Origin of the sequence: Pseudomonas sp. BE134 (assembly GCF_031456105.1) — a bacterium.
Taxonomy (GTDB): Bacteria; Pseudomonadota; Gammaproteobacteria; order Pseudomonadales; family Pseudomonadaceae; genus Aquipseudomonas.
In genome coordinates this window covers 56,422-96,822 of record NZ_JAVDUA010000028.1, presented here as the reverse complement: position 1 = coordinate 96,822, position 40,401 = coordinate 56,422, and the positions used below count along the sequence as shown (strand labels likewise).

Here is a 40,401-nt window from a genome sequence, read left to right as displayed (position 1 = left end):
GTCCCATCGAGCAACAAACTGCCGGCATTGACCTGAGTACTCCCTGTAAACCCTTGAGCCACATCGCCTCTGAGGGTCTGGGTGTAACTACCGTCCTTGATCAGATCGCCAGTGCCCGTCAATTGCCCGGCAAACTCGCTCGTGCCAGAGGCACGATTGAGTGTCAGGTCATGCGCACCGAGCGCAGCCGTACCGCTCCCCTCGAGACCACCGATGCTGGAGTCCCCCAGCAGGCCGAGGTTCGCGCCGCTCCGGATCGTCACCGCCCCTGCAAGGGTTGTCCCATCGAGCAACAAACTGCCGGCATTGACCTGAGTACTCCCTGTAAACCCTTGAGCCACATCGCCTCTGAGGGTCTGGGTGTAACTACCGTCTTTGACCAGATTGCCAGTGCCCGTCAATCGCCCGGCAAACTCGCTCGTGCCAGAGGCACGATTGAGTGTCAGGTCATGCGCACCGAGCGCAGCCGTACCGCTCCCTTCGAGACCACCGATGCTGGAGTCCCCCAGCAGGCCGAGGTTCGCGCCGCTCCGGATCGTCACCGCCCCTGCAAGGGTTGTCCCATCGAGCATCAAGCTGCCGGCATTGACCTGAGTACTCCCTGTAAACCCTTGAGCCACATCGCCTCTGAGGGTCTGGGTGTAACTACCGTCTTTGATCAGATTGCCAGTGCCTGTCAATTGCCCGGCAAACTCGCTCGTGCCAGAGGCACGATTGAGTGTCAGGTCATGCGCACCGAGCGCAGCCGTACCGCTCCCCTCGAGACCCCCGATGCTGGAGTCCCCCAGCAGGCCGAGGTTCGCGCCGCTCTGAATCGTCACCGCCCCTGTCAGTGTTGCCCTCTGGAGCAACAAGCTGCCGGCATTTACCTGAGTGCCCCCTGTATACGTTAAAGGTCCACTCAGGGTGAGGGTGTTGGCGCCGTCCTTGGTCAGTTCGCCATTACCTGAGAGGAGGCCGGAGAACACGCTGTCGCTGTTCTGATTAAAGATCAGGTTGCCGTCATTGATCACATCGCCTGTGATCTCTCCGCCATAATTAATCCGGGTGACCCCTGCCAGTACACCGCCACTGGTGACCTCGAGAACGCCACCACTCGATACGGTTGTGTCCGTGGCCGTGCCGTTACCCAGAACGCTGAGTCGCCCTCGGTCCTGAAGCAGAACGTTATTGGCTGAATGCGTGGTCGCGTCGACAGAAAACGCCCCCAGACTATTGGTGCCCGCGACCGTCGCGTCAGTACTGGTAGTCAGTCCCCCAACTGTTTGCGTAACGCTGGTAGCTGTACCGCCTGCCAATACCGTTAATTCTCCTGCCGAGTTGATGGTCGTGCTATTGGCTGATCCGCCTGCCGAGACAATTTGCTCGCCTCCGAAGATTGTCGTGCGTTGAGCCACTCCCGTGACATGCTGAGCACCACCATTCCAGACGTTTGTGTCATTGGCGCTGCCGCCAGAGGAAACAATCTGAGCGGCGAGACTCCCACTGATGATCGTGCCATTGGCGATGCCACCATTTTGAATAACCTGGGTACCTCCCGATGTGATGGTTGTGTTATCGGCTAATCCTGCGACGAATTGCTCGCCTGCCGAGTTGATTGTCGTGCGGTGGGCTTCTCCGCCACTGTGGATATATTGGAGGCCTGCGTTGATCGACGTGACATTGGCGGTGGCGCCGTCGTAGAGATGTTGTTCACCACCAGAGTTTATGGTCGTGTCATTGGCGACTCCGGCTGAGCCGCCGAGAACTCCTCCTGAGCCGATGGATTGACTGCCGCCCGAGTTGAGTGTCGTACGAAAGGCTACTCCGCCGTCGAGATGTTGGACACCATTCTGGACGATCGTGTCATTGGCGACGCCTCCAAAGAAAACTCTTTGGGCACCCCCCATGATGGTCATGCTATTGGTCAATCCACCACTGCTGACATGTTGGACGCCTGCCGAGGTGATGAAACCGCTATTGGCGATTCCGCCGGATATGATAATTTGACCAAAGTTATCCACGGTTTCGCCGGTCACCGTCATCCCGGAGCCGACCAAGGGCGTATAGGCTGCGAGCGCAGGCTCCAGCACAGCCATATTCAGTACGCAGGTAAGCGAGAGCAGCGCTCGTTTGCGACTACCGCCGGTGACACCGGATTTGGTTTTACCCTTGGCATGTTCGGACGCCACCATCCAGCTTTCCTGGCTGTGGTTCCAAACCAGGCGAAATGTACGATTCATTGGCAATTACTCATGTTTTTTGGGTGAGTGTCACCAGCGTGTGAACGCTGCAGCTGACGATGGAGATGGTTGATGGGGTTGATCACCTGTTGTCCGGTGATCAGTCGGCTGCACTCGAACTGGCGTTCGGTATCCTTGTGCCGAGGGCACCAGAAAAAGTCTTTGTGATCGAACTGCACTGTCATGTCGTCCCAGCAGCCGTTGCAGCCATGGGAGTTGAAGACTCGGTAAGGGGTGCTGAACTCGCAGGTGGGCAGAGTGAAGCCGCTGATCAACACCACAGGAATCCGCGCAGCCCACGCCAGCCAGGACAGTCCACTGCTGAGCCCGACAAAAAACGCCGCGTGCTGCAACAAGTCGACACGCTCGCGCAAGGGGATATCGCCGGTAAAATCCTCGGCTCCATACGGGATGTGGTTCCAGACAAAGCCCACGCCATGGGTGGCCTGCTTGTCGATGCACAGCACCCGATAACCCAGGCTTTTGAGGTGCTCGACCACCAGGCGCCAACCGTGACCGTTGTTCCAGTACTTGGCCTGGCAGGACGATTGCGCGGCGATGCATACGTAGGGTTCGATAATGCGGGGCTTGGCGTTGAGCGTCAGTCGCGGCGGAGCCTCCGCGGGGTCAACGCCCAGAATGTAGCCCGCCGTACGGTGCAAACCGACCACGCGGAAGTCGATCGGCTGTTGAGCGGTATTGCCACCAAAGAACAGGCCGATGCGGTAAGTCGCATAGGGTTCAGCCATCACCACCGCTTGAGGGGTGGAAAGCTGGATATCGGGGTACTGATCAGCAAACAGGTCGGCGATTTCCCGGCCCAGGGTGCATTCGAGCTGGCACTCATGGTGCTGGGCAAAGCGCTCGGCATAAGGAAACCAGCCGATGAGATCGCCCAGGGTGCCAACGGGAAAGGAGATCAGGACAGGTTTGTCTTTAAGATCCAGCGTGTGATCGAGTACAGGGATCTGTTGACCACGTTGCCAAACCTTGATCGTGAAACGCACAAAGTACTTCTTGGTGCTTTGTACCCAGCCGCCCTCTACGTCGCTGGCGAATAGAATATTTCCCGAATCGGCATCAATAAGATTTACATGCCATGCCCCTTTGGGTAATAACAAACGGGCACCATCATTAAAGTCATAGCGAATACCCAAAGGTCCAAGCTGGGTCGGTAGTTTCGGGGGGGGAAGTGAAAAAGGATGTGACGCGCCAGGCTCAGGTGACTGGGCTGAAGTAGTACTTGTGCTCATGGACTCAAACCCGCTGATTAATTATTTGAATCGATATTTGTGTGTTTGAAGCGAGCGCAGAGTTACTCATTTCCCTGTAAGAAAAATGTCCAGGAAGGATGCTGAATTGATAGTGTTATGCAGCCAAAGCCAATGGTTGTAATAACTCAAAAAATACTCTGCAATCGCACGCGTTGCGAGAGACACAAATACCCATAATGCTTTAATGATCTTTGCAGACTGACTAACTCTGGCTTTGTAGGAAATGCCCTGCAACTATCGCTCTAGTCTGTAGGGATATAAAGTGGCGGTTTCTGGAGGAGTTGTAGGAAGTTTCTGGGGGGGTGTATGTATCATGCCGCGTCTTTGGCTTCCCGAGGAAACACTGAGTAAGACTTCCTGATTTGGCCGCTTTAAAAAGCAGCGATCCAGTCAGCAACAAAAAAAAGCGAAGCCAGTAATCTGGCTTCGCTTTTTTGTGGGTGCTATTAACTGGATACAGTGGTCACATTGGCCCGAGCCGAGTGCAGTTTCTTGTAGCTTTCGATCAAGCGCAGGTGCCTGTCGAGCCCCTCCAGTTTCATGCTGGTTGGCGTCAAGCCATGGAAGCGCACGCTACCATCTACCGATCCGATGGCTGCGTCCGTGCGTTCGTTGCCAAACATCCGGCGGAAGTTGGCTTCGTAGTCTTCCAGTTCCAGGTCTTCGTCCAGCTTCATCTCCAGCACCACATTGACAGCCTGATAGAACAAGCCGCGTTCAACCGTGTTGTCGTTGTACTGCAGGAACATTTCTACGGCTTCTTTCGCCTCTTCATATTGCTGCAAGGCGAGATAAATCAGTAGCTTCAACTCCAGGATCGTCAGCTGACCCCAGGCCGTATTGTCGTCGAACTCGATGCCGATCAAGGAGGTGATATCGGTGTAGTCGTCCAGCTCACTTTCCACCAGACGCTCAACCAGCGCTTGCAGTTCGTCTTGGTCCAGGCGATGCAGGTTCAGGATATCGGCGCGGAAGAACAGCGCTTTGTTGGTGTTATCCCAGATCAGATCGTCCGCCGGATAGATTTCCGAGTAGTCCGGCACCAGGATGCGGCATGCCGTTGCGCCGATATGCTCGTAGACCGCCATGTACACTTCCTTGCCCATGTCTTTGAGGATGCCGAACAAGGTCGCGGCTTCCTCGGCATTCGAGTTTTCACCCTGGCCGGAGAAGTCCCACTCCACGAACTCGTAATCCGACCTGGAACTGAAGAAGCGCCACGACACCACGCCGCTGGAGTCGATAAAGTGTTCGACGAAGTTGTTCGGCTCGGTCACCGCATGCCCTTCAAACGTCGGCTGGGGCAGGTCGTTGAGGCCTTCGAAACTGCGACCCTGCAACAATTCGGTCAGGCTGCGTTCCAGCGCCACCTCCAGGCTCGGATGCGCGCCGAACGAGGCGAACACACCGCCGGTACGTGGGTTCATCAGCGTGACGCACATCACCGGGAATTCTCCGCCCAGGGATGCGTCCTTCACCAACACAGGGAACCCTTGCTCTTCCAGCGCCTGAATACCGGCCAGTATCCCGGGATACTTCGCCAGTACCTCGGCCGGCACATCCGGCAGGGCAAATTCACCTTCGATGATTTCGCGTTTTACGGCGCGCTCGAAGATCTCCGACAGGCACTGCACCTGGGCTTCGGCCAGCGTGTTACCGGCACTCATGCCGTTACTGAGGAACAGGTTTTCAATCAGGTTGGACGGGAAATACACCACCTCGCCATCCGACTGGCGTACGTACGGCAGCGAGCAGATGCCGCGCTCTTCATTTCCCGAGTTGGTATCGATCAGATGAGAGCCACGCAGCTCGCCGTCGCGGTTATAAATCTTCAGGCAGTATTCGTCGAGAATCTCAGTGGACAGCGCATCTTTTCGGCCAGGCTTGAACCAGCGCTCGTCCGGGTAATGTACAAACGGCGCGTTGGCGATGTCTTCGCCCCAGAACTGGTCGTTGTAGAAGAAGTTGCAGTTGAGACGCTCGATAAACTCGCCCAATGCTGATGCCAACGCGCCTTCCTTGGTCGCACCTTTGCCATTGGTGAAACACATTGGCGAGTGCGCATCGCGGATGTGCAGCGACCACACGTTGGGCACGATATTGCGCCACGAGGCGATTTCAATCTTCATCCCCAAGTCCGCCAGAATGGCCGACATGTTGGCGATGGTTTGCTCCAGCGGCAGGTCCTTGCCCGCGATATAGGTGTGCGCCTCTGAATGGGATGCAGGCATCAACAATGCCTGGGCATCGGCGTCGAGGTTTTCCACCTCTTCGATCACAAACTCAGGCCCGGCTTGCACCACTTTCTTCACGGTGCAACGGTCGATGGAGCGCAGGATGCCTTGGCGGTCCTTGTCGGAGATGTCCGCCGGCAACTCGACCTGAATCTTGAAAATCTGGTTGTAGCGGTTTTCCGGATCAACAATGTTGTTCTGCGACAGGCGGATGTTTTCCGTGGGAATACTGCGAGTGTCGCAGTACAGCTTCACGAAATAAGCCGCACACAAAGCCGATGACGCCAGAAAGTAATCGAACGGACCCGGTGCCGAGCCATCGCCCTTGTAGCGGATAGGTTGATCGGCCACCACCGTGAAGTCATCGAACTTTGCTTCAAGCCGAAGGTTGTCGAGAAAGTTGACCTTGATTTCCATGGGGGATTACCAGAATAACGGGCTAGACGAATTGGCCGCTATTATCCGGCTTTTCAGGCGTATGTCTTGCGGGCGTCTTACTATATGTGCACACCGGCGATGGATGGGTCAGTCAAGTATCAGGTGCGGCAAAAACCGACTCGAATCCTTGGTGATCAAACTGTTGTCTTCCCGCACGCCAATCCCGGCCGCCTGATCGCCAATCACCCAAGAGCCAATCAGCGTATAGCTGTCGCCAAACTTGGGCAGCGGCGCGAATTCCTGAAGGATAAACGGCGCATCGGTGTAGGGCCCGTCCTCTTTCACGATCAGGCCATCGGCGGTTTGCAGCTCGATGTTGGCGCCTTCGCGGGAGAAGAACGGTTTGCGCACCCAACCCTTGGGCACTGCTTTGTCCGGATTGGTATCCAGGTGCGCCGCGAGCAGGTTGGGATGGCCTTTGTTGAATTCCCACAGCAACGGCAGGATGCCTTTGTTGGAGATAATGGATTTCCAGGCCGGCTCGAAAAACTGCGTATCGCTCTGGGCAATCGCGGCGCCAAAGGGCTCGTGGAAGATGAATTCCCAAGCATGCAGTTTGAACAGGTGCGGGATCCAGCGATCCTCCAGATCGACGAAACGTCCGTCACTGGTGAGGCCGATGTCTTCGATATCGATGTGGCGTGATTCGATACCGACCTTCTCCGCGACCAGCCGCAGGTAATCAGTGGTGCCCTTGTCTTCGACCGACTGTTTCATCGAGGCGAAATAGAACGGTTTCTTGAGTTGCAGTTGTGCGAAGGCTTGATGCAGCTTGGTGTCGATGCTGTTGAACTGGTCGGCGTTCCTGGGCAGCAAACCACGTTCGATGCATTGCTCCAGCCAGCCCCATTGAAACGCCGCCGCCTCATACAGGCTGGTCGGCGTGTCGTAGTTGAGTTCCAGCAACTTGGCCGGCCCGGTGCCGTTGTAGGAAAAGTCCATGCGCCCATACAGATGCGGGTGGCCTTCGAGCCATGACGTGCGAATCATGTCGTAGAACGCCGGGGGAATACTCAGGCGCTCCAGCAACTCCTCGTTCTGCACCACCCGGGCCACCAGGTCCATGCACATCTCATGGATTTCGGTGGTCGGGTCTTCCAGGTCGCTTTCGATCTGTTTGAGCGTGAACTGGTAATACGCGCTCTCGTCCCAATAAGGTTCACCGTCGATGGTGTGGAACAGAAAGCCGAGACCTTCGGCGGTTTGTTTCCAGTCATGACGCTCTGCGCAATGAATCTTCTTCATGGCCTGGTTTCCTTAACTGCTCGACCCGCCGCCCCAGCCGCTGCGTGCACTGGCTTTGCTGCCAAAGCCGCCACGCGACGTCGACGAGGAAACGGAAACCGGCTTGCTGGCCGATTTGCTGATGGAATTGGTGTAGCTGCCGCCGTACTTTGCCTGGTTGGACCGGTTGAACGTCGAACCGTTGGCAATGCGCTGGTTGAGCGTTGAAGTGCCGTAGTTGCCGCGATTATCGCGGTAGCGGTAGACCGGCTGGGAGTAATAGCTGTTGCGGTTGTTGCTCAGCATGTTGCCGATCAACAGTCCGGTCAGCAGGCTGCTGGTGGAGAATCCCGAACCGCCGGTGTTGGCTTGCGAAGCGGGAAGTTGCGCCTGGGCGGCGTCTACCTGGGATTGCGTCACCTGGCCATCGGCTGTGAGCTCGAAGCCGCCGAGCTTGGGGATGAACTTGCCGGCCGAGTCCTGTTGGCACCAGTCGGCGACGAAGTCGGCATCGCAATCAGCCTGGCTGTCATACACCGGCGCAATACGGCGATGCTCGGCCATGGCGCTCATGTAGGCGTCCGAGCAGACGTCCACCGGGAGTTTTTCATCGGCGCATTGCTGAACGGACTGAAAGTTGTACTTCTTCTGCAACGGGTAGGTTTTTTCCGTTGGCCCGCAACCGGATATCGCCATGGCGACCGATGCTGCCAGCGAGAGCTGAACGTACTTGCTTCGTTTCATCAGGGGCTCCGCTGCGCAATCAATTCTGGGAAGGGGTCATGCACGCGGCATTCAACATGCCGACGCTGATGGCCACTGCCGCGACATAGATACCCGCCGCGATTTCTCCTTTTTTGATGCGCTCCGAGGTGCCTTTCAGCACCAGGCTGGTCATCAGGAACGCCAGCAATTGTACAAAAGCGGCGATCACCGCCCAGACGACGAAGTCCAGGAGGCTGATCGAATAGGCAATCACATTGCTGGCCGGAATGGCGAAGCCGATGATGGCGCCACCCAGCGCAATCGCAGCCGCCACGTTGCCCGAACGGATCAGTTCGAACTCCTTGTGCGGTGTGATGCGGGTGTAGATGAACTGGAACAGCGCGAAGAGCAGGGCGGCGCCGAGGATGTACGAAACAAACCCGAGCACGGCCGCCGGGTTCAGGGAGATGGAGAGTGCTTCTAGCATGGACGTCTTCCTTGTTAAAAAGTGTTCAGGTCGGTGGTGTACAGCGAGATACCCAGCGACGTGCTCAAGCTGATGGTGCCTTCGGCGTCTTCCTCGACGGAAAACAGCAGGAATTCCCGGCGATCGGTCAGGCCGGTTTCGCGGGCGTACAGCATCGAACGGTGCTCGACCCTGTAGGACTCATCCGGGTTTTTCAGCTGTTCGCTCAGCGCCACCAGTTCTGTCTGGCCATTCTCGGTGCCCCATTCGCGGGTGTATTCGACACCGTTGTGGGTGTAGGTCGGCAGCCCGATCGGGCTTTGTGGGCCGGCCAGTCGACGCAGTTCCGCTTCGCTGCTGATGGTGATGTAACTGAGGTAATTGAACAGGATCACCGACTCGACCTGTCCGTCGATAGCGCCGGTGGTGTGCACTTGCAACCAGTAGTCTTCATCGTTCATGTAATAGCGGGACAGCCAGGTCGACTGCCCGAGATCGATAGTGCCGGCGCTCCAGATCTGCTGGGAACCCGGGATCGTTACCGTGGTGTTGCCGTCGAGCAACAACCTCAGGCTGGTGTCGAACATCACGCCCTTGCCCAATGCCAGACCCAGCGGGCCGGTGACCGGCGAGGTGTCGTTGGCGGTCCATTTCGACGGGGTGTTTGTGTCCGTGTTCGGAGCCTCAAGCCCCATCAACTGTTTAAACCATCCCATTGGAAATTTCCTTGAGGCGAGTGGACGCGATGTAAAAGAGTTCGCCGCCTTCAATGCGTGTGGCGCTGGGCGGGTTGATCCATGGTTGTTGCATACCTTTGGCGCGATAGCCGATGAGGGTGGCGTTGTGGCGTTCTTTCAATTGCGTGTACAGATCGCCAAAAGTGGCCTGATACGTCTCGGGCAGTTTCATCAAGTATTGGGTGGCGCCTTCGCCCACGCACAACAACTCATTGATGACCATTGAAGAGCCAGGGTCCTGAGAGGCACGCACCAACATTTCGATGGCCATGCTTGAGGTGCATTCCAGGCGGGGGGCGTAGGCGCTGGCGAGCGCGGCGATTTCACTTTCATTGAAATGCGCGACCACGTGCCCGATGGGGTTCAGTTGATTGACCGCCAACACGGTGGCCAGGGTCAAGTCGTCTGACGGGGTGCGCACCAGCACACGTTCGGCACCCGGAACACCGGCGCGCTGCAACACGGCTGCGGAGGACAGGCTTTCACCCTTGATGAATTCTGCCTTGCCCGGCATCGGGTTTTCTTCAAGGGTGCAATCGCAAATCACGATCAGGTTGTCGTTGGAGGTTTCGTCCTGCAACAACAATTGAATGACCCGCTCACTGGTCGCACCTTCCCAGCCGATGAGAACCGTATGGCCGACTTTGCCAGTGAAATCGCCTTTGCCCTTCATGCCTTTTCTCCATGCATCGATAACGCTGCTGGTGGTTTTGCCAATGGCCGCTGTCAGTAGCGCAATGCCGCCGAGCATGATCCAGGTAGCCACGAAAATTCGCCCGGCGGATGTCTGTGGTGTGAGATCGCCATAGCCGACGGTCAACGTGGTGGTGAGATAGAAGTAAGTAAACGTGGCGGGGGCAGTCAGGTGTTGTTCGCCCAGATACACCAGGCCCAGCCAGGCCGTGGTCAGGTGTACGCCTAACGCAATCACCAGGCCCGCCCAGCCGAACCGGTGAAAGAGAGACGAGGCGTACATACGCAATAAAAGAAAAATCGACATGGGGGCCCTGACTTCCGTAGGGGTACTCATTCCTGGCGAAGTAATCGCGTTGGCGTCTGAGTGCAAAAGTGCGTTTACCCGGCGGCATTAAACCTGCTGCGAGGCGCGGATAACAGTACTTTGGCGGCTATGAAACCGGCGAATGCCCCGAATAGATGGCCTTCAAATGAAATACCCCGCCGAGGTAAAAAGCCAAAGATCAGGCCGCCATAAAACAGGGCTACGACAACCGCCGTGATCACGTTGCCCCAGCTCTTGTGGAACCAGGCGCGCGACAGAATGTACGCCCACAGCCCGAAAACCCAGGCGCTGGCGCCGATGTGTACGCCTGCAAAACCGAACAGCCAGACCAGCGAGCCGCCCAGCAAAATAATGATGGCACTCACCGCCATGAACCGATTGAGCCCGTCGATCATCACCAGCGTACCCAGTACCGAAAAGGCCACCAGGTTGGCGCTCAGGTGCGAGAAGGACGCGTGCAAAAAAGGTGACGTGACGATGCCGAGCAGTCCATGCACGTTTCTCGGGATCAGGCCGAATGCCATAAGGCTGTAGCCGGTCGCTGCATTGATCACTTGCAGCGCGATCATGAAGATGGCCAGACCGGCGATTATCTTGAAACCCTTCAGGGCATCCATCCTTGACCTCAACTCGAAAAAAAAAGGGCAATCAATGCTAGTGCCCGATCAGTTAAGTAATTTCTGCAGTAACGCCATTTTTTGTAGCAGCTGGCGAAGCCTGCGTTCGGCTGCGCAGCAGTCGTAAAGTCAGACGAGGCGGTGTTTCAGGAAGACCGCAAACTCAGATTTTACGACTGCTTCGCAGCCGAACACAGGCTTCGCCAGCTGCTACAGATTGCGTTATGGCTTAGCCGATCGGCATTGGGTAACCTTCTTTTTGGAGTGTTACGGGGTCGATTACTCGGCCGATTTTTGCTTCAGGCGTTCCAGGATCGCGTTGGCACTGCCTTCGTTCGGCGTGATGCCGGCTTCGCGCAGTTTGCGCTCCAGGTCGTTGCCGGTCGATGCGTCGGCCAGTTCGTCCTGCGCTTGCAGTTCTGCGGCGCGTTGCTGCTGCTTGGCCTGCAAACGGTTCAGTGTACCGACGGCGGTTTCCAGCTTGCCGTTGGCACCGCCGCTGGCGATGGATGCGCTGACCTGGGCTTTCTGTACGCTATCGCGCGCCTTGGCCATGTCTACTTGCTGGCGCAGGCTTTTGATACGGGCTTCGGCCTTGGTGATGTCTTTGCGCATGCTGTCCGCGTAACCACCGAATTCGCTGGCCTGCTTTTGTTCGACATCGAGTTCGTTGGTCAGGGTCGAAATCGCTTCGGCTACTTCCAGTGCCAGGTCTTCGCGGTTGGCCTGGATCGCGGCCATGGCCTTGGATTCCAGGTCCTTGATTTTGGCATTGTGCTCGCTGACGCGGTCGGCCGACAGTTTGTGCTTGGCCATGATGGTGACGAGTTCACGCTTGGCGTTGGCCAGCGCGCTGTCAGCATCGCGAATTTCCTGGTCGAGGATGCGCAAGGCCTGTTGGTCGACGATTGATTCGCCCACTTCGGTGGCGCCGCCGCGCAACGCGGTGAACAACTTGCTCCAGATGGACTGAGTCATTGAGTCTTCCTTTCCTGATAATTACTTGAAGAAGCGTTCGAAGGCTTCGATGGCACGCTGGACGTTATCGACCAGGGTTTTCGCCTCGGTCACCACGTTGGTCAGGCTGGAGTCGGAACTCAGCGCGCCGAACATGTTGTAAACGACTTGGCCGTTGGGCATGGACTCGATACCGATCGAGGACAGCGGGAACATTTCCCGGCTGCGCAGCACGGCATCGTTGAAGGCCGGCACGTCGTTGATCGACTCGACGTCGACCAGAACAGTGTCGACGATGATCTGCTCGCCGGCGATGGCGATGTGGATTGGCAGTCCGCCAAACTCGTTCATCTCCAGCCTGAGGGTGGGTTCGGCACTCTGGATCAGGGAAAGCGTAATCTCTTGCGAAGCCACCTCATCAAGGGCCTTGAGGGCATTGAAGAGGCTATCGATATTCCAGTTGTTGCTTGCGCTCATGTCATTCTCCGACAGGAATGAGCCAGCCAGAATCGGTTGGCGTAGCTGTTGCTCCATTTGCTTGAGCAAGCTTCGGTTTTCCGGAAGCACCCAAGTTTCGTGTTTCACATAGCCGGCGGCTGCCAGGCCTGCACGCATCTGCTTCATGTAGAAGCTTGATGGTTTTTTCACGGACGGTTTCGAGCGCTCTCCCTTGGGGCTTTTTGCTGTAACAGCAGGCTCGTGAGGCGGGTCTGACGGGGAGCGGTTTTTCATGGGGTGGCTCCGTTGTGAACATCTCACGCGTGAGCAACCCTACAACCAATGAAGTACACCATCAACGGCTCACGCGTGAGATTTTGTTTCCGCAAGCGAAAAGGCCCGCAGCAAGGCGGGCCTGTAATATTTCAGGGTGTTTCTCAGCCTTTGGCGAATGCCAGCATGTCCGCATTCACCTGCTCTTTATGGGTATCCGTCAGCCCATGCGGCGCCCCTGGGTACACAATCAGTTGAGCATGTTCAATTCGCGTTTAGTCAGAGTAGCCATGTCGATGATCTCCAGTGAGTTACGTTGGGCGTGCGTTCAATTGCGGTTCAGGAACTCGTCGGTGGACACCACGCTGGCGTAGGCAAAACCCAGGGCCGACATGAACGCGGCGTGGACGTGAGCCGCCGGCACCGTCAGGCCGTTAAACTCCAGGTCACGTGAGGCACAGGCATCATGGATGACCGTGACGGTATAACCGAGGTCGTTGGCGGCCCGGGTGATGCCGTCGACGCACATGTGGCTCATGCTGCCGACCACCACCAGTTCCTTGATTTCTTGCTCATCGAGAATCGACTTTAGTTCGGTTTCGCGGAACGAGTTGACGAAGTGCTTGAGGACGACCGGCTCATCCGCGTGGTTGAGCACTTTGGGGTGCAACTTCGCTCCTTCGGAGCCGGGGGTAAAGAACGGCGCTTCTTCAGAGGTGAATTCGTGGCGAATGTGCACCACCGAATCACCGGTCTCACGAAAGGCCTTGAGCAGACGAACGGCGTTATCTGCTGCGGCGTCGGCGCCGGCCAACGGCCACTTGCCTTGTGGGAAGTAGTCGTTTTGGATATCAACTACGATAAGTGCTTGCTTGGCCATGACTGATTCCTCGAAGTGCGGGTTGGGTGTGGAATGAAGTATTGGGTTTAGCAGGCCGTCCGAGGATTGGCCGCACCGACAATAGAAGGGGGAAAACTGACAATGGACGCACAAAGGCCAATCGCCGAACTGGGTGTGCTGATTTACCCCGGTGCGCAGATGGCGGCGGTGCATGGACTGACGGACCTGTTCGGGGTGGCCAACCGGATCGCCGCCGAGCATCAGGCCGCGCGGTTGCCGCTTTTGCGGGTCAGCCATTGGCAGGTGGAGGGCAATCAGGCTCCCGTTCGGGTCTACGACAGTCATCCCGCGCCGGACTCAGCCTTGGTGGCCGTGTTGATCCCGCCGTCGATTTCCAGTTTTTACGCCGGTCAGGTGCCGCAGGCGTTGCTTCAATGGGTTCGTCAGCAACACGCTCGCGGTGCGACCCTGGGAGGTGTCTGCGTGGGCTCGATTCTCTTGGCCGAAAGTGGCTTGCTAGATGGTCGCAGCGCCACCACTCACTGGACCTCGGCCAAAGCCTTCGCCGAGCGTTATCCGACGATCAAGCTCAAGGCCGATACGCCGATTGTCGACGACGGCGACCTGATCACCACGGCCGGGCTGATGGCTTGGTCCGAGTTGGGGTTGCGCCTGGTCGACCGTTTACTGGGACCGAGCATTGCGACCGGCACGGCGCGGTTTCTGGTGGTGGAGCACAGCGACAGTGCGAGCGAGTGCGGCAGCAACTTTTCACCCATTCTCAGTCATGGCGATGCGTCTATTCTCAAGGTCCAGCATTGGTTGCAAAGTACCGGGGCGACCGATGTGTCGCTGACGGCCATGGCCGAACGGGCGGGGCTGGAAGAGCGCACCTTCCTGCGTCGCTTCCGCGCGGCGACCGGACTCAAGCCAACCGAATACTGCCAGCACCTGCGGGTTGGCAAGGCCAGGGAAATGCTCGAATTCACCAACGGCACCATCGATCACATTGCCTGGACCGTGGGGTATCAGGACCCGAGTGCGTTTCGGACGACGTTCAAGAAAATTACCGGGCTGGCGCCGAGTGATTACCGGACTCGATTTGGCGTGTCGCCGGTGGCTGCAACCCGCTAGCCGCACCACCGAAAATCCCTGTGGGAGCCAGCCTGCTGGCGATAGCGATCTGGCAGCTACATCTATGTTGAATGTGCTGCCGCCATCGCCAGCAGGCTGGCTCCCACAGAGGGAGAGGGCGTAGCTCAATCGTGCAGAATGCAGGAGATGAAGCAACGGTCGTGCAGATTGAAACAGGCTTGGTGCCATCACCGTTTTCACAACTAACTGATTTTAAGGTTATTTACGGCGCGCCTCGCTTGGCCTGATCTCTGCACCCCTCTTTCTACAATCATCAAACGCCAATTGAAGGGGGACGCATGACCCCAACAGACCGCAAAAAACTGGTGGTCGCCCATTCCGTGCACCCCGATGCGCCGCTGCACGAAGTCGAAACCAACCGCGCCCTGGCCCGTTGGCTGGCGCAGATTCTGGGGCTTGAATACGGCGGTAGTTTTGATCAAAAACTGCATGACGGCCGCGATCTTTATGTACTGCCGACCCAGACGCTGGTAGGCGTCGCTGCCGCCCGACAAGTGGGCGTAAGAGGGCCGGAAGATTTGTGGGGCGGTTATGTCGACCACGACTTCATCTGCACCAAGGCCATCAGCCATGGCTTGCTCAACAAAAATGCTTACGCCCCGCCTGGCTGGTCAACGCTGTTCTCCGAGCGCGTACGCAACGTGGTGCTGGATGGCCTCAGCGTGTTCTCACTCGACGATGCGCGACCCGCGGCCGAACACTTGCTTTACAACGGACCGATCCGCCTCAAGCCTGTACACGCTTGCGCCGGACGCGGTCAGGAAGTGATCGAAAGCCTCGACCAGTTCCACGCCATCCTCGCCAGACCCGACGCCAGCAAGTTATTCACCGAAGGCGTGGTGCTGGAACAGGACTTGGGCAATGTGATTACCCACAGTGTCGGCCAGAGTTTTATCGGCGACACCGTGCTGAGTTACTGCGGTGAGCAATACTTGATTGAAGACGGACAGGGCGAGTTGGTGTATGGCGGCTCCAACCTGTTGGTGGTGCCGGGGTATTACGAGGACCTGCTTAAGCTACCCTTGCCTGACGATGTGCGGTTGGCGATCCAGCAGGCGCAGGTGTTCGACAACGCGGCGGATGAGGCCTATCCGGGCTTCTACGCCTCGCGACGCAACTACGACATCGCCCAAGGCCTGGACAGCAACGGCAAACAGCGCAGCGGCGTGCTGGAGCAATCCTGGCGCATGGGCGGAGCCAGCAGCGCGGAAGTGGCGGCGTTGCAGAGCTTCGTCAACGATCCGGGGATGCGCGCGATTCGCGTGTCTTCGGTGGAAACCTACATCGATCAACCGTTACCGGCGGACGCCATCGAGGTGTACCGTGGCCCCGCAGAAAACGGTGATTTTCTCCTCAAGTACGTAACGGTTAAATCCTATGACGGCTAGAAGCGAAACCATTCAGATCGACATCGACGATGAACAGATGAGCGGGACTTTTCTCAGCCCCAAATCGAAGGTGCCCGGTGTGCTGTTTGTGCACGGTTGGGGTGGCAGCCAGGAACGGGATCTGGAGCGGGCCAAAGGCATCGCCGGCCTGGGTTGCGTCTGCCTGACGTTCGACTTGCGCGGCCATACTGGAGGCACTGGAATCCCGCTGACCCGCGTCACCCGTGAAGACAACTTGCGTGACCTGTTGGCGGCGTATGACCGGCTGCTCGCGCACCCGGCGCTCGACACCTCGGCCATCGCCGTGGTCGGCACCAGTTACGGCGGCTATCTGGCCTCGATCCTGACGTCATTGCGTCCGGTGCGCTGGCTGGCGTTGCGAGTTCCGGCACTGTATCGAGACGATCTTTGGCACACGCCGAAACGTGATCTGGACAAGATTGACCTGCGCGATTACCGCAGCACGTTGATCCGTGCCGACAGCAACCGGGCGTTACATGCTTGTTCGCAATTCACCGGTGATGTGCTGCTGGTTGAATCCGAGACCGACGATTATGTACCCCACGCGACCATCATGAGTTACCGCGCGGCCTGTCAGCAGACTCACTCGCTGACCCACCGGATTATCGACGGGGCGGATCACGCCTTGAGCGAGCCTGTTTCACAGCAGGCGTACACCTCGATCCTGGTGGACTGGATTACCGAAATGGTTGTGGGTGAGCGGTTGAGCATTATTCAATCGACTTGAGATTTTCAGTGTTCTTTCGACTATCGCGAGCAGGCTCGCTCCCACAGTCAGACCGCGATCCAAATGTGGGAGCGAGCCTGCTCGCGATAGCGCCCTCACAGTCACCATCGATCACTTGGGTTTCCTGGAAATTCGCAACGACTTGGCCTTGGCCTCCACCAGCAGATACATCACCAGCGTAATCAATAGCGGCAAGATGAAGTAAATCGCCCGATACGCCAGCAACCCCGCCACCAGACTGCCCCGCGAAGCCTCATGTTGCAGCAACGCCACAAACACCGCTTCCAGCACGCCAAGCCCCGCCGGAATGTGTGTGATGACCCCGGCAATGGCGCTGATCAACAACACCCCCAGCACCAGCGGGTAGTCCAGCTTGCTCGGCAACAAAGTAAAAATCACCGCCGCCATCAACGACCAGTTCAGTGCCCCCAGTGCCAGTTGCAGCACCGCCATGCGCAGAGAAGGCAGGTTGATTTCCACCCCGCGAATGGCCCACTCCCGACGCCTGGAAAATCGACAGGCGGCCAGATAGCCCGCGCTCACCAGCAGCAACAACACGCCCACCCCTTGTAATGCACCGGTGCTCAGTTTCCAGCCCGGCGGCATGCGCACCAGTCCGCTGCTGAAAACGGTGCCGGCAATCACCATGTAGCCGAACCAATTGGTCGCCAGGCTCAAACCGAGAATTTTTGCGATGTTGCTCTTGCTCACCCCCAGCCGTGAGTACAGCCGATAGCGCATGGCGATGCCACCCACCCACGCACTCAGATTGAGGTTGAAGGCATAGCTGATGACCCCCACCGGCAGGATCTGTTTCCACGTCAAATCCTGGCGAATGTAGGTGCGGCCGATCAGATCGAAACTGGCGTACACCAGAAAACTCAGCAGCGTCAGCCCCGAGGCGATGACCAATGTGCGCGACTTGAAATTGGCCAGGGTGTGGAACACTTCATCCCATTCGATGCGCTGGGCGAGCATCGTCAACAGGACGATCAGCGCCAGGAAAAACAGCATCGTCAACGGTCGTTTCCAGCGGCTCCAGCGAGACTTTCCCGGGCGCTCGGCGTGGGTGGTCGAATGGACTTCAGCGTGGGGCATGTTCATCACTCCCGGCCGGCTTGATGAAGGCTTTCAAGCGCGGCTTGTGTGCCGGCATCCAACCCGCCCAGGCGGGGAAATGGCGCAGGAAGTGAAACACCAGAAAGCCGACCGTCATGTGCCAGATTCGTCCGCGCGGTGCGGTGTCGACGCACATGGCTTTGCAGTGGTTATCGCTCAGGTGTTCAAGCCGTTCGAACAGCGTGCGGTTGAACGCACGGTCGCGGATCAACACATTGGCTTCCAGGTTCATGGACAGGCTCAACGGGTCGAGGTTGCTTGAACCGACGGTGCTCCAGTCCTCGTCGACCAGCGCGACTTTGCCGTGCAGCGGCCGCTCGCAGTATTCGTGAATCTGCACGCCCGCCTTGAGCAGATAGTCATAGGTCATGCGCGCAGCAAGTTTGGCCACCAGCATGTCCGGCTGGCCCTGCAGAATCAGGCGAACATCGACGCCACGGCGTGCTGCGTTGCGGATCTCGCGCAGCAAGCGATAACCGGGAAAGAAGTAAGCGTTGGCGATCACCACCCGGCGCTTGGCAGTGCGCAGCACCAACCGGTAAACCTCTTCGATATCCGTGCGATGGTCACCATTGTCGCGGTACACCAGCCGAACCTGGCCGTCATGATCGTTGACTGCCAGTTCCGAACGCCGTTGGCGGCGTCGCTGCCACCAGTATTTGGCGCGGGCCGGGCGACCGCATTGCAACAGCGCGAAGTGATGAATGTCGGCCACTGCCGGGCCTTGCACTTCAACGGAGTAATCCTGTTTGGCCTCGGGGCCGAAGTCGCCCAAGTGGTCGGCGGAAAAGTTGATCCCGCCGATGAAGGCAATCGTTCCATCGACCACGACGATCTTTCGGTGCAGGCGGCGGAACCAGTTAGTGCGAATGCCCAGACGCTTAGGCGCGGGGTCGAATATCTGGATGTGCACACCGGCTTCGCTCATCGCGGCCAGGAACTCGGTGCTCAATTCGCCGCAGCCAAATCCGTCGAGACTGGCGGTGACTCGCACACCGCGCCGGGCGGCGTCGATCAACACTTGCTGCATCTCGTTACCGACCTTGTCCTCGAACACAATAAACGTTTCCAGGAGGATTTCAGTCTTGGCCTGGCGCATGGCCTCGAACACCCGTGGGAAATACGCTTCACCGTTTTCCAGCAACTCGACCCGGTTGTTGCCTTGCCAGCCATAGTTGACATCGACCACGCCGGGTTTGCCGGTCGTCCGGGGGGCCGCAGAGTGCTCCACGCTGGTTTTTTCCATCGACGGGATGCTCATAGCTCGATCTCCACCGACAGCGGTGCGTGGTCGGAAAGGTGTGACCACGGGCGTGCAGCCAATACCTGCGGACGGCTGGCCTTGAGGTTGCGTACGTAAATGCGGTCGAGTCGTAATGCCGGCATTCGTGCGGGAAAACTGCGTGCCGGTTTGCCATGATGTTCGGCGAACACTTCGCGCAGACCACAGGGTTTGAGCAGCACATCGGCCCGCTGGCGCCAGTCATTGAAATCTCCGGCAACGATCACCGGCACCTCATCCGGCAACTCCGAAAGGCGTCGGCTCAACAGTTTGAGCTGTTCGGTCCGATGGGTTTCGCGCAGCCCCAGGTGCACGCAGATGGCGTGAATTTCCTGGCCGTCACCGGGCAGGCGCAGCACGCAATGCAGGATGCCGCGGTTTTCATGGCCGCTGATTGAGACGTCCAGGTTGTCGTGGCGAATGATCTGGAATTTCGACAGCAACGCATTCCCATGATCACCCGCCGGGTAGACCGCGTTGCGGCCATAGGCAAACTGTGGCCACAGGGTGTCGGCAAGGAATTCGTATTGCGGTACCGCCGGCCAGTTGCTGTAGCGCGTTGGGTGCTGTTCATGGGCACCGTGGACTTCCTGCAAAAACACCACGTCGGCAGACACACTGCGCACTGCTTCGCGCAACTCTGGCAGGATGAAACGCCGGTTCAGCGCGGTAAAACCTTTATGCGTGTTGACCGTCAGTACCGTGAAGCGGCGCACGGCGGCGAGGGTTGGCGACGGATCATCGGCGGCGTCGAGCGGCTCGGAAACGTTCATGGCCGCAATCCTTCGGCCAAGGATTCGCTGGATGCGAAGAAGCTTGCCAGTGGGTGATGGACGTCCCGCAGGCGTTTGAACCCGCCTGAACTACTTATTTGAATCACCGCCATGTCACCTCCCGCTTGATGGTCTTCGCGCAGCCCCGTCTTTTGATGACTGCCGGGGGAGGGAGAAAGTTTCGACGGGGCTACGGACGGTAAAGCCCTACACAATTTACCTGTGGGAGCGATGTCTGGCCGCACTGATCAGCCGGCTGCAATAATCGAAGATTCGAGACCTTCAAGGCGCTTAGCCGATTTACGCTTGTAGGCGCGGCCGAAGGCTGCGATCTTTCGTTCATTACGACTATTCAAAAGGAGCACTGCGTTTGCATCCGTTCAAGACTGCAATACTGCTGGCGCTACTGCTCATGACAGCTAGCGTCGGGCTGCAAGCTGCGGCGATACCGGGCTTGCCGGCGACCAGCACCGCCGCGACACCAGCGGCCCACCCGCAGCCGTTGGTCCAGGGTGGATTGCTGGGGGCGATCAGTTCGAGCATCGATGAGGTCGAGGGTAAACTTGATCTCAACGAGGAACTGGTCGATGCCTGGCGTCTGCGCGCAGATCGCGCAGCCGATGAAGTCGATCAACTGGTCAATCATCCATCGGCGCGTTCCAGCTGGAGCGTGGCGGGGGATTTCCTGCTGTTGTCCGGCGTGTGGGCGGGTGTCTTTGCATTGCTCTGGCTGCTTGGCGGGCTGCTGGCCACGCGTCTGAGCCGGCATCGTTTGTTGCTCACCCGCGAACGCGGTCGGGCAGTGCTCGGTTATGCCTTGCCTTACAGCATTCCGGCGCTGGTGAGCCTGCCGTTGACGATCATTGTCAGCCACTACTTGCCAGTGTCCGCCGGCCGGGCCCTGGCATTGTGTTTCGCCTATGCCACCAGCAGCGGCATCTTCGCCGCCTCGCTGGTGCTGACATTGGTGGTCCTGTTCAATGCCGGCCACAAACGCCGTGCGGTGCAGATCCTTCGTCAATTCAGCCCACGGCCGTTGTTTGCAATCGGCTTTCTGGTTGCCATCAGCGATGCTTTGACCAGTCCGCAGATTGCCCATCAGTTGGGCAGCAATCTCACCAGCAGCGTGGCGGTATTGACCGGTCTGGGCGCCTCGATGGCCTTTGGTCTGCTGGTGATCAAAATGCGCCGGCCGGTCGCGCATCTGATCCGCATTCTGCCGCTGGCCCAGCGCCTCAAACAGCCGGCATTGCGCGAGACGTTGCGGATTTTTTCCGGCCTGTGGTACTGGCCGATCCTGTTGATGGTGATGGTCTCGGTCATCAATCTGGTCAGCATCAGCGATGACAATCAGCAGGTGCTGCGCAGCGCATTGTTCACCACCGTCTTGTTGATTGCGACGGTGTTTCTCAGCACGTCACTGCATCACCTTTTCAAGTCCCGCAGCGAGCAAGCGGCGCGTCGCAGCAATGCCTACAAAGAGCGTTTCCTGAGCCTTTCACACGCGTTGCTACGGATCGGCATGGCGATTGTGTTCATCGATATCCTGGGGCGGATCTGGGGGGTGTCACTCCTGGAATTCGCGATGAGCAATACGGTCGGGCGAGCGATCAGTGATTCGCTGGGCCGCATCGGTTTGATTTTCCTGGTGACCTGGATGGTCTGGGTGGTGCTCGACACGACGATTCAGGAAGCCCTGAAGCCACCGGTCAACAAACGCTCAGCACGCCAGCCAAGTACGCGGGTGAAAACCATCCTGCCGCTGCTGCGCAATGCGATCAAAATCCTGCTGGTGGTGATCTGTGCGATCACCACCATGGCTAACCTTGGGATCAACGTCGCGCCGTTTCTGGCCGGCGCCGGGGTGGTGGGGCTGGCCATCGGTTTCGGCTCCCAGCAGCTGGTGCAGGACGTCATCACCGGGTTGTTCATCATCATCGAAGACACCTTGTCGATTGGTGATTGGGTGGTGCTCGATTCCGGGCATGCCGGCACGGTCGAAGGCTTGACCATCCGCACCCTGCGCCTGCGCGATGGCAAGGGCTTTGTGCACTCGGTGCCGTTCGGCCAGATCAAGGCCGTGACCAACCAGTCCCGGCAATTCGCCTATGCGTTCTTCTCGGTGCAGTTCACCTACGACACCGATGTCGATAAGGCGATTGAATTGATCCGCGAAGCCGGGCATTCGATCAGCGACGACCCGTTTCTCAAGTACAACCTGCAAGGGCCACTGGACGTATTCGGCGTCGACAAAATGGACCTCAATGGCGTGGTGCTGACGGCGCAGTTCCGCACCGTGTCGGGAGGTCAATACGCGGTGAGTCGGGCATTCAACCAGCGTTTGAAAAAGCTTGTGGATAACTGCCCGTGGGTGCATTTCGCGCAGACTTATCCACAACAGGTTTTGATGCCCAAGCGGCAGGTGGATGAGCAGGATGACGAAGTCGCGATGGAGCATTCGGCGGTGTTGATGCCGGATCAGCCGCGTACCCAGTGACTCTTCAGATCGTTCCCACGCTCTGCGTGGGAATGGCCTCACCGGACGCTCCGCGTCCGCTCTTGAGACGCAGAGCGTCTCTGGTTGCATTCCCACGCGGAGCGTGGGAACGATCAGTGGCGAGTCAACTTGCTACGTATTTCAATAGCTGCTTGCTGATCCAGCTCCAGCCAAAAGTGTTGCTTGCCGGCAATCTCCGCCGCCGCCGGAATTCCATCGCGGTACACCAACCGATTACTCGCCAACGCCGGTACTTTCGCACCGGGTAACAGCGTTCCGGCAAGGTTCAGCGGGTCAACCCCGCACACCGCGATCAAACTCCCGTCATGGGGTCGCCTACGTACTTCGCGCAGCAGTGGAATGGCCTCGGGCAATGCAAACTGTTCACCGGCCAAGCCACTGACAAACCGCCCGCCGCGTATCTCGCCCCGAGCCTCCAGCCGGTGAAATGTACGCAGCAATTCGCGCCAGCTCGGCAACCAATCCGCCTCACGTTCCAGCAGCCGCCAGAACACCACGCCATAACGCCGCAACAGGGTCATGGCGATGTGTTCCAGTGTCTCCGTCGGTGTCGGCGCTGGACGTTGGTTATCCACAACCGGCGCGGCCGGCCGGCGGCGTAACAAGGCCCAACGTCCGGCGTCGTCCATCCCGCCGACAAACGCCCCACGCCCGCGTCGACTGCTGCGACTCTGGCGTTTGCTGGCCGGGGTAATCAGTGCCCGCAATCCGGCGAAGCTATCGGCGTTCACCAATCCGGCCCCGACAAGCTCCTGCAAGGCGATTTCCAGTTCCGAGCGCAGCAGATGAGCTTCATGAATCAGTTCATCGAAAAACAGCGCGCCGTGTTGGCTGAGCGCCTCATGAACCTTTTGTGTTTTGGGTGACAGTTCGCTGACCGGTGTCTGCTCGGTCAAGCCGCTCCACAAGCCAACCTGACTGCGCGGCAACAACAGAATCGGCGTGCTGCGCAATGCCGTGCCGGCTCCTTTGTTGCGCGCGGTCAGGCGTGTCCAGACCAGTTTGCCGCTGCGGCACAGATCATCCAGCCACCCCGGCGAGTAATCTTTGATTCGCGCCGACAGAATGTCGCTGTCCCAGGCTGAGGCAGCGGCGGGGTAGCCTTCGAACTGACCGACGATGGAGGGCAACACCGCGCTGCCCTGGCCTTGAGTCGCCGCCGACAGGTGTTGCCAGTCGAACAGAAAACGCATGAAATCCTGCAACGCCACCGGCTCGATTTCCCGCCGCAAGCGCTTGACCGTGTAACGGTGAATACGCGCCAGCAGATGCCGTTCGCACCATTCCTCCAACCCTGCGCCGGGCGTGAAGCGGCCGCGCAACACATAGCCTTCGCGTTCCAGTTGCGCCAAGGCCTGGGTGATGTGATTCGCCGCCAATCCCAGGGGTTCGGCAATCGCGGTGAGCGGCAGCGGGCCAAACGCGCTGAGTCGTGCGCGGATCACTTCAAGCACGGCTTCGTCTGGCGTCCAGGGATCATCGAAACCGGGCAACGCTTGCAGTGCCGGCAACAAAGTGGCTTGTGGATAAATCGCTTGCAAGCCGGTCAGTCGCTCCAGTGCCAGCCACAACCCGTGCTGTGCGTTGATCTGCATTCGGGTGGCGCGACCGCTGTCGGCCAGGGCGTTCAGCCAGTCGAGCCAGTGCGCATTAGTCTGGGCCTCGGCATCGGTGATGCACGCAAGACTCATCAACGCCTCATGCATTTCATCGACGCCAGTGGGTGCCGGCCAGGCCTCGTCGCGTACCGCTTGAATCGCGTCGGCATCCAGCGCTCCGAGGTCGTCGGTGGACTCTGGATCGGTCCAGCGTCGGTTGAGCACCGCTTGCGTGCGACGCTCTTCCAGCGGCGCATCGTCGAGAAAGTTATAAGGCCGGGCGCTGAGGATTTCCGCCGCCAGCGGCGACGGCGCTGGCAGGTCACGGCTGATCAGCCGCACGTCGCCACGTTCCATGCGCCGCAGCAACGCCAGCCAGCCTACGCTGTCCATCGCCTCGTGCAGGCAATCGTCGAGGGTCTGTTCCACCAATGGATGGTCGGGAATTTCACGTTCACCGGCGAGGTTTTCCACGCAGGCAATCTGATCAGGAAAGACACTGGCAATCAGGTCTTCGCTTTTCATTCGCTGGATCTGCGGCGGGACTTTACGTCCGCCGCTGTAACGCGGCAGAGCCAGGGCGACACCGGTATTCCAGCGCCAGCGCACGCCGAATAGTGGCGCGTCGAGCACCGCTTGAATCAGCAGGTGTTCGGCGCTGTTGCTGTGCAGGTAGCGCCAGACGTCGTCGAGTTCAAAACTGTGGCTGGTGGACAGCGACAGCACGATCGCGTCTTCGCTGGCGGCGGCCTGCAATTCGAAGTTGAAGGTGCGGCAGAAACGCTTGCGCAGGGCCAGGCCCCAGGCGCGGTTGATGCGGCTGCCGAACGGGGTGTGGATGATCAGTTGCGTGCCGCCGGACTCGTCGAAAAAGCGCTCCATCAGCAACGTGTCCTGTGACGGCAGGGCACCCAGCGTCAGGCGCGCCCGGGCGAGATAATCGATCAGTTGCTCGGCGCTGGCGACGTTCAGGCCGAGTGTGTCGGTCAGCCAGTCGAGGGCCGGTTGCAGGTTGCCTGGCGTGGCGCCGAGCAAGTCGTCGAGGTGTGCTTGCAAGCGAGCGACGGCAAACGACAACTCCGCGCTGCGCCCCGGTGCTTCACCCAGCCAGAAGGGAATGGTCGGCGGCTGGCCTTGAGCATCTTCGACCCGGACCTTGCCGGTTTCGACCCGCAGGATTCGGTAGGAGGTATTGCCCAACTGGAACACATCCCCGGCAATGCTCTCCACCGCAAAGTCTTCGTTGACGCTGCCGATGTTCAGCCCTTGGGGCTCCAGCAAAACGCTGTAGTCGGCGTTGTCCGGAATCGTCCCGCCGCTGGTTACGGCGGTCAATCTGGCGCCTCGACGAGCGCGCAGGGTGCGGGTAACTGCATCGCGGTGCAGGTAAGCGCTGCGCATGCCTTGTCGACTGTTGTAGCCCTCGGCGAGCATGTGCAACAGCGCCTGATAATGTTTTTCGTCGAGTTCGGCATACGGCGAGGCGTTACGCAGCATCTTCAGCAGCGCGTGTTCCGACCATTCCTGGCAACTGACCTCGGCAATGATTTGTTGCGCGAGTACGTCCAGTGGCGCTGTGGGAATCTGCAGTGTGTCGAGTTCGCCGCGCCGAACACAATCGAGCAGCGCGGTGCATTCGATCAGGTCGTCGCGGGTGGTGGCGAACAAGCGGCCCTTGGGCGTACCGCCGACCTGGTGCCCGGAACGGCCGACCCGTTGCAGAAACCCTGAAATCGAACGCGGCGAAGCGATTTGGCACACCAGGTCGACGTCGCCAATGTCGATACCCAGTTCCAGCGAAGCGGTGGCGATCAGCACTTGCAGGTCGCCGCGCTTGAGCCGTTGTTCGGCGTCCAGACGAAACTCCTTGGCCAGGCTGCCGTGGTGGGCGGCCACTGCCTCCTTGCCGAGGCGTTCACTCAGATGCCGGCTCAGGCGCTCGGCGAGACGCCGGGTATTGACGAAAATCAGCGTGGTCCGATGTTCGCGGGCGAGGGTGGCGAGGCGGTCGTAGACCAGTTCCCACACGTCATTGGCCATGACCGCGGACAACGGCACGGGAGGGACTTCGATGTCCAGATCCCGTGGGCGGGCGTGGCCGATGTCGACGATCTCGCAGGGACGGTCGCGACCCACCAGAAAGCGCGACACCGTTTCGATGGGTTTTTGCGTGGCGGACAGGCCAATGCGCAACAGCGGTTCTGCGCACAGCGCCTGCAACCGTTCAAGGCTCAGGGCCAAATGGCTGCCGCGTTTGCTGGCGGCGATGGCGTGGATTTCATCGACGATCACCGTGCGCGCAGTGCCGAGCATCTTTCGGCCGGAGTCGGAGCCGAGCAGCACGTAAAGGGATTCCGGGGTGGTCACCAGAATGTGCGGCGCGGTCTTGCGCATGGCCGAGCGATCTTTCTGCGACGTGTCGCCGGTGCGCACGGCGGTGTTGATCTGCAAGGGGGGCAAGCCCATCACCCGTAATTGCTCGGTGATCCCGGCGAGCGGGTTTTGCAGGTTGATCTGAATGTCGTTGGACAAGGCCTTGAGCGGCGAGACATAGACCACCAGGGTTTCGTCAGGCAGCCCGTCGGCGGTTTCCAGGCCCCGGTGAACCAGTTCGTCGATAACGGCGAGGAACGCGGTGAGGGTTTTGCCGGACCCGGTGGGCGCGGCGATCAGGGTCGAGCGCCGCTGACGAATCAACGGCCACGCCAGGGCCTGGGCGGCGGTGACCGTCGGGAAGGTGTTGCTGAACCAGGCGCTGACGGCGGGGTGGAAGCCTGCCAGGGCGCTGTCCGTCGGGATTGGCAGATTCATGGGGGCAGTTATGCGGGTGGGGGAATGAAGTTGCAAGTACCGCTCAAGACCTTCGCCGACCTCCAGGGCCTCTTCGCGGGCCAGTAGCAGCACCACAAATCCCGGCGATCTACACTTTACGGATGACGGTTGCGCACTAAACCCGCAAAATGCAACGATTCCAGAAATTATCAACGACATTGCCCGCGGGCGATGTCGATAAAGCCATCGTTCCAACCAGACTGGGCCTGCTGACTCTATGCGAATGCGCCTTATGTTACTGGGCGGCGGAAATGCCCTTGGGCAGGCGCTGATTCGCCTCGGTGCGGAGGAAGACATCGGCTTCCTCGCCCCCCGCCCCCCGCAAGACGGCTGGGATGCCGCGAGCCTGACGCAATTGCTCGACGACACCCGCCCGGACGCGTTGATCAATCTCGCCTACTACTTCGACTGGTTTCAGGCGGAAGCGGTCAGCGAGCAACGTCTGGCCGGGCAGGAGCGTGCGGTCGAGCGTCTGGCCGAACTGTGCCAGCATCACAACATCGTTCTGCTGCAACCCTCCAGCTATCGTGTATTTGATGGCTCCCGTGCCACCGCTTACAGCGAAAAAGACGAACCGGTTCCGCTGGGGCTCCGCGGCCAGGCGTTGTGGCGTATCGAGAAAAGCGTCCGCGCGACCTGCCCGCAGCACGTATTGCTGCGTTTCGGCTGGTTGCTCGATGAAAGTCCTGACGGCACGCTCGGACGTTTCCTCGCGCGGGCCGAGGCGCCTGATGAACTGCTGTTGGCCGACGACCGCCGGGGCAACCCGACACCGGTCGACGATGCGGCCCGTGTGATCATCTCGGTGCTCAAACAACTCGATTGTGCGGCACCGCTGTGGGGCACCTATCATTACGCCGGCCATGAGGCGACCACGCCGCTGGCACTGGGTCAGGCTATCCTGACCGAAGCACGCAGCCTGCATCCGCTGGCTGTTGAAGCGCCGACCGCCCAGGCTCACGCCACGCGTCCGGATGCCGCCGAAGAACCGCAACACGCGGTGCTGGCCTGCAAGAAAATTTTGCACACGTTCGGGATCAAACCTCGCGCCTGGCGCGCCGCACTCCCGGGCCTTCTGGATAGGTTTTATCGCCATGGCTGACGGCCCTGTTTTAATCACTGGCGGTGCCGGTTTTATCGGCTCGCACCTGACCGATGCCCTGCTCGCCAAGGGGCATTCGGTGCGCATTCTCGATGACCTGTCCACCGGCAAACGCAGCAACCTGCCACTGGATAACTCCAACCTCGAACTGATCGTAGGTGATGTCGCCGACACTGCTTTGGTGGCTCAGGCGATGGTCGGTTGCAGCGCCGTGGCGCACCTGGCCGCGGTGGCCTCGGTACAGGCCTCGGTGGTTGACCCGGTGAAGACTCACCAGAGCAATTTCATCGGTTCGCTGAATGTCTGCGAAGCCATGCGCCAGGCCGGCGTAAAACGCGTGCTGTTTGCCTCCAGTGCGGCGGTTTACGGCAACAATGGCGAGGGTGAATCGATCGACGAAGAAACGCCCAAATCGCCTTTGACGCCTTACGCGGTGGACAAGCTGGCCAGCGAGCACTACTTCGAATTCTACCGTCGCCAGCATGGGCTGGAGCCGGTGATTTTCCGCTTCTTCAACATCTTCGGCCCGCGTCAGGACCCGTCCTCGCCGTATTCCGGGGTGATCAGCATTTTCAGCGAGCGGGCCCGCCAGGGCCTGCCGATTACCGTGTTCGGTGATGGCGAGCAGACGCGCGATTTCGTCTACGTCGAGGATCTGATTGAGTTGCTGGTGCAAGCCATCGAAAAGCCGCAAGTTGAAGCCGGGGCAGTGAATGTCGGCTGGAACCAGGCGACCAGCCTTAAGCAAATGCTGCAGGCGCTGGAAGCTGTGCTCGGTGAGTTGCCGCCCATCAGCTACGGCCCGGCGCGCTCTGGCGATATTCGCCATTCACGGGCGAACAATCGGCGTTTGCTGGAGCGCTTTACCTACCCGGCGCAGACACCGATGAGTGTTGGCCTGGCGCGGTTGTTGGGGCGCTGAGATGTTCGCGGCCACAAAAAAGGCGCCCTTGAAAGGCGCCTTTTTTGTGGCCGGTATTCGCTTCTATGGCGCTGTCTACAACGGCCAGGTTCACCACCACGTGAACGTACTTTAGAACTTGTAACCCAAACCAACCATATAAACGAACGGGTCTACGTCCACATCGACTTTGGCCCGGGTGCCCGGCGCAATCGCGTGGTTTTCAACGGTCGCGGTGGTGTCGATGTCGATGTAGCGCACCTGGGCGTTGATCAGGATGTTGTCGGTGATCATGTAGTCAGCACCCACCTGAAACGCCATGCCCCACGAGTTGTCCGCTTCGAAGTTGCTGAAGCCCTTGGCCTGTGCTTCGCTGCCGACGCTTTCGTCGTAGATCACGGTGTAGTTGATGCCGGCGCCGAGGTACGGTTGGAAAGCGGACTTCGGGTCCAGTGGGTAGTACACGACGCTCAAGGTCGGTGGCAGCTGTTTAATGGTGCCGAGTTTACCGTTGGCCGCTGAGCCCAGGGCGGTGCCTTTGAGTTTCACGTCATGCTCGAACGGGGTGGCCGCCAGCAATTCGATCCCCCAGTGGCTATTGAACATGTACGCGAAGTTCAGACCCAGCTGCGTGTCGCTGCTCAGGGTGGCTTCACCACCCAGGTCAGCACCGGCCAGCGGGCCTTGGTCGACCTTGACGCTGGAGCTGTCGCCTTTTGGGTCCACGGTGATTGCACCGGCACGAATAAGGATATCGCCAGCCTCGAAGGCATGGGCGAGCGGGGCTGTGAGCGCGAGGGCCAACAGCGAAGTGCTGAGCAGGGACTTGTGCATGGAGACTCCAAAGGTCGTAATAAATTTTCGTTGTACCGATAGTACAAGGTAGCTTGCTACGGACTTTTGACTCAGCTCAATGAAACGGTAATGGGGGTTTTTGTGTGTATTTGAGGACCCCACCGCGAGCAGGCTCGCTCCCACAAGGTTCAGGTGATCCCTGTGGGAGCGACGGTGCGACGATTCGACCTGCGCGCGATAGCTATCTTATGTGCAATACACAATTGCCGGATTCACTCCGGCAATTCATACACATAAATCTTGTCCGCCTCCATCTGATACCCCGCATCCGCCAGCTCACTGGTCGATGCCTTGACCTGCATCGCCCCCTCGATCCAGTAAGGCTGATACAGCTCATCCAGCTTCACGCCGATTTCGCTTTTCACATGCACGATCTGGTTCGACGGCGGTGGCGGGACGTGGATGCACGCGCCGAAATACGGCACCAGCAGAAACTCCGTGGTACGACCGTCTTCACTGACTTCCAGCGGCACAATGTAGCCCGGCAGGCGAATATTCTGACCATCAAGGTCCTTCACCACGGGCGCATTCGGCATGTCCTGTCTGGCGGCGGGTGCCGACTCGGCAGACAGCGTGCTGCTCATCTGCGACAAGTCGTGCAGGGGCGTCATGTTCGGCACTTCCGGTGCGGCATCCGGCGGGATCATTTCCGACCAGGTCAGGTCTTTCGGCTCGGCCGCCCACACGGGCAGGGCGACCAGCATCAGCAGCGCAAGCAAGGCGCGGGGCATGTTCAACGTCCTCATAGTCGGATCGACAGGCCATCGGCCAACGATTGGCGATACGCGCGCCAGGCCGGCACGCTGCCCATCAGCAAGGCGGCGATCAGGATGCCACCGAGCAGCGTCCATTCATACTCGCTCGGCCATGCCAGCGGCAGGTACAAGCCGTAATTGGCTTGCACATAACCCTGGGCGGCGGCGATGCCCACATACAGCAACGCCACGCCGGCAATCACTCCGGACAACGCCAAGGCGAACGCTTCCAGCACCAGCAGCGTCGCGATGTGCCATGGTCGAGCACCCACCGAGCGCAGAATCGCCATCTCGCGCCGACGTTCATTCAGGCTGGTGAGAATCGCCGTGAGCATGCCGATCAACCCGGTCAGCACTACAAACAGGGAGACCACAAACAAGGCTTTTTCCGCTGTGCTCATCAAACTCCACAACTCTTGCAGTGCCACGCCGGGCAGGATCGCCAGCATTGGCTCGCCACGGAATTCATTGATCTCGCGTTGCACCGCAAAGGTTGAAATCTTGCTGTTGAGGCCGAGCATGAACGCGGTAATCGCTTGCGGCGTGAGGTCCATGTTCCGTGCCTGATCGGCACTGATCCGGCCGTTGCCTCGCGCTGGCACGCCGTTGTGCCAGTCGACATGAATCGCCTCCATGCCGCCAAGGCTGATGTGTAGCGTGCGGTCCACCGGAGTGCCGGTGCGTTTGAGAATGCCAACCACGGTGAACGGTTTGTCGTCGTGCTTGACCAGGCTGATCACCGCTACGCCGTGGGCCAGCACCAGTTCGTCGCCGAGCTTGTAGTGCAATGCATCCGCCACTTCGGCACCGAGCACCACTTCAAACGGGTCGTTGGCGAAGGCGCGGCCTGCGGACAATTCCAGGTGTTGCTGATGGCCGTACTGGTAATGCTCGAAGTAGGCCTCGGTGGTGCCCATCACCCGATAGCCGCGATGGGAATCGCCCAGGGACATCGGAATCGCCCACTTCACTTTCGGGTCGTTGGCGAAGTGTTCGAAGCTGTCCCAGCGGATGTTGTTGGTGGCGTTGCCGATGCGGAACACCGAGTAGAGCAACAGGTTCACCGAACCGGAACGCGCGCCGACGATCAGGTCGGTGCCACTGATGGTGCTGGCGAAACTGGCTTTGGCTTCGGTGCGCACCCGTTCCACCGCTAATAGCAGGCACACCGACAGGGCGATGGCGAATGCGGTGAGGAGGGCGGTGAAGCGCCGGTTAGCCAGACTGGCCATGGCTAGACGAAACAAATACATCTCAGACCTCGGACGGGGTAGCGGCGCGATTGAGTTCGGCCAGCGACAGGTGGCGATCGAACAGGGGTGCGAGGCTCTGGTCATGGCTGACAAACAACAGGCTCGATCCGGCTTCACGGCATTCGGCGAACAACAGGCGAATGAAGTTTTCGCGTGCGTCGTAGTCCAGGGCTGACGTCGGTTCGTCGGCGATGACCAATTCCGGCTGACCGATCAGCGCGCGGGCAGCGGCCACGCGTTGCTGCTGGCCGATGGACAGTGAGTCGGCGCGACGGCTGAGGATGCCTTCATCTTTCAAGCCCAGATGGGCGAGCAGGGTGGCCGCCGCTTGATCAACGCTGCCATGACGCTGTTGCGCCCGTTCGGCGCGCAACCTGGAGAAATGGCAGGGCAGTTCGACGTTCTCGCGCACTGACAGAAACGGCAGCAAATTGAATTGCTGGAAGATGTAGCCGGTGTGATCGACGCGGAAACGGTCACGTGCACCGGCACCCAGTTCGGTCAGTTCCTGGCCGAGCAAACGAATGCTGCCGCGATCAGGTTTCTGCACGCCGCCGAGCAGGCCGAGCAGGGTGGTTTTACCACTGCCGCTGGGACCTTTGAGGAACAGGGTTTCGCCAGGCTCCAGGCGAAACGCCGGGATATCCAGTAATAGCGGGTGACCGGGCCAACTGAAGCCCAGGTCGGACAGTTCGATGAGTGCTTGGGTCATGTGAAACCGGTCAGGTGATAGGTGAACCCTGTGGGAGCGAGCCTGCTCGCGAAGGCGGTGTGACAGGCAACATTTCTGTTGTATGTGACGGCGCCTTCGCGAGCAGGCTCGCTCCCACAGGGGATTTGCGGTGGAATCAGAACTTCAGGGCGGCTGCCTTGGCGGTCACTTCAACGCCTTGCTGCCCGCTCGGGCTGATCAGTTGTACCTGAATTTTCCGGGTCGCCGGGAACGTGTTGAAAATGTTCGCCAGGTCGAGGTTTTTCAGGGCGCCGGGAGCTGCGCAGGTGAATTGGTAGTGAGCGTGGATTTCGCTGTGGTCGTGATGATGTTCGTCTTTGGCATCATCATCGGCGTCCGGTTTATCGCCGAACAACGGGCTTTCCAGTTCCTGCATGGCGACCACGCAACCGGCCGCTTTTGGCAGGTTGAATAGCACCAGTGGTTTTTCGAGTTGCGCACGAACGGTGGCGACCTTGGCTTTATCGGCATCCGTGGTGGCGGCGTGTTCGAAGCCCACCAGGTTCATCGCCGGGCTTTCCAGCTCCAACTCCAGAGTCTGGCCATCCAGCGCTGCGTTCAAGCGGCCTACACCATGTTCGTGGGCGCCAAGGCTGCTGTGCTCATGATCATGTTCATCAGCGGCGTGGGCGTGGGCCAGCGGCAACAAGGCAAACGGCAAAGCGAGCAGCAGACGGCGCATGGAGGGTCCTCAACAAGTAAAATGAAGTATTTGTTATGTAATCTTATAACGTTAGTGGTGAGAGTTTGACCGGCTACTTGGCGTTGCACAAGTCCCGTGGGAGCATGCAGGTCAGAAATGTGCAGGAGCAGACGTATGTTGCGAATTCGCGGAAGCATCGGCGACTGGCCGGTGGATTTGACGCTGGAGCTGGATGACGGCGACTGGGCACGGCTCGGTGCGCAGTTGCAGGTGAGCAGGCCCGAGGCCAGTGTCGCCCCGGCCAAACCGGTGACCCAGGATGACGCGCTGTGGCAGATCGCCAAGGACCTGTTGCGCAACGCCGGGCAATTGAGCGGGCCGGATTTGCTCGATCAACTGGAAGGTCTGACGGGCAGCGCGGCGTCGGGCAAACGCCTGTTGGTGCGCTTGCGCCATAGCGCCGAGGTGAAGGTGTCGAGCGGCGGTGATACGCCGCTCTACAGTTGGATCAAGCCGGCTTAGTACAGCGCAGCAAACAACTTGCGGCGGTAGGTGGTCACGAGCGGATGGTCATTGCCCAGCAGTTCGAACACCTGCAGCAAGGTCTTGTGTGGCAAGCCTTCGCTGTAGCTGCGATTGCGGATGAACAACTTGAGCAACGCATCCAGCGCCGCGTCGTACTGTTGGCGGGCCAACTGCTGAACCGCCAGCTGATACACCGCTTCATCATCCTGCGGATTTTTCGCCAGGCGTGCTTTCAGGTCCGCTGCATCCGGCAAGTCCTTGGCCTGACCGAGAAACTGGATCTGCGCCTTCGCACCGGCCAGGGCAGCTTTGTGTTCATCGCTCTTGACCGCGTCGAGCACGGTTTGCGCTTCACTCAACTCACCGCGCTCGGTGAGGCAGCGGGCGTAGAGAATCAACGCTTTGGCGTTGGTGTTGTCTTCGCCCAGCAGCACTTTCAGCACGGCTTCTGCGTCGGCAAAACGACTGTCATCGAACAACGCTTGAGCTTGTTCGAACGGGTCCGCGGCGGCCGGTGGCGGCATTTGAACGTGAGGCTCAAGCATCGCCCGTACGGCGGATTCCGGTTGTGCACCGGCAAAGCCGTCGACCGGTTGGCCGTCCTTGAACAACACGACGGTCGGCAGGCTGCGAATACCGAAACGAGCGACGATGTCCTGTTCCAGATCGCAGTTGACCTTGGCCAGCAGCAACTCGCCCTGATAGCTCTCGGCGATGGTCTGCAGCAACGGCATCAGCACTTTGCAGGGCGCACACCATTCGGCCCAGAAGTTCACCAGCACTGGCTTGTGGAAGGAGTTCTCGATCACCGACTGGTCGAAATCAGCAGTCGTGGCGTCGAAGATGTACGGCGTTTCCTGACTCATGGGGGATCTCTTGGAAGCGTGAATAGGGGCAACTATACGGCTTGGCGGGGGGTGGCCGGAAGTCGGAGCATGATCGTTCCCACGCTCCGCGTGGGAATGTCTCCAGTGACGCTCTGCGTCACGCCGTACGAAGGGACGCGGAGCGTCCGGGGCTGCGTTCCCACGCAGAGCGTGGGAACGATCATGTCCGGGTGGCGTGGTAGAGGCTCACATGCCGAAACTCTTCAGGTTCGGCCAGATCCGGCAGGGTCATCGCTTCCAGCATTTCGATGCGCTGATACAGCGAATGACGAAAATCCCTGACACGCGAATCGGCCACCAGCGCCTCTTTGCCGCGGGTTAAAAACTCATCGAGCAATGGCAGGTTCGCCCGGTCGTAGAGCACATCAGCGACCAGGATCAGATCAAACCGGTCTATCTCGGCGAAAAAGTCGGTCGAGTAGTTGAGGTCTACGTCATTGAGTTCAGCATTCGCCCGACACGCGGCAATCGCCAGCGGGTCGAGGTCACAGGCCACCACCTCCAGTGCGCCGGCCTTCACCGCGGCAATCCCCGCCACACCCGAACCGGCACCGAAATCCAGCACCCGTTTGCCTTTGACCCACTCGGGGAATTCGGCGAGGTAGCGCGCCACCGCCAGACCACTGGCCCAGCAGAAACTCCAGTACGGCGGCTCATGCAGAATCCGTCGGGTTTCTTCGGAGCTGAATGCGCGGTCCATGTTGTCGCCATCGATCAGCCAGAGTTTCAGCTCGGTCTCGGGCAATGCGACAGGCACAAGCTGCGCATCACCGAGCAGTTCACCCAAGGCCTGTTGCAGGTCGAGCGGTGCATTCATGGCGCTTTGACGAATTGCAGCTGGCCCAGGGCCTGCGTGGTGGGCTGGGAGATGATCCGCGACGGCAGATGCAAAATCAGCTGGCCAGACTGGCTGGCGCGGCCGCGCAGTTCAACGCGGGCGCCGGACGGGAACGATTCCGGGTTGAAGCGCAGGTGAAACGGCAGCACCTGATTGGTGCCGATCAGGCTGGAGCTGGCAAGCAATTGTTGCGGGCGATCCTTTTCGTCGATCACCAGCAGCGCCAGTTCGACTTCGGCGCCGGCCGGCACGCCTTGCAAGGTGCCGCTCAACTCTCGTTGAAACGCCGGCAGCGGTCCGAGGTTGGCCGACTCCTGCGCTTTTTTCTGCGCCGCCTGCGGGGCTGGGCCTGGCGTCGGGGGCTGGGGCTTGGGGGCGTCGCTGCCGCAGGCCACCAGCAGGCTGAAAAGACTGAGCAAAACGAGCGGTCTTAGGGACATTTACGGCTCCAGCAAGGTGAAATCCATGGATCAAACACTATAGCCGTCTGTATACCGCAAACCCTATGGCTTGTCTTGCCACGGGGATGCGCTACCATGGCCCTCCCTTTTTTTGTTGCCTGCCACCATGCACTGTCCCTTCTGCGGTGCCAACGACACCAAGGTCATCGACTCGCGTCTGGTCGCCGAGGGCGAACAGGTGCGCCGCCGGCGTGAATGCCTGGCCTGCGGCGAGCGTTTCACGACGTTCGAGACTGCTGAACTGGTGTTGCCGCGCCTGATCAAAACCGACGGCAGCCGTCAGCCCTTCGACGAAGAAAAACTGCGCGCCGGCATGCAGCGTGCGCTGGAAAAGCGCCCGGTGAGTGTCGAGCGCCTCGAATCGTCGCTGGTGCACATCAAACACAAACTGCGCGCCACCGGCGAGCGTGAGGTCAAGTCCCTCGTGGTCGGTGAACTGGTGATGGCCGAGCTGCAAAAGCTCGACGAAGTCGCCTATATCCGCTTCGCTTCGGTGTATCGCCGCTTCCAGGACCTCAACGAGTTTCGCGAAGAGATCGATCGCCTGGCCCGTGAGCCGGTGAAAGAATGAATACGTCTGCCGAACAAGCCATCCTCGACGCCCATTACATGGCCCGCGCGCTGGAACTGGCGCGTAAAGGCCATTACACGACGCATCCCAATCCTCGGGTGGGCTGTGTGATTGTGCGGGACGGACAGGTCGTCGGCGAAGGCTGGCACGTGCGTACTGGCGAGCCGCATGCGGAAGTCCACGCCTTGCGTGCCGCTGGCGAGCAGGCCCGTGGCGCTACCGCTTACGTGACGCTGGAACCGTGCAGCCACCACGGCCACACGCCGCCCTGCGCCGATGCGCTGGTGAATGCCGGGGTCGCCCGAGTGGTCGCGGCCATGCAGGATCCGAATCCGGAAGTCGCCGGGCGCGGCCTGCAACGCCTGGCCCAGGCCGGGATTGCCACCGAAAGCGGCGTGCTGGAAGGTGAAGCGCGCAAGCTCAATCAAGGCTTTCTCAAGCGCATGGAACACGGCTTGCCGTTCGTGCGGGTCAAGTTGGCCATGAGTCTGGACGGTCGCACCGCGATGGAAAGCGGCGAAAGCCAATGGATCACCGGTCCTGCGGCTCGTTCGGCGGTGCAACGGTTGCGTGCCCAGGCCAGCGTGGTGCTGACCGGCGCCGACACGGTACTGGCGGACAACGCCCGGCTGACCGTGCGTGCTGACGAATTGGGCCTGGACCCGGAGCAAACCGCTTTGGCCATGAGCCGTCCGCCGCTGCGCGTGCTGATCGACGGCCGCCTGCGGGTGCCGCTGAATGCGCCGTTCTTCAAGGCCGGCCCGGTGTTGGTCGCCACCTGCGTGGCGGTGGAAGAGCAGTACGCCAATGGCCCTGAGTGCCTGATCGTGCCCGGCGTTGACGGTCAGGTCGATCTGCACCGGTTGCTGATCGAGCTCGCCCATCGTGGGGTCAATGAAGTGCTGGTCGAAGCTGGCCCGCGTCTGGCTGGCGCTTTCGCTCAGCAAGGCCTGGTGGATGAGTTCCAGATTTTCATCGCCGGCAAGTTTCTTGGCTCCTCGGCGCGGCCACTGCTCGACTGGCCGCTCGCGCAAATGAAGGATGCGCCCGAGCTCAAAATCACCGATATTCGCGCGGTTGGCGATGACTGGCGGGTCACTGCCATTCCTTCACCAGCAGCGAGCGTATAATTCCCGGCCGCAGCCCAGCGACGGCTATGTTCTCGAGGAGGACTCCATGTTTACCGGCATCATCGAATCCATCGGCAGTATTCGTGCATTGACCCCAAAAGGCGGAGATGTGCGGGTACACGTAGCAACCGGCAAGCTCGACCTGAGCGACGTCAAACTGGGCGACAGCATCGCGGTCAACGGCGTGTGCCTGACCGCCGTTGAGTTGCCTGGCAACGGCTTTGCCGCCGATGTCAGCCGCGAAACCCTCGACTGCACCGCCATGAATGACCTTAAAAGCGGCAGTCCGGTGAACCTGGAAAAAGCCCTGACCCCGACCACTCGCCTCGGCGGGCACCTTGTCAGCGGTCATGTCGATGGCGTCGGCGAAGTGGTGACCCGTACCGAAAATGCGCGTGCCGTGGAATTCCGCATCCGCGCCCCGAAAGAGCTGGCCAAGTACATCGCCCATAAAGGCTCGATCACCGTCGACGGCACCAGCTTGACCGTGAACGCGGTCGATGGCGCCGAATTCCTGCTGACGATCATTCCGCACACACTGAGCGAAACCATCATGGCGTCGTACCAGCCAGGTCGCCGGGTGAATCTGGAAGTCGACTTGCTGGCCCGTTATCTGGAGCGTCTGCTGCTGGGCGACAAGGCCGCCGAATCCACAGCCGGCAGCACCATTACTGAAAGCTTTCTGGCCGCCAACGGCTACCTCAAATCCTGAAGCTCAAATTTCGAAAGAAGGGGGGTGCCTTGTGGCGCTCAATAGCATCGAAGAACTGGTTGAAGACATCCGCCAAGGCAAGATGGTCATCCTCATGGATGACGAAGACCGCGAGAACGAAGGCGACCTGATCATGGCCGCCGAGTGCTGCAAGCCCGAGCACATCAACTTCATGGCCAAGCACGCCCGTGGCCTGATCTGCATGCCGATGAGCCGCGAGCGCTGCGAACTGCTGAAGCTGCCATTGATGGCGCCACGCAACGGTTCCGGTTTCGGCACCAAGTTCACCGTTTCCATCGAGGCGGCCGAAGGCGTGACCACCGGCATCTCCGCCGCCGACCGTGCGCGCACCGTGCAAGCGGCCGCCGCGAAAGACGCCAAGGCTGAAGACATCGTCAGCCCCGGCCACATCTTTCCGCTGATGGCCCAGGCCGGCGGCACGCTGGCCCGCGCTGGCCACACTGAAGCCGCCTGCGACCTGGCGCGCATGGCCGGTTTCGAGCCGAGCGGCGTGATCTGCGAAGTGATGAACGACGACGGCACCATGTCCCGTCGCGCCGAACTGGAAGCGTTCGCCGCCGAACACGACATCAAGATCGGCACCATTGCCGACCTGATTCACTACCGGATGATCCACGAACGTACCGTTCAGCGGATTGCCGAACAGCCACTGGACAGCGAACTGGGCCAATTCAACCTGGTGACCTATCGTGATTCCGTGGAAGGCGACGTGCACATGGCACTGACCCTGGGCACTGTCTGCGCCGAAGAGCCGACCCTGGTTCGCGTGCACAACATGGACCCGCTGCGCGACCTGTTGATGGTCAAGCAACCGGGCCGCTGGAGCCTGCGCGCCGCCATGGCTGCGGTCGCCGAGGCCGGCAGCGGTGTGGTGCTGTTGCTCGGTCACCCGCTCGATGGCGACGTATTGCTGGCACACATTCGCGAAACCGCTGATCAAGCGGCCGTGAAAAAACCCACCACCTACAGCATCGTCGGTGCCGGTTCGCAGATCCTTCGGGACCTGGGCGTACGTAAAATGCGCCTGATGAGTGCGCCAATGAAATTTAATGCGATATCCGGTTTCGATCTGGAAGTTGTAGAATACGTGCCCTCCGAATAATGACCGGTTGTTTCCAGTCCTTGATTCGCGGCTAAAAAATCACTGAGGGACGCGTAGAAAACGCTTCCCGGCTCTTTAAGAGATCTAACGAATGACCCTGAAGACCATCGAAGGTACCTTCATCGCCCCTAAAGGCCGCTACGCTTTGGTAGTGGGCCGTTTCAACAGCTTCGTTGTTGAAAGTCTGGTAAGTGGTGCAGTGGATGCCCTGGTTCGCCACGGCGTAAGCGAAAGCGACATTACCATCATCCGCGCTCCTGGCGCCTTCGAGATTCCACTGGTTGCGCAGAAAGTCGCTCAGAAGGGCGAATACGCGGCAATCATCGCTCTGGGCGCGGTCATTCGTGGCGGTACTCCGCACTTCGAATACGTGGCGGGCGAATGCACCAAGGGCCTGGCCCAGGTGTCCATGGAGTTCGGCGTTCCAGTCGCTTTCGGCGTGCTGACCGTTGATTCCATCGAACAAGCCATCGAACGTTCCGGCACCAAGGCCGGTAACAAAGGTGCCGAAGCTGCCCTGTCCGCTCTGGAAATGGTCAGCCTGCTGGCGCAGTTGGAGGCCAAGTGATTAGCGACGAAAGCGATCGTTTCAACCCGCGCGATCCAAAGCCTGCGGATGCCGGCAAGCCATCGAAAAGCGTCAAGCGTCGCGAAGCCCGTCAGCTCGCGACTCAGGCGCTGTATCAATGGCACATGGCCAAGCAGTCTTTGAACGAGATCGAAGCGCAGTTCCGGGTCGATAACGATTTCAGTGACGTGGATGCCGCGTACTTCCACGACATCCTGCACGGCGTTCCGGCGCACCGCACCGAGATCGATACTGCCCTGGCCCCGTGCCTGGACATTACGATCGAAGAGCTGGACCCGGTTGAACTGGCTGTTCTGCGCCTGTCGACCTGGGAATTGATCAAGCGCGTCGACGTGCCGTACCGCGTTGTGATCAACGAAGGTATCGAACTGGCGAAAGTCTTTGGTTCCACCGACGGCCACAAGTTCGTCAACGGTGTACTCGACAAGCTGGCCCCGCGTCTGCGTGAAGCTGAAGTGAAGGC

Annotated in this window: 37 protein-coding genes and 1 pseudogene (1 of these 38 only partly in view); 13 read left to right on the top strand and 25 right to left on the bottom strand. The window is 59.6% G+C overall.

Translation table 11 applies throughout. The features are described from left to right. The 13 genes and pseudogenes from J2Y56_RS21905 to J2Y56_RS21845 form a co-directional block, all read right to left on the bottom strand. The coding region (locus J2Y56_RS21905) for an AIDA repeat-containing protein (protein ID WP_310352682.1) at positions 1-2,222 on the bottom strand (2,222 nt) is incomplete at its 3' end. Then, on the bottom strand, positions 2,219-3,475 hold the full coding sequence (locus J2Y56_RS21900) for an autotransporter strand-loop-strand O-heptosyltransferase (protein WP_310352679.1): 1,257 nt from the start codon (positions 3,473-3,475) through the stop codon (positions 2,219-2,221). The genes J2Y56_RS21900 and J2Y56_RS21905, both read right to left, overlap by 4 nt. A gap of 467 nt (positions 3,476-3,942) precedes the next feature. Next, entirely contained in the window at positions 3,943-6,147 is a 2,205-nt protein-coding gene (locus J2Y56_RS21895; RefSeq protein WP_310352677.1) for an OsmC domain/YcaO domain-containing protein, read from the bottom strand. 108 nt (positions 6,148-6,255) lie between these two features. Next, positions 6,256-7,413 (bottom strand): glutathionylspermidine synthase family protein, encoded by a 1,158-nt coding sequence (locus J2Y56_RS21890; RefSeq protein ID WP_310352675.1) that lies wholly within the window; start codon positions 7,411-7,413, stop codon positions 6,256-6,258. A gap of 12 nt (positions 7,414-7,425) precedes the next feature. Continuing rightward, positions 7,426-8,136, bottom strand: a complete 711-nt coding sequence (locus J2Y56_RS21885) for a DUF1190 domain-containing protein (RefSeq protein ID WP_007946863.1) — start codon at positions 8,134-8,136, stop codon at positions 7,426-7,428. A gap of 19 nt (positions 8,137-8,155) precedes the next feature. Next, the gene (locus J2Y56_RS21880; protein WP_150782513.1) at positions 8,156-8,584 is read right to left on the bottom strand and encodes a DUF350 domain-containing protein; all 429 of its coding nucleotides are present in this window, start codon (positions 8,582-8,584) and stop codon (positions 8,156-8,158) included. 14 nt (positions 8,585-8,598) lie between these two features. Continuing rightward, on the bottom strand, positions 8,599-9,279 hold the full coding sequence (locus tag J2Y56_RS21875; RefSeq protein WP_310352670.1) for a DUF2491 family protein: 681 nt from the start codon (positions 9,277-9,279) through the stop codon (positions 8,599-8,601). Then, the gene (locus tag J2Y56_RS21870) at positions 9,266-10,300 is read right to left on the bottom strand and encodes an ion channel (RefSeq protein WP_310352667.1); all 1,035 of its coding nucleotides are present in this window, start codon (positions 10,298-10,300) and stop codon (positions 9,266-9,268) included. Before J2Y56_RS21870 ends, J2Y56_RS21875 begins: the two co-directional genes overlap by 14 nt. Before the next feature lie 74 nt (positions 10,301-10,374). Continuing rightward, positions 10,375-10,938 carry a rhomboid family intramembrane serine protease gene (locus J2Y56_RS21865; protein WP_310352664.1) on the bottom strand — a complete coding sequence of 188 codons (564 nt, stop codon included), beginning with the start codon at positions 10,936-10,938 and terminating at the stop codon, positions 10,375-10,377. Between the two features lie 279 nt (positions 10,939-11,217). After that, on the bottom strand, positions 11,218-11,916 hold the full coding sequence (locus tag J2Y56_RS21860; protein ID WP_310338865.1) for a PspA/IM30 family protein: 699 nt from the start codon (positions 11,914-11,916) through the stop codon (positions 11,218-11,220). Positions 11,917-11,937: 21 nt separating this feature from the next. After that, positions 11,938-12,627, bottom strand: coding sequence for a YjfI family protein (locus tag J2Y56_RS21855; protein WP_007946870.1), 690 nt, complete (start codon positions 12,625-12,627; stop codon positions 11,938-11,940). 143 nt (positions 12,628-12,770) lie between these two features. Beyond that, positions 12,771-12,860 (bottom strand): annotated as a pseudogene (locus J2Y56_RS21850) (alpha/beta hydrolase); the annotation flags it as partial. Positions 12,861-12,934: 74 nt separating this feature from the next. After that, positions 12,935-13,486: a cysteine hydrolase family protein gene (locus J2Y56_RS21845; protein ID WP_310338868.1), complete on the bottom strand. Its 552-nt coding sequence runs from the start codon at positions 13,484-13,486 to the stop codon at positions 12,935-12,937. Positions 13,487-13,588: 102 nt separating this feature from the next. Here J2Y56_RS21845 and J2Y56_RS21840 point away from each other — a divergent pair, with 102 nt between their 5' ends. From J2Y56_RS21840 to J2Y56_RS21830, 3 genes are all read left to right on the top strand, one after another. Continuing rightward, positions 13,589-14,581 (top strand): GlxA family transcriptional regulator, encoded by a 993-nt coding sequence (locus J2Y56_RS21840; RefSeq protein ID WP_310352660.1) that lies wholly within the window; start codon positions 13,589-13,591, stop codon positions 14,579-14,581. 299 nt (positions 14,582-14,880) lie between these two features. Beyond that, the gene (locus J2Y56_RS21835) at positions 14,881-15,990 is read left to right on the top strand and encodes a DUF3182 family protein (RefSeq protein WP_310352658.1); all 1,110 of its coding nucleotides are present in this window, start codon (positions 14,881-14,883) and stop codon (positions 15,988-15,990) included. Next, positions 15,980-16,738: an alpha/beta fold hydrolase gene (locus J2Y56_RS21830; RefSeq protein WP_310352656.1), complete on the top strand. Its 759-nt coding sequence runs from the start codon at positions 15,980-15,982 to the stop codon at positions 16,736-16,738. The genes J2Y56_RS21835 and J2Y56_RS21830 overlap by 11 nt, the downstream gene beginning before the upstream one ends. 111 nt (positions 16,739-16,849) lie before the next feature. Here the strand turns inward: J2Y56_RS21830 and J2Y56_RS21825 are convergent, their stop codons facing one another. Genes J2Y56_RS21825 through J2Y56_RS21815 form a run of 3 tightly spaced genes read right to left on the bottom strand, consistent with a single transcriptional unit; the run spans position 16,850 to position 19,912 of the window. Further along, positions 16,850-17,836, bottom strand: coding sequence for a lysylphosphatidylglycerol synthase domain-containing protein (locus tag J2Y56_RS21825; RefSeq protein WP_310352654.1), 987 nt, complete (start codon positions 17,834-17,836; stop codon positions 16,850-16,852). Beyond that, entirely contained in the window at positions 17,823-19,118 is a 1,296-nt protein-coding gene (gene clsB / locus J2Y56_RS21820) for a cardiolipin synthase ClsB (protein WP_310352652.1), read from the bottom strand. Before clsB ends, J2Y56_RS21825 begins: the two co-directional genes overlap by 14 nt. After that, positions 19,115-19,912: an endonuclease/exonuclease/phosphatase family protein gene (locus tag J2Y56_RS21815; RefSeq protein WP_310338884.1), complete on the bottom strand. Its 798-nt coding sequence runs from the start codon at positions 19,910-19,912 to the stop codon at positions 19,115-19,117. Before J2Y56_RS21815 ends, clsB begins: the two co-directional genes overlap by 4 nt. 412 nt (positions 19,913-20,324) lie before the next feature. On the opposite strand from J2Y56_RS21815, the gene J2Y56_RS21810 reads away from it, so the two are divergent. Further along, a complete protein-coding gene (locus J2Y56_RS21810; RefSeq protein WP_405046879.1) occupies positions 20,325-22,409 on the top strand; it encodes a mechanosensitive ion channel family protein in 2,085 nt (694 codons plus the stop codon). A gap of 113 nt (positions 22,410-22,522) precedes the next feature. Here J2Y56_RS21810 and J2Y56_RS21805 read toward each other — a convergent pair whose 3' ends face one another. Then, positions 22,523-26,839, bottom strand: a complete 4,317-nt coding sequence (locus tag J2Y56_RS21805) for a DEAD/DEAH box helicase (RefSeq protein WP_310352648.1) — start codon at positions 26,837-26,839, stop codon at positions 22,523-22,525. Between the two features lie 238 nt (positions 26,840-27,077). Here J2Y56_RS21805 and J2Y56_RS21800 point away from each other — a divergent pair, with 238 nt between their 5' ends. Further along, on the top strand, positions 27,078-27,962 hold the full coding sequence (locus J2Y56_RS21800; protein WP_310338892.1) for a sugar nucleotide-binding protein: 885 nt from the start codon (positions 27,078-27,080) through the stop codon (positions 27,960-27,962). Beyond that, positions 27,955-28,884 (top strand): NAD-dependent epimerase/dehydratase family protein, encoded by a 930-nt coding sequence (locus tag J2Y56_RS21795; RefSeq protein WP_310352645.1) that lies wholly within the window; start codon positions 27,955-27,957, stop codon positions 28,882-28,884. Before J2Y56_RS21800 ends, J2Y56_RS21795 begins: the two co-directional genes overlap by 8 nt. 111 nt (positions 28,885-28,995) lie before the next feature. Here the strand turns inward: J2Y56_RS21795 and J2Y56_RS21790 are convergent, their stop codons facing one another. The 5 genes from J2Y56_RS21790 to J2Y56_RS21770 form a co-directional block, all read right to left on the bottom strand. Next, the gene (locus J2Y56_RS21790) at positions 28,996-29,697 is read right to left on the bottom strand and encodes an OmpW family outer membrane protein (RefSeq protein WP_310338895.1); all 702 of its coding nucleotides are present in this window, start codon (positions 29,695-29,697) and stop codon (positions 28,996-28,998) included. 233 nt (positions 29,698-29,930) lie between these two features. Further along, positions 29,931-30,449 carry a DUF3299 domain-containing protein gene (locus J2Y56_RS21785; RefSeq protein WP_007946886.1) on the bottom strand — a complete coding sequence of 173 codons (519 nt, stop codon included), beginning with the start codon at positions 30,447-30,449 and terminating at the stop codon, positions 29,931-29,933. 11 nt (positions 30,450-30,460) lie between these two features. Next, positions 30,461-31,726: an ABC transporter permease gene (locus J2Y56_RS21780; protein ID WP_310352641.1), complete on the bottom strand. Its 1,266-nt coding sequence runs from the start codon at positions 31,724-31,726 to the stop codon at positions 30,461-30,463. Position 31,727: 1 nt separating this feature from the next. Beyond that, on the bottom strand, positions 31,728-32,438 hold the full coding sequence (locus J2Y56_RS21775; protein ID WP_007944224.1) for an ABC transporter ATP-binding protein: 711 nt from the start codon (positions 32,436-32,438) through the stop codon (positions 31,728-31,730). A 136-nt stretch (positions 32,439-32,574) separates the two neighbouring features. After that, positions 32,575-33,141 carry a DUF2796 domain-containing protein gene (locus tag J2Y56_RS21770; RefSeq protein ID WP_310338900.1) on the bottom strand — a complete coding sequence of 189 codons (567 nt, stop codon included), beginning with the start codon at positions 33,139-33,141 and terminating at the stop codon, positions 32,575-32,577. A 135-nt stretch (positions 33,142-33,276) separates the two neighbouring features. On the opposite strand from J2Y56_RS21770, the gene J2Y56_RS21765 reads away from it, so the two are divergent. Beyond that, a complete protein-coding gene (locus tag J2Y56_RS21765; protein ID WP_007944227.1) occupies positions 33,277-33,624 on the top strand; it encodes a hypothetical protein in 348 nt (115 codons plus the stop codon). Here the strand turns inward: J2Y56_RS21765 and trxA are convergent. The 3 genes from trxA to J2Y56_RS21750 form a co-directional block, all read right to left on the bottom strand. Further along, the gene (gene trxA / locus J2Y56_RS21760) at positions 33,621-34,493 is read right to left on the bottom strand and encodes a thioredoxin (RefSeq protein WP_310352638.1); all 873 of its coding nucleotides are present in this window, start codon (positions 34,491-34,493) and stop codon (positions 33,621-33,623) included. The two genes, J2Y56_RS21765 and trxA, sit on opposite strands and share 4 nt — an antisense overlap. Positions 34,494-34,674: 181 nt before the next feature. Beyond that, positions 34,675-35,331: a methyltransferase gene (locus J2Y56_RS21755; protein ID WP_007944229.1), complete on the bottom strand. Its 657-nt coding sequence runs from the start codon at positions 35,329-35,331 to the stop codon at positions 34,675-34,677. After that, on the bottom strand, positions 35,328-35,792 hold the full coding sequence (locus J2Y56_RS21750; RefSeq protein ID WP_007944230.1) for a YbaY family lipoprotein: 465 nt from the start codon (positions 35,790-35,792) through the stop codon (positions 35,328-35,330). The genes J2Y56_RS21755 and J2Y56_RS21750 overlap by 4 nt, the downstream gene beginning before the upstream one ends. Positions 35,793-35,919: 127 nt before the next feature. On the opposite strand from J2Y56_RS21750, the gene nrdR reads away from it, so the two are divergent. From nrdR to nusB, 6 genes are all read left to right on the top strand, one after another. Then, positions 35,920-36,384 carry a transcriptional regulator NrdR gene (gene nrdR / locus J2Y56_RS21745; RefSeq protein WP_003228656.1) on the top strand — a complete coding sequence of 155 codons (465 nt, stop codon included), beginning with the start codon at positions 35,920-35,922 and terminating at the stop codon, positions 36,382-36,384. After that, positions 36,381-37,514, top strand: coding sequence for a bifunctional diaminohydroxyphosphoribosylaminopyrimidine deaminase/5-amino-6-(5-phosphoribosylamino)uracil reductase RibD (gene ribD / locus J2Y56_RS21740; RefSeq protein ID WP_150782646.1), 1,134 nt, complete (start codon positions 36,381-36,383; stop codon positions 37,512-37,514). Before nrdR ends, ribD begins: the two co-directional genes overlap by 4 nt. Positions 37,515-37,560: 46 nt before the next feature. Continuing rightward, a complete protein-coding gene (locus J2Y56_RS21735; protein WP_007944232.1) occupies positions 37,561-38,226 on the top strand; it encodes a riboflavin synthase in 666 nt (221 codons plus the stop codon). Positions 38,227-38,257: 31 nt separating this feature from the next. Next, positions 38,258-39,349: a bifunctional 3,4-dihydroxy-2-butanone-4-phosphate synthase/GTP cyclohydrolase II gene (gene ribBA, locus J2Y56_RS21730; RefSeq protein ID WP_007944233.1), complete on the top strand. Its 1,092-nt coding sequence runs from the start codon at positions 38,258-38,260 to the stop codon at positions 39,347-39,349. A 91-nt stretch (positions 39,350-39,440) separates the two neighbouring features. Beyond that, positions 39,441-39,917, top strand: coding sequence for a 6,7-dimethyl-8-ribityllumazine synthase (gene ribE, locus J2Y56_RS21725; protein WP_003185938.1), 477 nt, complete (start codon positions 39,441-39,443; stop codon positions 39,915-39,917). Then, a protein-coding gene (gene nusB / locus J2Y56_RS21720) for a transcription antitermination factor NusB (RefSeq protein ID WP_007944234.1) crosses the window boundary here: on the top strand, positions 39,914-40,401 show its 5' portion. The gene runs 13 nt beyond the window's last position; only the first 488 of its 501 coding nucleotides appear in the window; its start codon is at positions 39,914-39,916; the stop codon falls past the right edge of the window. The genes ribE and nusB overlap by 4 nt, the downstream gene beginning before the upstream one ends.

What these genes read in the sequence shown, in the direction of transcription:
- J2Y56_RS21900 (WP_310352679.1), bottom strand. Translation starts at nt 3,475, where the DNA reads ATGAGCACAAGTACTACTTCAGCCCAGTCACCTGAGCCTGGCGCGTCA.
- J2Y56_RS21895 (WP_310352677.1), bottom strand. Translation starts at nt 6,147, where the DNA reads ATGGAAATCAAGGTCAACTTTCTCGACAACCTTCGGCTTGAAGCAAAG.
- J2Y56_RS21890 (WP_310352675.1), bottom strand. Translation starts at nt 7,413, where the DNA reads ATGAAGAAGATTCATTGCGCAGAGCGTCATGACTGGAAACAAACCGCC.
- J2Y56_RS21885 (WP_007946863.1), bottom strand. Translation starts at nt 8,136, where the DNA reads ATGAAACGAAGCAAGTACGTTCAGCTCTCGCTGGCAGCATCGGTCGCC.
- J2Y56_RS21880 (WP_150782513.1), bottom strand. Translation starts at nt 8,584, where the DNA reads ATGCTAGAAGCACTCTCCATCTCCCTGAACCCGGCGGCCGTGCTCGGG.
- J2Y56_RS21875 (WP_310352670.1), bottom strand. Translation starts at nt 9,279, where the DNA reads ATGGGATGGTTTAAACAGTTGATGGGGCTTGAGGCTCCGAACACGGAC.
- J2Y56_RS21870 (WP_310352667.1), bottom strand. Translation starts at nt 10,300, where the DNA reads ATGTCGATTTTTCTTTTATTGCGTATGTACGCCTCGTCTCTCTTTCAC.
- J2Y56_RS21865 (WP_310352664.1), bottom strand. Translation starts at nt 10,938, where the DNA reads ATGGATGCCCTGAAGGGTTTCAAGATAATCGCCGGTCTGGCCATCTTC.
- J2Y56_RS21860 (WP_310338865.1), bottom strand. Translation starts at nt 11,916, where the DNA reads ATGACTCAGTCCATCTGGAGCAAGTTGTTCACCGCGTTGCGCGGCGGC.
- J2Y56_RS21855 (WP_007946870.1), bottom strand. Translation starts at nt 12,627, where the DNA reads ATGAAAAACCGCTCCCCGTCAGACCCGCCTCACGAGCCTGCTGTTACA.
- J2Y56_RS21845 (WP_310338868.1), bottom strand. Translation starts at nt 13,486, where the DNA reads ATGGCCAAGCAAGCACTTATCGTAGTTGATATCCAAAACGACTACTTC.
- J2Y56_RS21840 (WP_310352660.1), top strand. Translation starts at nt 13,589, where the DNA reads ATGGACGCACAAAGGCCAATCGCCGAACTGGGTGTGCTGATTTACCCC.
- J2Y56_RS21835 (WP_310352658.1), top strand. Translation starts at nt 14,881, where the DNA reads ATGACCCCAACAGACCGCAAAAAACTGGTGGTCGCCCATTCCGTGCAC.
- J2Y56_RS21830 (WP_310352656.1), top strand. Translation starts at nt 15,980, where the DNA reads ATGACGGCTAGAAGCGAAACCATTCAGATCGACATCGACGATGAACAG.
- J2Y56_RS21825 (WP_310352654.1), bottom strand. Translation starts at nt 17,836, where the DNA reads ATGCCCCACGCTGAAGTCCATTCGACCACCCACGCCGAGCGCCCGGGA.
- clsB (WP_310352652.1), bottom strand. Translation starts at nt 19,118, where the DNA reads ATGAGCATCCCGTCGATGGAAAAAACCAGCGTGGAGCACTCTGCGGCC.
- J2Y56_RS21815 (WP_310338884.1), bottom strand. Translation starts at nt 19,912, where the DNA reads ATGAACGTTTCCGAGCCGCTCGACGCCGCCGATGATCCGTCGCCAACC.
- J2Y56_RS21810 (WP_405046879.1), top strand. Translation starts at nt 20,325, where the DNA reads ATGACAGCTAGCGTCGGGCTGCAAGCTGCGGCGATACCGGGCTTGCCG.
- J2Y56_RS21805 (WP_310352648.1), bottom strand. Translation starts at nt 26,839, where the DNA reads ATGAATCTGCCAATCCCGACGGACAGCGCCCTGGCAGGCTTCCACCCC.
- J2Y56_RS21800 (WP_310338892.1), top strand. Translation starts at nt 27,078, where the DNA reads ATGCGAATGCGCCTTATGTTACTGGGCGGCGGAAATGCCCTTGGGCAG.
- J2Y56_RS21795 (WP_310352645.1), top strand. Translation starts at nt 27,955, where the DNA reads ATGGCTGACGGCCCTGTTTTAATCACTGGCGGTGCCGGTTTTATCGGC.
- J2Y56_RS21790 (WP_310338895.1), bottom strand. Translation starts at nt 29,697, where the DNA reads ATGCACAAGTCCCTGCTCAGCACTTCGCTGTTGGCCCTCGCGCTCACA.
- J2Y56_RS21785 (WP_007946886.1), bottom strand. Translation starts at nt 30,449, where the DNA reads ATGCCCCGCGCCTTGCTTGCGCTGCTGATGCTGGTCGCCCTGCCCGTG.
- J2Y56_RS21780 (WP_310352641.1), bottom strand. Translation starts at nt 31,726, where the DNA reads ATGTATTTGTTTCGTCTAGCCATGGCCAGTCTGGCTAACCGGCGCTTC.
- J2Y56_RS21775 (WP_007944224.1), bottom strand. Translation starts at nt 32,438, where the DNA reads ATGACCCAAGCACTCATCGAACTGTCCGACCTGGGCTTCAGTTGGCCC.
- J2Y56_RS21770 (WP_310338900.1), bottom strand. Translation starts at nt 33,141, where the DNA reads ATGCGCCGTCTGCTGCTCGCTTTGCCGTTTGCCTTGTTGCCGCTGGCC.
- J2Y56_RS21765 (WP_007944227.1), top strand. Translation starts at nt 33,277, where the DNA reads ATGTTGCGAATTCGCGGAAGCATCGGCGACTGGCCGGTGGATTTGACG.
- trxA (WP_310352638.1), bottom strand. Translation starts at nt 34,493, where the DNA reads ATGAGTCAGGAAACGCCGTACATCTTCGACGCCACGACTGCTGATTTC.
- J2Y56_RS21755 (WP_007944229.1), bottom strand. Translation starts at nt 35,331, where the DNA reads ATGAATGCACCGCTCGACCTGCAACAGGCCTTGGGTGAACTGCTCGGT.
- J2Y56_RS21750 (WP_007944230.1), bottom strand. Translation starts at nt 35,792, where the DNA reads ATGTCCCTAAGACCGCTCGTTTTGCTCAGTCTTTTCAGCCTGCTGGTG.
- nrdR (WP_003228656.1), top strand. Translation starts at nt 35,920, where the DNA reads ATGCACTGTCCCTTCTGCGGTGCCAACGACACCAAGGTCATCGACTCG.
- ribD (WP_150782646.1), top strand. Translation starts at nt 36,381, where the DNA reads ATGAATACGTCTGCCGAACAAGCCATCCTCGACGCCCATTACATGGCC.
- J2Y56_RS21735 (WP_007944232.1), top strand. Translation starts at nt 37,561, where the DNA reads ATGTTTACCGGCATCATCGAATCCATCGGCAGTATTCGTGCATTGACC.
- ribE (WP_003185938.1), top strand. Translation starts at nt 39,441, where the DNA reads ATGACCCTGAAGACCATCGAAGGTACCTTCATCGCCCCTAAAGGCCGC.